Source organism: Streptomyces sp. NPDC001770, from assembly GCF_053596135.1.
This window is the reverse complement of record NZ_JBSFFN010000032.1, coordinates 57,013-111,813: the sequence shown is the minus strand read 5'-3', so window position 1 is coordinate 111,813 and position 54,801 is coordinate 57,013. Positions and strand designations below refer to the sequence as shown.

The window sequence follows — 54,801 nt, the reverse complement described above, 5'->3', positions numbered from 1 at the left end:
GCGTCGATCGCCTCCATGTCCAGCTGCGCGGGCGGCACGATCTCCAGGTCCACACCGCCGTTGATCCAGCGGGTGCGTACTCCGATGGAGTTGAGAACCTCCAGGAGCCGGAAGACCTCTTCGATGCGGGCGACGCGGCGCAGGACCGTACGGCCCTTGTTGAGGAGCGAGCCGCAGAGCAGCGCGACGCAGGCGTTCTTACTCGTCTTGACGTCGATGGCGCCCGAGAGGCGGCGGCCGCCGACGACCCGCAGGTGCATGGGGCCGGCGTACCCGAGCGACACGATCTCGCTGTCGAGAGCCTCGCCGATGCGGGCGATCATCTCAAGGCTGATGTTCTGGTTGCCGCGCTCGATGCGGTTGACGGCGCTCTGGCTGGTGGCGAGAGCCTCGGCCAATTGCGTCTGTGTCCAGCCCCGGTGCTGACGGGCGTCACGGATGAGCTTGCCGATGCGTACGAGGTAGTCGTCTGACATGTCGGCAGGCTATCTCACATATGAGATGTGCGTGCGTTCGGGCGGGGCGTTCGAGTGAAATGGTGACGAAGGTGTCGCACGGCCGTCCGTGGCACCGGGCGGGCGCACCCGGGATTCCGGGTCCCCGCCGCGGGGGAACGGTCGCCCAGGAGCGAACGTGACCCGCCGTCAGGGTTGCACGATCGCTCCATGAACGCATGGCCACCCGCCCGGCGCGGGGATGCCGGCCGATCCTGTCGTCCGTGTCCCGGGTCGGCCGGCCCCCGCGCGGCTCGCCGAGTTGCGGCAACGCCCCGGCAGTGCCCCGGGCAGTGCCCGACCCGGATAGAGCCCGTACGTACGGGTAGAGCCCGTACGTGGACCAGGAACACGTGGACCAGGAACCTGACGGGCTAGCGGCCCTCACCGAGCGCGCGATGCGGATTCACGCGCTGTACGACGAGCTGAATCTGGCGGCCCGCGGCCGCACCTGGAACCGGGAGGAGTTCATGCTCGGGTTCGTCGGGGACGTGGGGGACCTCGCCAAGCTCGTGATGGCGGAGGAGGGCGCGCGACCGCACCCCGCCGACGCGCCCGGTGGGCTCGCCCACGAGCTCGCGGACTGCCTGTGGTCCGTGCTGGTACTGGCCCGCCTGTACGGCGTCGACCTCGGGCGCGCGTTCGCCCGGACGATGTCCGAGCTGGAGGCCGCCATCGGGGCCGACCTGGAACGGGCGACGCGGCCCGGGGAGCGCGCATGACGGCGGAGGGATCGGGGGAGGGGCCGGGGGAGTCGGGGGAGCTGGGGGAGTCGGGGGAGCCCTTCGACCTGGCGGCGTACGAGGCGCGCGCCCGGAGCGGTCCGTGCTTCGTGTGCGCGGCGGTGACCCGGAGGCCCGGGTACCTGCACGAGGTGGTGTACGAGGACGCACTCCACATCGCGTTCCTGGACCGCTGGCCGACCCTCCCGGCGAAGGTGCTCGTGGCGCCCAAGGCGCACCTGGAGCACGTGGTCGCCGACCTCGACCGTGACGGGTTCCACCGGCTGATGGAGGTCGTCCGGCTGGTGGCGCGGGCCGTGGAGGCCGTCACCGCGCCCGAGCGGACGTACCTCTACTCGCTCGGGAGCCAGGAGGGCAACGCGCACGTCCACTGGCACGTCGCGGGGCTGCCTCCCGGCGTCCCGTACGCCGAGCAGCAGTTCCACGCCCTGATGGCCGAGAACGGCGTGCCGCACCGCTCCCCGGCGGACGAGCGGCGGCTCGGGCGGCGGATCAGGGAGGCGATCGGGGATGCGGTCGGGGATGCGGTCGCCGGGGCGGTCCGGGACCGTGCGCCGGGCTGAGCCGTTGGGGTGACGGCGGACGGGCGGCGACGGGCCGAAGACCACAGGGCCGACGGGGGTACGGCGGCGTAGGATGCGGAACCCGGTCACCCCGGCCCGGACCATGTGACGGAGGGCGAACATGCTGATCACTGTCGCGGACGTGGAAGCCGCCGCCGAAGGGATCGCCGGGCATGTCGTACGGACCCCGACCGTGCCGAGCCCGGGGCTGTCCGCGCTTTTGGGCGCGCCGGTCACCGCGAAGCTGGAACTCCTGCAGCGCACCGGCTCCTTCAAGGCGCGCGGCGCGACAGCGAAGCTGCTGACGCTCGGCGAGGCCCAACGGGCCGCCGGAGTCGTGGCGGTGAGCGGAGGCAACCACGGCATCGCGGTCGCGGTCATGGCCGGTGCGCTGGGCATCGGGGCGACCGTGGTCATGCCGCGCTCCGCCCCCGGCCGCGCCGTGGACATCGCCGAAACCTCCGGGGCGAGCGTCGTCCTCGCCGACACCATGCACGACGCGTTCGCCCTCGTGGACGAGTTCCGGGCCAAGGGACTCACCCTGGTCCACCCCTTCGACGACGCCGTCGTCATCGCGGCGCAGGGCACGGTCGGCCTGGAGCTCGCGGAGGACGCCGGGGAGCTCACCGACGTACTCGTCAGCATCGGCGGAGGAGGACTCGTCTCCGGGGTCGCCACCGCGCTGCACGCGCGCCGTCCCGGTGTGCGGATCTGGGGCGTGGAGACCGAAGGCGCGCGAGCCATGGCGGCGGCCCTGGCCTCCGGCGGCCCGGTGCCGGTCGAGCTGTCTTCGGTCGTCTCGACCTTGAGCGCCCCCAGCGCCTCGCAGCTCACGTACGAGCATGTCTCGGCGCTGGTCACCGAGGTCCTCACGGTGACCGACGCCGAGGCCGTGCGGGGCGCGCTCGACCTGGCCGAACACGCGAAGGTCTGGGCGGAGCCGGCCGCCGGATGTCTGCTGCCCGCGGCGCGCCAGGTTCTGGAGCGCGTCGGCGGGGACGCCAGGATCGGCCTGGTGGTCTGCGGAGGGAACACGACGGCCGCCGACATGACCGCCTGGGCCGATCGATTCGGTCTGCGCTGACCGTTCGGGCTCGGGCAGTGGCCGTCAGGTGTCGTACCGACCGTCCCAGGGAGCGGAGAAGCCGAGGCGCACCTGCCTCGGGGGGCCTCGACCCGCGGGACGAACTGGAACGCGCGGTGCCGGAACTGCCCGGCCGCCGCCCCGTGACCGGCAGGTGCCGGCTTCCGGGCCGAACGAGACAGGGCGCCGAGATCGAACGAGACAAGGTCGCCGAGATCGAGCCCCGGTGAACACGGGCGCCCGGGCATGACCGTTCGACGGCGATGTACTAGAGTTATCTCGACATCGAGATATCTGCCGAGGCGCACCGCAGCCGCCGCCCGGTAAGGGTTACCTAACTAACCCTTACCTTAGCGGATCGGCGAGAGGTCGTAGGCGGCACCACACGGCGCCCGCCGTGAGTGAGGCGCGGCGCGGTAGTACGCGCACATTGATGAAGGAGACTGTCGTGTCGGCGAACAGCTTCGACGCCCGCAGCACGCTGCGCGTGGGCGACGAGTCGTACGAGATCTTCCGGCTGGACAAGGTGGAGGGCTCCGCTCGCCTCCCGTACAGCCTGAAGGTGCTGCTGGAGAACCTCCTCCGCACCGAGGACGGCGCGAACATCACCGCCGACCACATCCGGGCGCTGGGCGGCTGGGACTCCCAGGCCCAGCCGAGCCAGGAGATCCAGTTCACGCCGGCCCGCGTGATCATGCAGGACTTCACCGGCGTTCCCTGCGTCGTGGACCTCGCCACCATGCGTGAGGCCGTGAAGGAGCTCGGCGGCGACCCGGCGAAGATCAACCCGCTGGCCCCGGCCGAGCTGGTCATCGACCACTCCGTCATCGCCGACAAGTTCGGTACCAACGACGCGTTCGCCCAGAACGTCGAGCTGGAGTACGGCCGGAACAAGGAGCGCTACCAGTTCCTGCGCTGGGGCCAGACCGCCTTCGACGAGTTCAAGGTCGTCCCCCCGGGCACCGGCATCGTGCACCAGGTCAACATCGAGCACCTGGCCCGTACGGTCATGGTCCGCGGCGGCCAGGCGTACCCCGACACCCTCGTCGGCACCGACTCGCACACCACGATGGTCAACGGCCTCGGCGTGCTGGGCTGGGGCGTCGGCGGCATCGAGGCCGAGGCCGCGATGCTCGGCCAGCCGGTCTCCATGCTCATCCCGCGCGTCGTCGGCTTCAAGCTGACCGGCGAGCTGCCGGCCGGCACCACCGCCACCGACCTCGTGCTCACGATCACCGAGATGCTGCGCAAGCACGGCGTCGTCGGCAAGTTCGTCGAGTTCTACGGTGAGGGCGTCGCCGCCACTTCGCTGGCCAACCGCGCCACCATCGGCAACATGTCGCCGGAGTTCGGTTCCACCGCCGCGATCTTCCCGATCGACGACGAGACCCTGAACTACCTGCGCCTGACCGGCCGCGACGCCCAGCAGGTCGCGCTCGTCGAGGCGTACGCCAAGGAGCAGGGCCTCTGGCTGGACCCGGCCGCCGAGCCGGACTTCTCCGAGAAGCTGGAGCTCGACCTCTCCACGGTCGTTCCCTCCATCGCCGGCCCGAAGCGCCCGCAGGACCGCATCATCCTCGCCGACGCCAAGGCGCAGTTCGCCCAGGACGTGCGCAACTACGTCTCGGACGACGAGGAGTCGGGCAAGGAGTCCTTCCCGGCCTCCGACTCCCCGGCCGCCGCCAATGGCGTCCCGTCGAACCCGACCACGGTCACGGCCCCCGACGGCACCACGTACGAGATCGACCACGGCGCCGTCACCGTCGCCGCGATCACCTCCTGCACCAACACCTCGAACCCGTACGTCATGGTCGCCGCGGCGCTCGTGGCGAAGAAGGCGGTCGAGAAGGGCCTGACCCGCAAGCCGTGGGTCAAGACCACCCTCGCCCCGGGCTCGAAGGTCGTCACCGACTACTTCGACAAGGCGGGCCTGACCCCGTACCTCGACAAGGTCGGCTTCAACCTCGTCGGCTACGGCTGCACCACCTGCATCGGCAACTCCGGCCCGCTGCCGGAAGAGGTCTCCAAGGCGGTCAACGAGCACGACCTGGCCGTGACCTCGGTGCTCTCCGGCAACCGCAACTTCGAGGGCCGGATCAACCCCGACGTCAAGATGAACTACCTGGCGTCCCCGCCGCTGGTCGTCGCGTACGCCATCGCCGGTTCGATGAAGGTCGACATCACCAAGGACGCCCTCGGGGTCGACCAGGACGGCAAGCCGGTCTTCCTGGCGGACATCTGGCCGTCCGAGGCCGAGGTGAACGACGTCGTCGCCAACTCCATCGGCGAGGACATGTTCAACAAGTCCTACCAGGACGTCTTCGCGGGCGACGCCCAGTGGCAGGCGCTGCCGATCCCGACCGGCAACACCTTCGAGTGGGACTCCGAGTCCACCTACGTCCGGAAGCCCCCGTACTTCGAGGGCATGACGATGGAGACGACTCCGGTCGAGGACATCACCGGCGCCCGGGTGCTCGCCAAGCTCGGCGACTCGGTCACCACCGACCACATCTCCCCGGCCGGTGCGATCAAGGCCGACACCCCGGCCGGCAAGTACCTCACGGAGCACGGCATCGAGCGTCGTGACTTCAACTCCTACGGCTCGCGCCGTGGCAACCACGAGGTCATGATCCGCGGCACGTTCGCCAACATCCGCCTGCGCAACCAGATCGCGCCGGGCACCGAGGGCGGCTTCACCCGCGACTTCACCCAGGCCGACGGCCCGGTGTCGTTCATCTACGACGCCTCCCAGAACTACCAGGCCGCCGGCACCCCGCTGGTCATCCTGGCGGGCAAGGAGTACGGCTCCGGTTCGTCCCGCGACTGGGCAGCCAAGGGCACCGCGCTGCTGGGCGTCAAGGCCGTCATCGCCGAGTCGTACGAGCGCATCCACCGCTCGAACCTCATCGGCATGGGCGTCCTCCCGCTCCAGTTCCCGGAGGGCCACACCGCCGAGACCCTCGGCCTCACCGGCGAGGAGACCTTCTCCTTCACCGGCGTGACCGTGCTGAACGACGGCACCACCCCGCGCACGGTCAAGGTCACCACCGACACCGGTGTGGAGTTCGACGGCGTCGTCCGCATCGACACGCCCGGCGAGGCGGACTACTACCGCAACGGCGGCATCCTGCAGTACGTGCTCCGCAGCCTGATCCGCAAGTAGGCCCGAGCGGCGCGCACACCGCGCCGCGTGAAGCCGACGAAGGGGCCGCACCACCCCGGACGAGAGTCCGGCGGGGGTGCGGCCCCTTCCGCGTGCCCGTACAGTGCCCGGGTCGTCGCGGTCGTCGTGGCGGGGAGAGGCGGTTCGGAACGTGGCATCCGGGGTGGGGACGAGGGAACGGCTGGCGGGCGCGGCGCGGGACGCGCTGGGCGGAGGACGACGGCTGGAGGCGGTCGAGCGGGTCACGGGCGGCAGCAAGAAGGGCGTGTACCGCCTGGTGATGGACGACGCGACGACGGCGGTCGCCTACCTGTGGGACGAGGCCGAGAACTACTGGCCCGCCGCCGAGGGCGACGACGACCTCACCGACCCGTTCTCGCCCGGCCTCGGGATCGATCTGTTCCACGCCGCGCACGCGCGTCTGGACGCCCTCGGTGTCCGCGTCCCGGCGCTCCGCCTCCTCGACCGTGACGGCGCCCACGGCGAGGGCGGCCTCGCGATCGTGGAGGACCTCCGCGGAGAGAGCCTGGAAGAGCTGCTGGCGCGCGACCGGCACGCCGCCGGCCCGGTCATGGCCCGGCTCGCGGAATCGCTGAGGGCCATGCGGGGACACCGGGCACCGGCGTACGGCAAGGTGGCCGTGGTCGACGGCGGAGGAACCTCGCGCGGTTCCTCGTGCGAGGAGGTCGTCCTCGGCCGAGCCCTGCGCGACCTCGCCGAGGCGGCCTCCCGCGATCCCCGGATCGCGGACGCCCGCGACCGGCTGGAGGAGCGGCTGCGCGGCCTGGCGGCGGAGGTGCGGCCGCGCGCGGAGTACGCGGTGGTCCACGGTGAACTGGGCCCCGACCACGTACGCGTGGACGTGAACGGCAACCCTGTGGTCATCGACATCGAGGGGGTGATGTACTTCGACGTCGAGTGGGAGCACGTCTTCCTGCGCATCCGCCTGCACGACGCCTACCGGCCGCTGGAGGCGGACGGGCTAGACGAGGACCGGCTCGCGCTGTACATGCTCGCCCAGCGGCTCTCGCTGACAGCGGGCCCGCTGCGTCTGCTCGACGGAGACTTCCCCGACCGGGCCTTCATGGCGGGCATCGCCGAGTACAACCTGAAACGGGCGCTGGAGCTGGTCCGTCTCTGAACTCCCGCCGCCGCACGGCCCGTCGCACACAGAAACGGGGCCGCCGCACATGTTCAGCACATGCGGGGCGGCCCCGTTCACCGTTCCGGCCCGACCGGAACGGAAGACCCTACGAGCGGTGGGCCTTGATCAGCTCCTGGTACCAGCGGTAGCTGTCCTTCGGGGTGCGCTCCTGGGTGTCGTAGTCGACCCGGATGATCCCGAACCGCTTCGCGTACCCGAGGGCCCACTCGAAGTTGTCCAGCAGCGACCAGACGTAGTAGCCCTGGACCTCCACCCCGGCGTCCATGGCGGCCTTGAGCGCCGTCAGGTGGTCGCGCAGGTACTCGACGCGGTCCGTGTCGTGCACGGCGCCGTCCGCGTCGACGGTGTCGTACTCGGCCGAGCCGTTCTCCGTGATGTGGATGGGCGGCAGGGCGTCGCCGTAGGTCTTCTTCAGATCCGTCAGCAGATCGGTGAAGGTCTCCGGCACGACCGGCCAGCCCATCGCCGTGCGGCGGACATCCGGGTACTCCGTCTCGCGGAGCCGGTTGTCGGTCGCCACCCGCAGCGCCGGGTCGGCCTCGCGGTACGGGGCGTCGGCGACGACGATCGGGCGGTAGTAGTTGATGCCCAGGAAGTCGAGCGGCTGGGAGATCAGCTCCAGGTCGCCGTCGAGCCGGAAGTCCTGGCTGGTGATGAGCTCGCCCCAGGTCTCCTCGTCGCTCGCCGGGTAGCGGCCTGCCAGGATCGGCTCGGTCCACACCAGGTTGTGCTGGGTGTCCGCGCGGAGCACCGCACCGCGGTCCGCGTCGGTGTCGGCCGCCGGGAGGTTGCGGTCCAGGTTGAGGGTGATGCCCGCGTCGCGGACGCCCGCGGCGCGCAGCGCCTTCATGGCCAGGCCGTGGCCGACCAGCAGGTGGTGCGCGGCGGCCAGCGCGCCGGTGCCCTCCTTGGCACCCGGGGCGTGCCGGCCCACCGAGTAGCCGAGGAAGGCGCTGCACCAGGGCTCGTTGAGGGTGATCCAGCGCGGCACCCGGTCGGCCAGGTGCTCGGCCACGATCGAGGTGAACTCGCCGAAGCGCTCCGCCGTCTCACGGACCCGCCAGCCGCCCTTGTCCTCCAGGGCCTGCGGAAGGTCCCAGTGGTAGAGGGTGGCCGCCGGCTCGATGCCCGCTTCGAGCAGGTTGTCGACCAGACGCGAGTAGAAGTCCAGGCCCTTGGCGTTGGCCGGGCCGCTGCCGGTCGGCTGGATGCGGGGCCAGGCTATGGAGAAACGGTACGAGTCCACGCCCAGGTCGCGCAGGAGCGCCACGTCCTCGGGGTAGCGGTGGTAGTGGTCGCAGGCCACGTCACCCGTGTCGCCGCCGTCCGTACGTCCCGGCGTGTGGCTGTAGGTGTCCCAGATCGAGGGGCCGCGGCCGTCCTCGGTCACCGCGCCCTCGATCTGGTACGACGCGGTGGCCGCACCGAACACGAAACCCGGAGGGAAGACAGGGAACTCACTCATGAAAAGCCCTTACTTGACCGAGCCGCCGGTGATCCCGGCGGCGATGTACTTCTGGGACAGGACGAGCAGCACGGCTGCCGGGATCGCCGACAGCACCGCCGCGGACATGACCGAGCCCCAGTCTCCGACGTGCGCACCGATGTACTGGTAGATGCCGAGGGTGATCGGCTTCACGTCGTCCGTTGTGTTCAGTGTGAGGGCAAACATGAAGTCGCTCCAGGCGTACAGGAACGAGAACAGCCCGGCGGTGATCAGGGAGTTGCGGCTCATCGGCAGAACAACCTGGACAAAGGTACGGAACTTGCCCGCGCCGTCGACCTCGGCGGCCTCGATGACCTCGCGCGGGATCGCCACCATGAACGAGCGCATCAGCACGATCGCGAACGGGATGCCCAGCGAGGCGTCCGCCAGCATCAGACCGGCGTACGAGTTGACCAGCCCCAGGTCCACGTAGGCGCTGTACAGGGCGTTGGCGATGACGATGCCGGGGACCATCTGCGTGATCAGGGTGCCGAACACGACGGTCTTCGTACCGCGCAGCTTGAACTGGGCGAGCCCGTAGGCGGCCGGCGCGGAGAACGCGAGGCAGATGACCACGGCGCCGAGCGCGACGCCGAGCGAGGTCAGCAGGTGCCCGCCCTGCTCCTTGAACGCGGAGCTGAAGCCCGAGAAGTCCAGGCTGTGCGGGACCGGGGAGACCTCCAGCAGACCGGACTCCGGCTGGAGAGCCGTGTTGACCATCCAGTAGAGCGGGAAGAGCATCACGCAGAGGATGACGATGCCGATGATCGTCGCGCCCCAGCGGCGCTTCGGCCGGTTCTCGGCCGGGCTGCCCGGAGTGCGGGCCGAAACGGCGGGAGTGGTGGTCGCCATGCCGTTCACTTCCCCTCGTTGCGGTTGGCCCGCAGGTAGAACACCGCGAAGACGGCGGAGATCAGGATCAGGATGTTGCCGACCACCGCGCCCGCGCCGAAGTCAAGCTGGGCGAAGGAGTTCTGGTACGTCAGGGTGCCCAGGGTCTGGGTGGAGTCGGCGGGACCGCCGTCGGTCAGGGCGAGGACCAGGTCCAGGATCTTGATGGTCGACATGAAGCCCAGGACCAGCACCACGGTGATGACCGGCTTCAGCAGCGGCAGGGTGATCGAGCGGAACTGGCGCCAGGCGGAGGCGCCGTCGAGCGAGGCCGCCTCGTACATCTCCTTGGGGACCTCCTGGAGGCCGCCGTACAGGATCACCATGTTGAACGGGATGCCGATCCAGATGTTCACCATGATGACCGAGATCAGCGCCATGCCGGTGCTGCTCAGCCAGGGGGTGTCACCGGCGCCGAACAGGCCGAGGAAGGAATTGAGCACGCCGGTGTCCTGGTCGAGGATGCGGCGCCAGACGACACCGGACACGACCATCGGGACCAGCCAGGGCAGCAGGATCAGCGACCGCAGCACCCCGTTGAGGGGGAAGCGGCGGTTGAAGAACACCGCGAGGGCGAGGCCGATGCAGAACTGCCCGATCAGCGAACCGATCGTGAAGAGGATCGTCTGCCAGAGGGCCTTGCCGAACAGATCGTCCTGGAAGACGTTCTTCCAGTTGTCGAGCCCGTTGAAGGGCGCCTCACCCGTGAAGAAGGTGGACGGCGTGTAGTGCTGGAAGCTCATCACCACGTTGCGGACGAGCGGGTAGCCGAAGAACAGCAGCATGAAGATCACGGCGGGGGCGATGAACCCCCACTGGGCCAGCGTGCGGCGGCGCTTGAGCGAGCCCGGCTTCGGACGCCTGGCCGCGGGCGCCGCCACGGGTGCGGACGCTCCGGACGCGGCAGCGGGTGCGGAAGCAGCGGTTGAAGACATGTTCGGATACCTCAGTTCCCGCTCGCGACACGCTGCTGGGCGTGGTGGAGGGCCGACTCACTGGACTGGCCGGTGAGGGCCGACTGGAAGGCGCTCTGCAGGGCCAGGGACACGGAGGTCCAGCCGGAGCCGAGCTGCGCGGTGCGCGAGCGGGCGGTGGCCACCTGGTCGGCGAGCGAGCTGAGCGACGGCACCTTCTTGCGCCACACGGCGGCGGCCTTCTCGTTGGCCGGGATCATCCAGCTGTTCAGCGCGTAGGTGACCTCCTCCTGCTCGCTGGTCATGCAGTTGACGATCTTCGCGGAGGTCTTCTCCCGCGCGGTGTCGCCGACGTCCGGGATGGTCAGCATCCCGCCGCCCAGCGGACCCACCGAGTCCTCGCCGGCCTTCGGCACGGGGATCTGCGCGATGCCCCAGTGCAGGTTCTTCTTCGTGTTGAGCGTCTCGACCTGCCACGGACCGTTGATCATCATGGCCGCGTTGCCCGCCATGAACTGGTCGTTGACGTCGGCCTGGGTCCAGTTGACGGTGGACTTGGAGAGGGAGCCGTCCTTGATGAGGGACTTCCAGTAGTCCAGCGCCTGGACCACCTGCGGCGAGTCGAGGTCGGTCTCGTCGCCGCCGTTGGACCACATGAACGGCGTGAACTGGTAGACCCCGTCCTCCGCGCCGCCCGCGCTGAGCGCGATGCCGTAGCTCCCCTTCTTGGTGAGCTGCTTGGCGGTGGCCTGCATCTCGGCCCAGGTGGTGGGCACCGGCAGCCCGGCCTTGTCGAGGATGTCCTTGTTGTAGAAGAGCGCGAGGGTGTTCACCGTGCGCGCCGCCCCGTAGTACGTGCCCTTGTACGAGCCGTAGTCGAGGATGCCCTGGGGGATGTCCGCGGTGGAGACGCCCAGCTTCTTCAGGTCGAGCAGTCCGCCGGTCTCGGCGAACGTCGGCATCTCGGAGCCGTCGAACTGGATGATGTCGGGCAGCGACTTCGAGGAGGCCATCCGCAGCGACTTCGTCATGACCTGCGCGGCCGGTACGGACTGCTGCTCGATGGTGACGCCCAGCTGCTTGCTGCAGCGCTGCAGGGTCGCGGCGTCCCAGCCGTGGTACGAGTCGTCCGTCGAGGAATTCAGGACGGTGAACACGCTCGCGTCCCGCTGCTGGCCGCAGCCGGAGAGGGCTACGGCGCCGACGAGCGCGGAGACAACGGTGAGCGGGACGATGACCCGCCGGTCGAGACGGCGGCGCCGCTGGCGCGATCCGTCCGTTATGTGTGCTGTCACGAGGGATGCCCTTGCGTGGGGAGTGGGCCGGGCTCCGGGAGGCAACGGTGTCTCCGGGAGGGGTGTGTACTCCGGGTACGGGTCCGGCTGGTTCCGTACCCGGCGGAGGGTGATCCGCGCGCACGCGCGCGGGTCACCCCGGCCGTTGGATCAGTGGAACCGGTCCGCGGAAGCGGAAGCGGTGGTGAAGCGGTCCGACATGTCTGCCTCGTGGTCGACGGGCCGGACGGCCCCTCGGCCGCCGGTCTATTTGTTCACTAGAAGTACTAATACATCTGAAGTTGTTGTCGCACCAGACCTCTTCTGTGACACAACGGTCACTCCGGGGCAACTTCACCGTCGTGTGCCGGTCCACATCGCCCTGAGTGTCGATATTCCGGGTCGATCCAGAGCAATCGCAGTGCATTTGTTTTGTGTACGATCAAATGAGACTCCCGGGAACTGGCAGGTCGACGGCCGTACGCGGCCCGCCACGGTGGTGCCGTGCGCGCGGCGCCCGGAAGACCGGGGACGTGCGCAGGCTCCCCGGCCGGGCCGTGAGCGTCCCCGCATCCCGGCGTCCCCGTACCTCCGGAAGGCGAACCCCGGACCGACCCAGCAGACCGAACCCGCAGACCGGACCCCGGGCCGACCGCCCGGACCGGACCTCCGGGCTCCCGAGCCCCCGGGTTCCCGAACCCGCGGACTCCCGATCCTCCGAACCACTGCAGAACGGCTAAGGACCCCCCATGAAGTTCACCGACGGCTTCTGGCAGATGCGGGACGGTGTGGTCGCCTCGTACGCCACCGAACTCCGCGATCTGCGCCTGGACACCGACCGGCTCACCGCCTACGCCGCGGTCAAGCGCGTCGAGCGGCGCGGCGACACGCTCAACGCCCCGCTCATCACGGTCGAGGCGTACTCGCCCGCCGAGGGCGTCATCGGCGTGCGGGTCACCCACCTCGCCGGCAGGCGCAACCCCGGTCCGGAGTTCGGCCTGCCCGGCGCCACCGGGGACGCGACGGCCACCACCCGCCGGGAGAACGGCGCCGCCGAGCTCACCAGCGGCCCGCTCACCCTGCGGCTCTCCGACTCGGGCGCCTTCGGCCTGGACTTCCTGGACGGCGAGGGCCGCCTGCTGACCGCCGCCGGCCGCAAGGGCACCGCCTTCGCCACCGTGCCGGACGGCGGCCACCACATGGCCGTGCAGCTCGCCCTCGGTGTCGGCGAGACCATCCACGGGCTCGGCGAGCGCTTCACCCCGTACGTGAAGAACGGCCAGGTCGTCGACATCTGGCAGGCGGACGGCGGCACCAGCAGCGAGCAGGCGTACAAGAACATCCCGTTCTACCTCTCGTCGCGCGGCTACGGCGTCTTCGTCAACCACCCCGGCAAGGTCTCCTTCGAGGTCGGCTCCGAGGCCGTGGGGCAGGTGCAGTTCAGCGTCGAGGACCAGACGCTGGAGTACTTCGTCATCGCCGGACCCACGCCCAAGGACGTCCTCGCCCGCTACACCGCCCTCACCGGCCGCCCTGCGCTCCCCCCGGCCTGGTCCTTCGGCCTCTGGCTGACGACCTCGTTCACCACCTCGTACGACGAGAAGACCGTCACCTCGTTCGTCGAGGGCATGGCCGACCGGGGCATCCCGCTCTCCGTCTTCCACTTCGACTGCTTCTGGATGCGCGAGTACCAGTGGTCGGACTTCGAGTGGGACCCGGAGGTGTTCCCGGACCCGGTCGGCATGCTCGCCCGGCTCAAGGCGCGGGGCCTGCGGATCTGCCTCTGGATCAACCCGTACATCGCGCAGAAGAGCGCCCTGTACGCGGAAGGTGCCGATAAGGGCTACTTCGTCCGCACCGCCGGCGGCGACGTCTGGCAGTGGGACAAGTGGCAGGCCGGCATGGCGCTGGTCGACTTCACCAACCCCGAGGCGACCGCCTGGTTCCAGAGCAAGCTCAAGGTGCTGCTCGACCAGGGTGTCGACGGCTTCAAGACGGACTTCGGCGAGCGCATCCCCACGGACGTGGTCTGGCACGACGGCTCCGACCCCGAGCGGATGCACAACTACTACACGCACCTGTACAACAAGGCCGTCTTCGAACTCCTGGAGAAGGAGCGCGGCCAGGGCGAGGCCGTCCTCTTCGCCCGCTCGGCGACCGCCGGCGGCCAGCAGTTCCCCGTCCACTGGGGCGGCGACTGCTGGTCCTCCTTCGGCGCGATGGCCGAGTCGCTGCGCGGCGGGCTCTCGCTGAGCCTCTCCGGTTTCGGCTTCTGGAGCCACGACATCGGCGGCTTCGAAGGCACTCCCGACCCGGCCGTCTTCAAGCGCTGGCTGGCCTTCGGCCTCCTCTCCTCGCACAGCCGGCTGCACGGCTCCTCGTCCTACCGCGTGCCGTGGGAGTTCGGCGACGAGGCGGTGGACGTGGCCCGGCAGTTCACCGAGCTGAAGCACCGTCTGATGCCGTACCTGTACGGAGCCGCCGTGGAGGCCCACCGCACCGGCGTCCCGGTGATGCGCCCGATGCTGCTGGAGTTCCCGGACGACCCGGCGACCCGCACGGTGGACCGGCAGTACCTGCTCGGCGGGGACGTGCTGGTGGCCCCGGTCTTCACCGAGGACGGGCAGGTCGAGTACTACGTCCCCGAGGGCACCTGGACGCACCTGCTCTCCGGCGAGACGGTCACCGGACCGGCCTGGCGCCAGGAGACCCACGGCTTCGACAGTCTCCCGCTGCTGGTCAGGCCCGGCGCGGTCCTGCCGCTCGGCGCGGACGTCTCGCGCCCGGACGGCGACTGGCTGGAGGGGCTCGAACTGCGCGTGTACGCCCCCGCAGGCACCGGTGACTTCACCCGCACGGTCACCGTCCCCGACCTCACCGGCGCTCCCGCGGCGACCTTCCAGGTGGTCCGCGAGGGCGAGACGGTCCGTGTGACCTCGGACACGGCCCGCCCGTACACCGTCGAGCTCGTGGGCGAGGACTCCCTGCGCGTGGTCCGCGGCTGATTCGTATACGACCCGGAAACGACCCCGATACGGCCACCGCCCCCGGTGACGCGCCCTTCCCGCCCGCGCGTCACCGGGGGCGGTGCGCGCGCGGGCGGGTGGGCCGCAGGCCGCGGCAGGGCCCCCCGCGGGCGGGCGCGTCGCGGGGGCGGCGGTCCGTACGGAATGCGATCGTGGTCCGGCGGGTTTGCATGATCGCAGCGACACGCACGAAGAACGGACGCACCATGGGCGAGTTGATCCTGATCCGGCACGGCGAGACCGAATGGTCCCGGAACGGCCGGCACACCAGCTACACCGATCTGCCGCTCACCGAGTTCGGCGAGACCCAGGCCCGCGCGCTCGTCCCGCTCCTCGCGGACCGGCAGATCGGGCTCAGCCTCGTCAGCCCCTCGGTCCGCGCCCGCCGCACCGCCGAACTGGCCGGGCTCACCTCGCCCCGCATCATCCCGGAGCTGCGCGAATGGGACTACGGCGGCTACGAGGGCATCACCACCGTCGACATCCACCGCACCCGCCCCCTCTGGAACCTCTGGACCGACGGGGTCGAGGCAGGTCCCACCGCGCACCCGGGTGAGAGCCCGGCCGAGATCGGCGAGCGGGCCGACAAGGTGCTCGCCGGGGTACGCGCGACGGCCGAGGGCCTCGCGAGCGACGAGGACATCGTGCTCGTCGCGCACTCCCACTTCCTGCGCGTGCTCACCGCCCGCTACCTGGACCTTCCCCCGGCCGGCGGCAACCTCTTCCAGCTGGCCACCGGGGCGATCTCCCGGCTCGGCACGGAGCACGGGCAGCCCGTGATCACCGCCTGGAACCTGGCCCTGCCCGAGAGCCTCGTCCGCGAGGTCCGCCGGGAGCGTTGAGCCCGCCCGTGCGCCACGGCCGCTGAGCCCGCCCATGCGTCGCGTCCGTTGAGCCCGCCCGTGCGCCACGGCCGCTGAGTGGCGGCGGGCGGTCGCGTGCACCGCGCCCGAGGAACACCTGAGTAGAACGGCCGGCACCGGAGGACACGGTGCCGGCCGTTCTGCTCTGGTGATCCTCGCGGGCCTGCCGGGCCCCTTCCGCGTCCGCCGGGCCGTTCCGCTTCGGCCCGTACGGTCTTGTTGCCTTCATTTCTTGCACGTTCGGGAATTGAACGCAGTCGCACCGATGATGTGGGTGTACGACATGGACTCGCCCGATTCGTCCGGATCGAATTCCTCGCGCTCCAGGCGGATATCGCGCGTGTTTCCCGTCCTGATCGGTGTTTGACGCCATTTGTTGTGACCCGGGCAGTGGGGATTTCGCCGGAAACGGGCACTCCGGGCGCCCCGTGCGGACCCGTGTGACGGTCGGGTGATCCCGTGTTTCCGGGCGGTTACGGGAGAGGTGCCGGGCGAATCGTCGAAATACCGGAAATGCTGCCGCCGGGCCCAGGGCGCACGGTGCCGACGTATCCGCGAGGTCTCAACTCGGGAAAGACTCCCGGGCAAACCTGCATTCGATCTTGCTCCTCCGGCCGCAAGTGGACTATACCTGTCGGCGTCTGCACAGCCGTTTCACACGGTTGCGCACTCGGAGGGGTGCGGGGGAGCGGTACGAGGCACGCCTTGAGCTGCTTCGCTGTACGTTCTTCCGACACGCCAGGCCGAGCCAGGCAATCCGGTACGTCTCTCTGCATGACCCAAGCGCAACCGACCGCGCGGTGGCGGGACCCTTCGCCTGAGGCGAGATCTCGACGGGTGACCGGTACACCGCCTGAGTCCTGATGAAGGTGAGGACTTGAGCATGGGATCGACCTCCGCCCACAACAATGAGGGTCTCGGCCGTCGCGATCTGATCAAGCGGTCCGCCGCTCTCGGCGTGATCACCGTTCCCACGATGAGCTTCCTGGCGTCCTGTGCCAGTGGCGACAGCGGCTCCGACGAGAAGGTCGAGAAGGGCACCAAGTCGGCGGAGAACCCGCTGGCCGTCAACGAGAGCGCACCGCTCGAACTGGTCATCTTCGACGGCGGGTTCGGCACCAAGTACGCCGAGGACGCCAAGGCCGTCTACGAGAAGACCTACCCCAAGGCCAAGGTCACGTTCTCCAAGACGCAGAAGATCCAGTCGGTCCTCCAGCCGCGCTTCAACGGCGGTACTCCGCCGGACCTGATCGACAACTCCGGTGCCCAGCAGATGGACATGGGCGTCCTGGTCGGCAAGAAGCAGCTCGCGGACCTGACTCCGCTGCTCGACTCCCCGTCCATCGACGACCCGAGCAAGACGGTGCGCGACACCCTGCGCCCGGGAATCGTCGAGATGGGCCAGTTCGACGGCGACCCGGTCTGGATCATGTACTACGCCTACACCGTCTACGGCGTCTGGTACTCGCAGACCGCCCTGGACAAGCTCGACGCGACGTACCCGGAGAACTGGGACGACATGCTCGCGCTCTGCGCGAAGGCGAAGAAGAAGGGCATCGCCGGCTGGACCTACGCCGGCAAGTACCCCTACTACCTGCCGTTCTCGCTCTACCCCTTCATCGCCAAGATCGGCGGCTCGGAGGTGCTCGACGCCATCGACAACCTGGAGCCGAAGGCGTGGGAACACCCCGCCGTCAAGGCCGCGTTCGAGGCGTACTACGAGCTCTACAAGAAGGGCTACGTCCTGGAGGGCACCCCGGGTCTCGACCACCGCGGCTCGCAGGGCGCGTGGGCCAACGGCAAGGCGCTCTTCATCCCCAACGGCTCCTGGGTGGAGAACGAGGAAGCCGCCATCATCCCCAAGGACTTCAAGCTGTCCGTGGGCGCTCCCTCCAGCCTCGACTCCTCGGACAAGATGCCGTTCGGCACCATCTGGGCGTCCGGCGGTGAGCCCTTCATCGTCCCGGCCAACGCGAAGAACGCCGAGGGCGGCATGGAGCAGCTGCGCATCATGCTCAGCGAGGCCTCCTCGAAGTCCTTCACCACCAGCACCAAGTCCCTGTCCGCCTACAACGGCGGCACCGACGGCATCGAGCTGTCGGACGGCCTCAAGTCCGGTGTCGCCGCGCTGGAGAAGGCCGGGACCAACGTCGTCAACCCGCGCCTGCAGGACTGGTACGTGAAGCTCCAGAAGGAGCAGATCGGCGTCTCCGGTCTCGGCGAGATGATGGCCGGCCGCGCGACCCCCGCCGAGGCGATCAAGAAGATCCAGGGCTACGCGGACGCGGCGGCCAAGGACCAGTCCATCAAGCACTTCAAGCACCAGTGATCCACGCGTCACCAGCGGCGGCACGGCAGGAAGGTCGGAGTCGGTAACGATGCAGCACGGTAAATACCGGTTCATAGTCGGGTTCTTGATCGCCCCGATGGCGTTGTACGTCATCTTCGTCGTCTGGCCCTTCATCCAGTCCATCTACTACTCGTTCACGGACTGGACGGGGCTGAGCCCCGACTTCGAGATGGTCGACTTCGACAACTACACCAAGATGTTCAAGGACGACGTCTTCTGGAAATCGCTGGAGCACAGTGTGCTGCTGGCGATCCTGCTGCCGCTGGTGACGCTGGGGCTCGCCCTCTTCTTCGCCTTCATGCTCAATGTGGGCGGCCGGCGCCGAAAGGGCGCGGTCATCTCGGGCGTGCGCGGATCGGGTTTTTACAAGATCGCCTACTTCTTCCCACAGGTTCTCTCCATCGCGATCGTGGCGATCCTCTTCCAGTTCGCCTTCGACCCCGCCCAGGGCATGATCAACGGCTCGCTGAAGGCGTTCGGATTCGAGCACCTGCCGAACTGGCTCGGCGACCCGAAGCTCGCGCTCTGGTGCATCATGGCGGTCCTCGTCTGGTGCACGACCGGCTTCTTCGTGGTGCTCTTCTCGGCGGGCATGGCGTCCATCCCGAAGGACTTCTACGAGGCGGCCTTGCTGGACGGGGCGAGCAGGTTCACCACGTTCTTCCGGATCACGCTCCCGCTGCTCTGGGACACCGTGCAGTCGGGCTGGGTCTACATGGGCATCCTCGCGCTGGGCGCTGAGGGGTTCGCGGTGGTGAACATCATGAGCGTCGGGCCCGGCGGGCCGGACTACTCGACCACCGTCCTGCCGCTGTACGTCTACCAGGCGGCGTTCCGTGACGGACAGGCCGGATACGCGACCACGATCGGCGTCGCCCTGCTCCTCGTGACCCTGGCGTTCGCCGCCGTCGTCATGAAGCTGGGCCGGCGCGAGCGGCTGGAGTACTGATGAAGACCACTGACACCCCGCCCGCCCTCCGCGAGGAGGCCGGAATCCCCGGTCAGCGGAGCGCCGGGGCCGGCTCCGCGGGCACGTCCCGGGCGAAGCGCGGCGAGGGACACGTCCTCAACGTGTTCTCGCACGGCGTGCTCGTCATCTGGGCGGTCCTGGTGATCCTGCCGCTGTTCTGGGCCGTGATGTCCGCCTTCAAGTCGGACAAGGCCATCTTCAACTCCCCGTGGGCGCTGCCCGACTCCCTGAGCTTCGACGCCTGGGGACGGGCCTGGAACCAGGCGCACATGAGCGAGTACTTCCTCAACACCGTCCTGGTGGTCGGGGGATCGCTCATCGGCACGCTGGTGCTGGGTTCGATGGCCGCGTACGTACTGGCCCGGTTCGAGTTCCCCGGCAACCGGTTCATCTACTACTTGTTCGTCGGCGGCATGAGCTTCCCGGTCATGCTGGCCCTGGTCCCGCTGTTCTACGTCATGGACAACATGGGGCTGCTGAACACGATCCACGGCCTGATCCTCGTGTACATCGCGTACTCGCTGCCGTTCACCGTGTTCTTCCTGACCTCGTTCTTCCGCACCCTGCCGACCTCGGTCGCGGAGGCGGCGCTGATCGACGGCGCTTCGCACACCCGGACCTTCTTCCAGGTGATGCTGCCGATGGCGAGGCCGGGGCTGATCAGCGTCGGGATCTTCAACTTCCTCGGGCAGTGGAACCAGTACATGCTGCCCACGGTGCTGAACACCGACCCGGACAAGCGGGTGCTCGCGCAGGGCCTGGTGGAGCTCTCCACCAGCCAGGGGTACAAGGGGGACTACTCCGGGCTGTTCGCCGGACTCGTGATCGCCATGCTTCCCGTCCTCGCCGCGTACATCGTCTTCCAGCGGCAGGTGGTGGCCGGCCTGACCGCCGGAGCACTCAAGTAGCACCGCCGCTTCATCCAGGCTTCACCACGGAACCGCCCGACCGCCTCCGGCCGTTGGGCGGTTTCGTCCGTGTTCCCCCGAATTCGGCCGGCCTCATGTGGGGAGGTGCCGCGCTCATACGGGCTCCGCACGCTCAAGGTCTTGACGGGGCACACCCTGGAACGGTCAGCTATTGGTTCACATGTTAGAGAAAACGGCAGGAGTGAGTGAGTCGATGGAGACTCCGGGGTCGCAGACATCTCTGCATAGGGCCAATCTCGAGCGGGTCGTACGTGCCGTGCGCATGGCGGGGTCACTCACCCAGGCGGAAATCGCCAGGAGTACCGGCCTCTCCGCGGCCACCGTCTCCAACATCGTGCGCGAGCTGAAGGACGGCGGCACCGTCGAGGTGACCCCCACCTCGGCGGGCGGCCGCAGGGCCAGGAGCGTCTCGCTCAGCGGCGACGCGGGCGTCGTGATCGGGGTGGACTTCGGCCATACGCACCTCCGGGTGGCGATCGGCAACCTGGCCCACCAGGTCCTCGCCGAGGAGTCCGAACCGATGGACGTGGACGCCTCCTCCGCGGAGGGGTTCGGACGGGCGGAAGCGCTGGTCAACCGGCTGATCCGGACCACCGGGATCGGGCAGGACAAGATCATCGGGGTGGGGCTCGGAGTGCCCGGCCCGATCGACGTGGAGTCGGGCACCCTCGGCTCCACGTCGATCCTGCCGGGATGGACGGGCATCAATCCCAGCGCGGAGCTCGCCACCCGCCTCGGCGTGCCCGTCTACGTCGACAACGACGCCAACCTCGGGGCCCTGGGGGAGCTGGTCTGGGGGAGCGGGCGGGGGGTCCGGGACCTCGCGTACATCAAGGTCGCCAGCGGGGTGGGGGCCGGTCTGGTGATCAACGGGGCGATCTACCGGGGGCCCGGGGGGACCGCCGGCGAGATCGGCCACATCACCCTCGACGAGGCCGGTCCGGTCTGCCGCTGCGGCAACCGCGGATGCCTGGAGACCTTCACCGCCGCCCGGTACGTCCTGCCGCTCCTGCGGCCCAGCCACGGACCGGACTTGACCATGGACCGGGTCGTCCAACTGGCCCGCGAGGGCGACCCGGGGTGCCGCCGGGTGATCGCCGACGTAGGCCGGCACATCGGCAGCGGCGTGGCGAACCTGTGCAACCTCCTCAACCCCAGCCGGGTCGTACTCGGCGGATCGCTGGCGGAGGCAGGGGAGTTGGTCCTCGGACCCATCCGCGACTCCGTCGCGCGCTACTCGATCCCGAGCGCCGCGCGACAGCTCTCGGTACTTCCCGGGGCGCTCGGCGGCCGGGCCGAGGTGCTCGGCGCGCTGGCCCTCGTACTGAGCGAGATGGGCGATTCGACCCTGTTGGAGGCCACTCTCTCGCCCGGCACTCCTGCCTTCACTTAGATAACGAATGGCACCGTTGTCATCTCGTTAAGTATTTACTCCTTGACGCCGCCCTTGCGGCCGAGTTGACTTCCGTCCACCTCGGCCGCAACGTCGCGGCCTCGTCAGGGAGGTTCGAGTTATGAACACGCGTATGCGTCGTGCCGCTGTCGCCGTTGCCGCCACCGCCATGGCGGTCTCGCTTGCCGCTTGTGGGAGCGCCAAGGAGTCCGGTGGCAAGTCGGACGACACGTCGTCCGCCAAGAAGGGCGACGACCTCAAGATAGGTCTGCTCCTTCCGGAGAACGCCACCGCTCGTTACGAGCAGTTCGACAAGCCGATCATCGAGAAGAAGATCAGCGAGCTCACCGGCGGCAAGGCGAAGGTCGTCTACAGCAACGCCAAGCAGGACGCCACGCTGCAGGCGCAGCAGGTCGAGACCATGATCACCAACAAGGTCGACGCCCTCATCATCGACGCGGTGGACTCCAAGTCGATCGCCAACAGCGTGCAGAAGGCCAAGGACGCGGGCATCCCCGTCGTCGCCTTCGACCGCCTCGCCGAGGGCCCCATCGACGCCTACACCTCCTTCGACAACGAAGAGGTCGGCCGGGTCCAGGGCAAGGCCCTCCTCGAGGCGCTGGGCGACAACGCCTCCAAGGGCCAGATCGTCATGATGAACGGCGCGATCACCGACCCGAACGCCGCACTCTTCAAGAAGGGCGCCAAGTCCGTCCTGGACGGCAAGGTGACCGTCGGCAAGGAGTACGACACCAAGGAGTGGAAGCCGGAGAACGCCAACGCCAACATGGAGGCGGCGATCACGGCTCTCGGCAAGGACAAGATCGTCGGCGTCTACTCCGCCAACGACGGCATGGCCGGCGGTATCATCACCGCCCTCAAGGCCTCCGGCCTGAAGACCCTCCCGCCGGTCACCGGTCAGGACGCCGAGCTCGCGGGTGTTCAGCGCATCGTCGCCGGTGAGCAGTTCATGAGCGTCTACAAGCCGTACGCCCCGGAGGGTGAGGCCGCCGCCACCATGGCCGTCTCGCTGGCCAAGGGCGAGAAGATCGCCGCGTCGGTCGCCACCTCCACGGTGGACAGCCCCACCACCAAGGGTGTCCCGACCTACCTCGTCCCGGTCGTCTCGCTGACCAAGGACAACATCAAGGACACGGTCATCGAGGACGGCGTCTACACCGCCGCCCAGATCTGCGCCGGCCAGTACAAGGCCGCCTGCGACGCGATCGGCCTGAAGTAGTCCCACCCGCCGGACCCCGCCGCCGCCTCCACGCGGCCGGCGGGGCCCTGGCAGGGACCGGCCCCGCCCCGGTGGAGCAGCCGGCCCCGGGCCCGCCGCTCAGCGGCCCGCCCGCCCGAAGCCTGTCCGGCGCCCCGCCCCTTCATCAGCCCCGCTAACGGGCGGGGCGCCGGACGGAAACGCTTCCTCGCTTTCTCTTCTGCTCAACCACCGCGCCTCCCCCCAGGCGCGGCATCCCCGCCGGTCAGGCGGCGAAGGAGATGGTTCACGTGTCCGCTACGCCCGTGTTGGCGTTGCGAGGGATCTCGAAGCGATTCGGTGCCGTACAGGTACTCACCGAAGTCGAGCTCGAGGTCCACGCCGGTGAGGTCGTCGCCCTGGTGGGCGACAACGGAGCCGGTAAATCAACGCTGGTCAAGACCATTGCCGGTGTCCACCCCATCGATGACGGCGTCATCGAGTGGGACGGCAAGCCGGTCCACATCAACCGCCCCCAGGACTCCCAGGGCCTCGGCATCGCGACGGTCTACCAGGACCTCGCCCTGTGCGACAACCTCGACGTCGTGGGCAACCTCTACCTCGGCCGGGAGCTCCGCCGCTTCGGCATCCTCGACGAGGTCGAGATGGAGCGCCGCTCCCGCGAGCTGCTCTCCACGCTCTCCATCCGCATCCCCAGCGTCCGCATCCCGATCGCCTCGCTCTCCGGCGGTCAGCGCCAGACAGTGGCCATCGCCCGTTCGATGCTCGGTGAGCCGAAGCTGGTCATCCTCGACGAGCCGACGGCCGCCCTCGGCGTCGAGCAGACCGCCCAGGTCCTCGACCTGGTCGAGAGGCTGCGCGAGCGCGGTCTCGCGGTCATCCTCATCAGTCACAACATGGCCGACGTCAAGGCGGTGGCCGACAAGGTCGCCGTGCTGCGTCTCGGCCACAACAACGGCGTCTTCGACGTGAAGACCACCTCGCACGAAGAGATCATCTCTGCCATCACGGGCGCCACGGACAACGCCGTGACCCGTCGTGCGGCGCGCACCGCGGAGGTTTCGAAGTGACCACGGACAAGACCTCCACCGCCACGGCGGAATCGCCGGTCGTCAACCAGGAGGCCGCCGACGGCGCCGCCACCGCGGTCGACCCCCGGCTGCTCGTCCGCGAGCAGGGTTTGGGCGGCTACTTCAGCGAGTTCAAGCGCAAGATCAGCGCGGGTGACCTGGGTTCGCTTCCGGTGATCATCGGTCTGGTGATCATCTGCATCGTCTTCCAGAGCATGAACTCCGAGTTCCTCTCCGCGAAGAACATCACCGACATCTCCGTCACGATGGTCGCCACCGGCATGATGGCCGTCGGCATCATCTTCGTGCTGCTGCTCGGTGAGATCGACCTCTCGGTCGGCTCGGTCAGTGGTGTCTCGGGCGCCCTCGTCGCGGTGCTCACCATCACGCACGGCATGAACGAATGGCTCGCCATCCTCGTCGCCATCGTCAGCGGTGCGGTGATCGGCGCGATCCACGGCTTCTTCTTCGCCAAGATCGGCGCCCCGGCCTTCGCCGTCACCCTGGCCGGCCTGCTGTTCTGGCTCGGCTTCATGCTCAACCTGCTCGGCGACACGGGCACCATCAACCTGGACAGCAAGGGCGTCGTCGGCCAGATGACGACGTACTACTTCACCGACGTCGCCGCGGCCTACGGCCTCGCCACCGTCGGCGTGGTGGCCTTCTTCCTGTCGGCCTTCTTCGACAGCCGCCGCCGTGAGGCGGCCGGGGTCCCCTCCCGCCCGCTCTCCGACATCATCGTGCGCACGGTCGTCCTGGCGGTCTTCGCCTTCGCCGCCGCGTTCATGTTCAACCAGGACCGCGGTCTGCCCCTGGCGTTCGTCCTCTTCATCGTGGCTCTGGTCATCACGGACTTCGTCCTGCGCCGCACGGCCTACGGCCGGAAGATCTTCGCCCTCGGCGGCAGCGTCGAGGCGTCCCGCCGCGCCGGTATCAACGTCACCGCGATCCGCGTCTCGGTGTTCGCCATCGCCGGTACGTTCGGGGCCATCGGCGGCCTGTTCTGGGCCTCCAAGATCGCGTCCGCCAACCAGAGCGCCGGCACCGGCGACCTGCTGATGAACGTCATCGCGGCGGCCGTCATCGGCGGCACCAGCCTCTTCGGCGGCCGGGGCCGCACCTGGAACGCCCTCCTCGGCGTGATGGTGATCGTCTCCATCCAGTACGGTCTGAACCTCGAAGGCATCGCCACCCCGGTCCAGTACATGATCACGGGTGCCGTCCTCCTGGCGACGGTCTGCATCGACTCCGTCACCCGGAAGACCCAGAAGACGGCGGGCCGCGCCTGAACCACGGCTCCGCGCGGGTGCCCGGCGTCCCCCAGGGGGTGCCGGGCACCCGCGCGTCCGTGTGCGACGCGTGTTCCCCCTGTGTTCGAGGCCGGTCCCCGGGGACGACCGGCACTCCCGGGGTAGGAGCATCCAGCGCGAGGTCGCGGCGGGTGCGCGACGCCGGGCGCCACGCCCGGTGGCACTCCGGGCGTGAGAAGGAACGCACCGCCCGATGCCGCGGCCCCGGGCCGGAACATTAGACTCGTCCAAATCGACACGCTCGACCAGCTCACACGCAAGGAGGCACGGGTGGACCTGCTGACCCGCATCGAGGGACCGCGCGACCTGGACCGGCTCAGCCTCGACCAGCTGGAACAGCTCGCCGGGGAGATCCGTACGTTCCTGGTCGACGCCGTGTCCAAGACCGGTGGGCACCTGGGCCCCAACCTGGGCGTGGTCGAGCTGACCATCGCCCTCCACCGGGTCTTCGAGTCGCCCCGCGACAAGGTCCTCTTCGACACCGGCCACCAGAGCTACGTGCACAAGCTGCTCACGGGCCGCCAGGACTTCTCCCGGCTCAAGAGCAAGGGCGGCCTGTCGGGGTACCCCTCGCGCGCCGAGTCCGAGCACGACGTGATCGAGAACTCGCACGCCTCCACCGTCCTCGGCTGGGCCGACGGCCTCGCCAAGGCCAACGAGGTGCTGCGCAAGGACGACCACGTCGTCGCCGTCATCGGCGACGGAGCCCTCACCGGCGGCATGGCCTGGGAGGCGCTCAACAACATCGCCGCCGCCAAGGACCGCCCGCTCGTCATCGTCGTCAACGACAACGAGCGCTCCTACGCGCCCACCATCGGCGGCCTCGCCAACCACCTCGCCACCCTGCGCACCACGGACGGCTACGAGCGCTTCCTCGCCCGCGGCAAGGACCTTCTGGAGCGCACCCCCGTCGTCGGCCGGCCGCTCTACGAGACGCTGCACGGCGCGAAGAAGGGCCTCAAGGACTTCATCGCACCCCAGGGCATGTTCGAGGACCTCGGCCTGAAGTACGTCGGCCCCATCGACGGCCACGACCTCGAGGCCCTGGAGTCCGCCCTGCTGCGCGCCAAGCGCTTCGGCGGACCGGTCATCGTCCACTGCATCACCGAGAAGGGCCGCGGCTACACCCCCGCCCTCGAGGACGAGGCCGACCGCTTCCACGCCGTCGGCAAGATCCACCCCGACACCGGGCTGCCCATCGCCACCTCCGGCCTCGACTGGACCTCCGTCTTCGGCGAGGAGATGGTCAAGCTCGGCCGGGAGCGCGAGGACATCGTCGCGATCACCGCCGCCATGCTCCAGCCGGTCGGCCTCGGCAAGTTCGAGGAAGAGTTCCCCGAGCGCATCTACGACGTCGGCATCGCCGAGCAGCACGCCGCGGTCTCCGCCGCCGGCCTCGCCACCGGCGGACTGCACCCCGTCTTCGCGGTGTACGCCACCTTCCTCAACCGCGCCTTCGACCAGGTCCTGATGGACGTCGCCCTGCACAAGTGCGGCGTCACCTTCGTCCTGGACCGGGCCGGCATCACCGGCACCGACGGTGCCTCGCACAACGGCATGTGGGACATGTCGATCCTCCAGTGCGTGCCGGGGCTGCGGATCGCCGCCCCGCGCGACGCCGACCAGGTCCGCGCCCAGCTGCGCGAGGCCGTCGACGTCGACGACGCGCCCACCGTGGTCCGCTTCTCCAAGGGCGCGGTCGGCCCGGCCGTCAAGGCGGTCGGCACCGTCGGCGGCATGGACCTGCTGCGCGTCCCCGGCACCGACCGGCCCGACGTGCTGCTGGTCTCCGTCGGCGCGCTCGCACCCATGTGCCTGGAGATCGCGGACCTGCTCGACGCCCAGGGCATCTCCACCACCGTGGTCGACCCCCGCTGGGTCAAGCCGGTCGACGAGGCCATGGCCCCGCTCGCCGACCGCCACCGGGTCGTCGTCACCGTCGAGGACAACAGCCGCGTCGGAGGTGTCGGCTCCGCCGTCGCCCAGGCGCTCCGCGACGCCGGCATCGACCTGCCGCTGCGCGACTTCGGCATCCCGCCGGTCTTCCTCGACCACGCCTCGCGCAACGAGGTCATGGCCGAGATCGGCCTCACCGCCCCGGACATCGCCCGCCAGGTCACCGGGCTCGTCGCCAAGCTCGACGGCCGCTACGAGACCCGCGACGCGGAACCCGCCCGCGACTGACCCCGCGCCCTCGACCCGCTCCGGACGCCGTCCGGCGCACCCCCGCGTACCGCCGAATGGGCCGGTGCCGCCTCCCTGTACGGGTGGTGGCACCGGCCCGTTCGCGCGACATGCCCCGCAAGGCGTCCCGCGCCCGGGGGACCTCCCCATGATGGCGCCCACGACGAGTGCGCGGAGGTACGCAGGTGAGCGTGGAGCAGGGGACACCCCCCGGCCGGGACGGGCTGTTCCGGACCAAGACGATCGAGCAGTCCCTGCAGGACACCGAAGAGCCCGAGCACGCGCTCAGGAAGTCGCTCTCCGCCCTCGACCTCACGGTCTTCGGCGTCGGAGTCGTCATCGGCACCGGCATCTTCGTCCTCACCGGCAAGGTCGCCAAGGAGACCGCGGGCCCCGCGACCGCCATCGCCTTCGCGGTCGCCGGCGTGGTCTGCGCGCTGGCCGCCCTCTGCTACGCCGAGTTCGCCTCCACGGTCCCCGTCGCGGGCTCCGCGTACACCTTCTCCTACGCCTCGCTCGGCGAACTGGTGGCGTGGATCATCGGCTGGGACCTGGTGCTGGAGTTCGCGCTGGGCACGGCGGTGGTGGCCGTCGGCTGGTCCGGGTACGTACGCTCACTGCTGGACAACGCGGACTGGGCGCTGCCCGACGTGCTCTCCGGCACCGACGTGGCGTCCGGCTTCGGCTTCGACCTTCTGGCGTTCCTCCTCGTGCTGGTCCTCACCGCCGTCCTGGTGCTCGGCATGAAGCTCTCGGCCCGGGTCACCACCGTCGTCGTCGCCATCAAGGTGGCCGTCGTCCTGATCGTCATCGTCGCCGGGCTCTTCTTCATCGACTCCGGCAACTACTCGCCCTTCATCCCGGAGGCAGAGCCTCAGCCGTCCGGCACCGGGCTCGACTCCCCGCTGATCCAGGCGGTGTTCGGCTACGCGCCCACCAACTTCGGCGTGATGGGCATCTTCACCGCCGCCTCGATCGTCTTCTTCGCCTTCATCGGCTTCGACGTGGTCGCCACCGCGGCCGAGGAGACCCGGCACCCCCAGCGGGACATGCCCCGGGGCATCCTCGGGTCGCTCCTCATCTGCACCGTGCTCTACGTCGCCGTCTCCGTCGTGGTCACCGGCATGCAGCACTACACCGAACTCTCCGTGAGCGCCCCGCTGGCGGACGCCTTCAAGGCTGTCGGCCACCCCTTCTACGCGGGCGTCATCAGCTTCGGAGCCGCCGTCGGGCTCACCGTCGTCTGCATGATCCTGCTGCTGGGCCAGTCCCGCGTCTTCTTCGCGATGAGCCGCGACGGGCTGCTGCCCCGGTTCTTCTCCGTGACCCACCCGAAGTACCGCACCCCGTACCGTCCGACGATCCTGCTCGGCGTCGTCATCGCGATCGTCGCCGGATTCACCAGCATCGACGAGCTGGCGACCCTGGTGAACATCGGGACGCTCTTCGCGTTCGTGGTGGTGGCCCTCGGCGTGATCGTGCTGCGCCGCACCCGCCCCGACCTGCCCCGGGCGTTCCGTACCCCCTGGGTGCCGCTGCTCCCGGTCCTCTCGGTGGCCGCCTCGGTCTGGCTGATGCTCAACCTGCCGGTGGAGACCTGGCTCCGGTTCGCGGTCTGGATGGCGCTGGGCGTGGTCATCTACCTCGTGTACGGGCGCAAGCACAGCCGGCTGGCCACCGGCGGGCGGTGACCCGCACGGAGACGGAGGAGGGGCGTGCGGTGACCCGCACGCCCCTCCTCGTTACCGCACGCCGGCTACGGGCCGTCAGCCGCCGGTCGCCGGGGACTTCTTGGCGGACTCGGGGATGGTGGAGTCCGTGCGGATCGCCTTCCACAGGTCGTCGGACTGCGGGTGAGCGGCCACCACCCGGTTCGGGTCGGCCTTGTCGTACTCCACCGGCAGCATGATCGTCTCCATGGTCGACGGGTCGACGCCGTTCATCGAACGGGCGAACTCCGCCAGCGAGGTCAGCGAGGCGAGGCTGGAGTCGGTGGTCAGCGACTCGGTGGCGGCACTGGCGATCTTGTACGACTTGGTGGGGCTACCCAGCAGGTCCTGCTTCTTGACCTCCTTCAGCAGCGCGAAGAGGAACTGCTGCTGGAGGCCGATCCGGCCGAGGTCGCTCCCGTCCCCGATGCCGTGGCGGGTCCGGACGAAGGCGAGCGACTGGGTGCCGTCGAGCTTGTGCGTACCGGCGGTGAGGTTCAGGCCGGACGAACTGTCCTTGATGGGCTCGTCGACCTTGACGGTGACACCGCCTATGGCGTCGACGAGACCCTTGAAGCCGGCGAAGTTGATCTCCAGATAGTGGTCGATCCGCACGCCGGACATCTTCTCGACGGTCTTGACGACGCAGGCCGGACCCACCTGCGAGTAGACCGAGTTGAACATGACGCGCTCGGCGGACTTCATCGTGGAGCCGTCGCTCTTGACGCACTCGGGCCGGGTCACCAGGGTGTCGCGGGGTATCGAGACCGCGACGGCCTCGGTGCGGCCCTCGGGTATGTGCACGACCATCGCCGTGTCCGACCGTGCGCCGCTGACGCCGCCACCACCGCCGAGCGCCTTGTTCTCGGCCCCGGCCCGCGAGTCCGACCCGAGGACGAGGATGTTCTGTCCGGACGTCGGCAGCTTCTCCGGCCGTTCCTTCTCGTCGAGCTTGGAGTCGATGTCGACGGACGTGATGTTGTTGTCGAGGTCGCGGTACATCCAGTAGGCGGTGCCGCCTGCCGCGATCAGCAGGACGAGGACGATGCCGAGCGTGATCTTGAGGCCCCTGCGGCGCTTGCGCTCCTTCCGGCGGCCCCGCCCTCGCCCGTGCGATGCCGGAGGGCCGTTGTGCGGATCAGGTGTGCTCTCGTCGTGGCTCATCGTGCCGAGTCCTCAAATCTCGTCGCCCGTCGCGGGCAGGGAAGTGCGCGGGACCCGGGTGGGGGGTGAACCGGTCCGTGAAAGTCGACTGACCGAGCACTATAGAACAGATGAGCGCTTGAACAGGTGGGCGAGGTGAATTTTGGGGTGGATGATGCGTAGGTTTGGTGTCGAACTATTATTCGCGCATGACTTGGTTGATTACGGGCGGAGCGGGGTTCATCGGGTCCCACGTCGTGCGTGCGATGCTGGCGGCCGGTGAGCGGGTCGCCGTGCTCGACGACCTCTCGACGGGAGATCCCTCCAGGATTCCCGAAGGCGTCCCCTTCGTGAAGGGGTCCACCCTCGACGGCGCCTGCCTGAGGCGCACCCTGCGCGAACTCTCGGTGGCGGGCGTGGTGCACCTCGCGGCGAAGAAACAGGTGGCCGAGTCCGTCGCGCGCCCCCTGCACTACTACCGCGAGAACGTGCACGGCCTGCAGACCCTGCTGGAAGCGTGCGCGGAGAGCGGTGTCGAGGCGTTCGTCTTCTCCTCGTCCGCGGCGGTCTACGGCATGCCCGACGTCGACCTGGTCACCGAGGACACGCCCTGCGCTCCGATCAATCCCTACGGCGAGACGAAACTCGCCGGAGAGTGGATGGTCCGCGCCGCGGGGAAGGCCCACGCGATGGCCACCGCCTCCCTGCGCTACTTCAACGTGGCGGGGGCGGCGACGCCGGAGCTCGCCGACGGAGGCGTCTTCAACCTCGTCCCCATGGTCTTTGAGAAGATCACCCGCGGCGAGGCCCCGGTGGTCTTCGGCGAGGACTACGCCACCCCGGACGGCACCTGCGTGCGGGACTTCATCCACGTCGAGGACATCGCGTCGGCGCACCTCGCCGCGGCGCGGCACCTGCTCGCCCGGGGACCCGGTACCGACCTCGTCCTCAACATCGGCCGCGGCGAAGGCGTCTCGGTGCGCCGCATGATCGGCCTCATCGGTGAGGTGACCGGCTACGGAGCCGACAGCGCGCCCGTCGGCGCCCCGCGCAGGCCGGGCGACCCGGCGCGGGTGGTGGCGTCGGCCGCACGGATCAGGGACGAGCTCGACTGGTCCGCCCGGCGCGACCTCCGGGAGATGGTGACGTCCGCCTGGGACGGATGGTGCCTCCGGCACCCGGACGCCCGCCGCTGAACCGACCGCGCCACCCTTTGCACGCGCAGCCTCCCCTCCGCAGTCCACCACGCCCTGTTTCCCGCGCCCTCGTCCTCCGAGGGCCTCACGCCCCTGGAGGGTGACGGCCCACCATGAACGGTGTCTCCCCCGACGGAGCCGGCTGGACCGGAGTCGCTCCCGCCTCCCCCGGAACGGGGGTCACGGCCCCCGAGGGGTCCTGGCTCCTGACGGGCCACGACGGAAGGCTGACCTTCTACGTGCACGTCGACGGCGCCGTCCTGCGCTGGACGGAGGAGGCTCCCGGCTCGCGGTCCTGGGCCGGGCCGGTCACCCTTCCCGCCAAGGACGTCACCGGGCTCTCCGTGTTCCGGGGTCCGAGTGGCTACGCCCACTTCCTCGGCCGCCGGTCGCGTCCGCGTACCGACGACTGGACCGACGTGGACATCGTGCACGCGACCCAGTACCAGACCGGTCGGCCGGTGACGGTGTGGCATTCCCTCGGAAACCCCTTCAAGGACCCGGCCCGGGCCGTCGAGGTCGGTGACCCCGCGGGGGCCGTGGCCGCGGACGGCGCCCTCCACGTCTGCGTCCCCACCGGACCAGGCTCGCTCGCGCTGCGCCGTGAGGACGGCCGGGGCCGGTGGGAGGCGTGGTACGAGCTGCCCGGCACGGGCGTCACGGACCAGCCGGTTCTCGCGACCGGCTCGGCAGGTCTGGTGGAGGTGCTCGTCCCCGCGCGCACCGGTGCCTCGCACTTCTGCCGGCAGAAGCCGGGCGGTCCGCCGACCCCGGGGTACCGGACCGGTGCGATCCCGCTGCCCGGGTCCGTGAGCGCGCTGGAGACGTCGCCCGGAGGTCTGACGTACTACCTGACCGACCTGCGCAACTCCGGCGTGACAGCCGTCCGCGCGGGACGCCGGCCGGTGCCCCTGGGCGGCGAGCCGGGGGACGGACGGATCAGCGCGGTGCGCATCACGCTGGACGGAATCGACTGCACGGTGCTCGCCTTCCGGGGCCTGAGCGGCACGGTACGGCTCGGCGTCTGCGCGACGGAGGGGGAGCGCGACGGCGTGTGGTGGACGGACACCGGCAGGAGATGCGCCGGTGATCCCGCGCTCGTCCTCGACGGGCGCGGAGCGTTGGCCGTCGCTGTCGTCGGTACCGACGGACGCCCTGCCGTGGCCCGGCAGGAGGCCGGCCAGGGGCTGTCCCTGAGCGACTGGCACCGGATATGAGCCCCGTGGCGCAGGGCACCCCCGGAAAGGACGGACGACGTGGCCCGCAGGGCGAGTGACGGTGCGGCAGCGAGGCCCGACGCCTCCGGTGCCGTGCGCGACGACCTCCGGGAGGTGACGATCGTCGCGGGCGGTCCGGGCGACGCGGCCCGCCTGGTCTCGTCCGAGAACCCCGGGACGGCGATTCGGGTGCTGTGCGCCGAAGAGGGGAGCAAGGACGAACGGGCCGCCCTGGAGGGCGCGCTCGCCGAGGCGTCCCGACGCGGGTGCGCGGTGCGCGGCGGCCCGGTGTACGCCGGTGGGGCGGGCGGCCCCGGGGAGCCGCTCCTGCGGGAACTGCGCGGACTGCGTCCCCGGTGGGTCCGGATCGCCGACCCCGACCCGACGCGCGTGGACTTCGACGCGGACGCGGGGGTGCCCGTGCACGCGGAGCCCCGCCGCGCCGCCGCCGCCCTGGCGGCGCTGGCCGCGGTGCGCGCGCTCCAACTGGAGTCGGGGGTACCGGTCTTCGTGGAGTGCCGCAGGGACGCGGACGAGGACTTGGGCGCCGCCGCCGGGTCGCGCTATCCGCGTACGACGAAGTGGCTCACGGAGGGGTTCGACGGTCGGCTGACCGCGTTCCTGCCGTCCGCCGCCGGGGTCGTGCGGTGGACCCAGGCGGAGCCCGGCGGCACCGGGTGGCTGGGGCCGGAACTGCTGCCGGGACCCCGCCTGATGCCCGGGCTGTCGGTGGTGCAGGACCCCTGCGGGTTCGTGCACCTGTTCGCTCTGCGCCGGAGCGCGCGTGCCGACGGGGGCGACGACGTCGAGATCGTGCACGCCGTGCAGTACCGCACCTGGCGTGCGCTCACCCCTTGGCACTCGCTGGGCACTCCCAACCCCGGAGACCGGTACAAGAGCAGGGAGGGGGGATTCCCCGCGGCCGGTTTCGACCGCGCCGGCGGCCTCTTCGTGTTCGCCCGGAACTTCGGCCACAGCGTGAGCTTCCGTCATCAGTCGCCCGACGGGGCGTGGACGCCGTGGTACCACCTCAGCGGTCTGCGGGTGGCCGACGAGCTGGTGGCCGTCACCACGGCGCGCGGGGAAGTGGAGCTGATGGCCCGCACCCGTGACACAGGGGCGGTGGTGCGCTGGCACCGTACCGGGGACGAAGGCACGTGGACCGAGGACCGCGGCGTTCCGTTCACGCCCGTGCCGGGGTCGATGGCGGCGGGGGCGGAGCCCGGCACCGTCCTGTTCCGTGACGCGTCGACCCGCGAGCCCGCCGTCTGGTGGCCGGGGGCCGCCGCCCCGCTGCCCCTCGGGGGCGGTGGCGGCGACGGGCCGCCGACCGGCGTCCTGGGGGTGGACGTGGACGGCTGGACCTGCACGGTGCTCGTGGGGTCGGGTTCCGACGGGCGGCGTCTCGTCGGCGGCTACGTGGAGGGGCGCCCGGACACGGGAGTGTGGTGGAGCGGGGTGGGTACCGCCGCGGCCTTCTCGCCGACGGCCGTCCGCGCGCGGAACGGGGCGCTCACCCTGGCGGCGCTCACCGCCGACGGGCGACTGGCGGTCGCTCACCGCACGTCACGGTCGAACGGTCTGGAGTTCGATTCCGGGCACACGGTGTGACCGATTCTGATCGCTTATACCGCACTGAAGATCAAAACGATGGCGACACCAGTTCACATCGGATGAGTTTTTGATAAAGTCTGGAGATCTTTCATGTGAACAACCGGGGGAGACCTGGTGAACATGGAGGCGCCTCGTTGTCTGCCCATGCATGGCCGAGGGCTGTTTGCTGGTTCTCGTGACTGAGGGGTTATGGCCAAGCTGTCCCTGCGTGCCGTCCAGAAGCTGACATGCAAGAAGCGTGACGCGTGGTGGACGGTGGTGCTGGTCGACCCCGTGGCGACCCGCATGCTGATCGTGATGGCGCGGTTCCGCTTCATCACCCCCAACCGTGTGACCTGGGCGGCGCTGTTCGTGGGGCTCGGTTCGGCCGGGTTCTTCCTCAAGGGCGACCCGCTGTCGCTCGCGATCGGCGCGGCGCTCTACCACCTCAGCTTCATCTTCGACTGCATCGACGGGAAACTGGCGCGGCTCAAGGGCAACGGCACGGTTTTCGGCGGTTGGCTCGACTATGTCTTCGACCGCATCCGGGTGCTCTTCTGCGCACTGGCCCTGATGGGCGGTCAATACCTGCGGACCGACGACGAGCGCTTCCTCCTCGCCGCGCTGATGGTCGTCTTCCTCGACATGCTCCGCTACGTCGACGCCCTCCAGATCTACAAGATGCGCATGTCGATGCGCGCGAAGATCGAAAAGGTGACGAAGGAGAAGCGGGACGCCGAGCGCGCGGCGGCGGTCGAGGCGTCGGCGGGCCGGGTGGCCGCGGAGGCGGAGGGGCAGCAGATCCAGTTCATGGAGGATCTGCTCCGGGAGAATCCCGAGGCCGAGGCGGAGACGCTCAAGGCGCAGTCCGACGCCGCCCACGTGGTGGACCTGCACGCCCAGTTCCGCCACCGCTTCCCGTGGTACCAGCGTGTACGCCACGCCATGCTGCGCAGCCGCATCAGGCCGCACCTCATCAGCGGCATCGAGTTCCAGATGTTCATCTTCATCGTCGGCCCGCTGATCGGCCGGATCCTGATGACCACGCTGGTGTCCGCGATCCTGCTCGGCGCCTTCGAGCTGATCATCATGTACAAGTTCTGGCTGTCCACCAGGGACTTCACCAAGGTGATGGCCGAGCTGAGTTCGACCCCTTCCACGGCGGGCACCATCGCCCCCCAGATGCACCGGGGGCGGCACCGCCGCGGGGTCGAGGAGAAACTGCGGGACGCGGAGCGGCTGCTGGAGAAGCAGCCGGAGGGCGACCCCGGCTTCCAGCCGTACCCCCAGCCGTACCCGGTCCAGGACCCCGCCATGCCGTATGCGTACCAGGGGGAATGGCCGTCAGCAGAAACGTATCTTCAGCCTGATCGCGGCTACGGCCACCCGGTTCAGGGCGAGCGGTACTACGCCGCCGCCTACGCGCCCCAGCCTGAGCGAGACGGATACCCGGGCGACCGAGAAGGCGATCGATGAGCCACGAACAGGACACCCCCGACGTCTGGGTGACCGTCGTCATCCCCGCCTACAACGCGGCCGCGACGATCGGCAAGGCACTCCAGTCGGCCGTCAACCAGACCTACGAGCTCGTCGAGATCGTCATCGTCGACGACGCCTCGACCGACGACACCCTCGACATCGTCAAGAGCTTCGCGGGCAACAACCCGCGGGTCCGCGTTCTGCGCCGGCCCACCAACAGCGGGGGCGTCGGAGCGCCGCGGAACATGGGCATCGCCCAGGCCGCGGGCGAGTACGTCATGTTCCTCGACGCCGACGACGAACTGCCCCCGCGCGCCTGCGAGCTCCTGCTGGCGGGCGCGCTGGAGAGCGGCAGCGACATCACCGCCGGCAAGGCGGTCCGGGTCAACCGGGCCACCGGCGAGACCGAGGGCTGGGCGCCGGAGGTGTACGCCATGCGGCGCACCGTGCCCGGACTCGCCGAGTTCCCGCTGATGCTGAACGACCCCATCGCCGCGGCGAAGCTGTACCGCGTCGAGTTCCTGCGCGGTAGCGGGGTCTGGTTCCCGGAGGGTGTGTTCTACGAGGACACGTACTTCTCCACCACGGCGGGCTGCCTCGCCGACGGCATAACCGTCATCACCGATCCCGTGTACCGCTGGATGTGGGAACCCGAGGGCGGCTCGATCACCGGGCGCACCGGCGAACTGCGCAGCATCAGGGACCGCGTCGCCGTGCACCGCGCCACCGACGCGTTCCTCATGGAGCGGGGCCTGTGGTCGCTGAAGGTCCGCAAGGACTCGAAGTTCCTCGCTCACGACCTGCGGCTGTACATGCGGGCGCTCGCGGCGGGCGACCCGGAGTTCCAGCAGGGCTTCGCCGAGATCGCGAGCAACTACCTCCGCTCCATCAGCGAGGAAGCCTTCGAACTGTGCGACCCGATCGACCGGGTGCGCGCCTACCTCCTCATGTACCAGGAGACCGAAGCGGCCCTGACGACGCTGGACTACGCCCAGCGCAGGAGCACGCTCTCCTCCTTCCTCGTCGAGGAGGAAGGGCGCGTCTACTGGTCCGGCGACCATCTGCACCTGCCGGACGCGCGCCGCATGCTCGACGTCACGGAACTCGGGCTGTCCGCGGCGAACCTCTCCCAGGTCCCGCTCTTCGCCCAGCTCGACGGCTGGAAGACCGACGGGTCGGAACTGCGCTTCGAGGGCCGGCTCGCCAATCGGTTCGGACGGATCAAGGCCGGCGACGACCTCCGGCTCTCCCTCGCGGTGCGCAACCGGCACTCCAAGAAGGACGTCGTGACGCCGATCGCCCACAACCGGGTCGGCGAACGGTTCATCGACTTCGACGGAGTGGTGGACCTCGCCGCCGCCCTCGGGAAGGAGTTCTTCGAGAGCACCGTCTGGAACGTTTCGGTCGTCGTCGAGTGGAACCGCAGCCGCTCCCGGTCGCCCCTGAACGTGCGTGACGCGGAGCTCACCGGACTGGCCTTCCACGCCCGGGACGAGGAACTGGAGGGATACCGCACGGTCAGCGGCAACCTGGCCGTGCGGTGCGCCGCGGCGGGACGCCGGACGTTCGAGACCGAGCAGAACGACCCCGACGCGCCGTGGATGTGGTGGCGCGGCCGGATGCACCCGCCGATCACCTCCCTCGACTACCCCTTCGAGATGGCGGTCGTCGTCCCCTGCTACAACGTCGCGAAGTACCTCGACGACTGCCTCGGCTCCATCGCCGCGCAGGTGGGGTTCGTCGCGACGCAGGTCATCCTCGTGGACGACGGGGCCACCGACGACACACCGCGGATCCTCGACCGCTTCGCCCGCCACTACGCCAACGTGACCGTGGTCCACCAGCAGAACGGCGGGCTCGGGAACGCGCGCAACAACGGCCTCGACCTGGTCACCGCGCCCTACGTCACCTTCCTCGACTCCGACGACATCCTCGGGGAGGACGCCCTCTCGAAGCTGCTGATGGCGGCGTGGCGCAACGGATCGGAGGTCGTGGTCGGCGACCTGGTGAACTTCCCCGACCGCCCCTACGGCCCGTGGAAGAAGTACTTCGGCAAGGGCGACCGGGTCGTCGACGACTTCGCCGCGGTGCCGGACCTGATCTTCAGCGGCTCCGCCTGCAACAAGCTGTTCAGCACCGGCCTCCTGCGCCGTCTGCAGGTGCGCTTCGGCGAGGGCGTCCACTTCGAGGACGCCTGGGTGACCCTGCCGAGCATGCTGCGGGCCAACTCCCTCAGCATCGTCGACGAGCCGGTCTACTACTACCGGGGCCGCCCGGACGGCTCCTCCATCATGGACTCCCTCTGGAGCAAGCCGGCGAACTACCACGACCATCTGCGGCTCAACCACTTCCTGCTGAACTACACGGCGGAGGAACCCCAGGACGTCCGGCGCATGTTCCAGCGCTACGTCACGCGCACCTACAAGGGGTTCCTGTGCAACGCGCGCAACGTGATGGCCAGGTCGCAACTGGCGGAGATGTTCCCGGACATCCGCAGGCACTACGCCCAGGTTCCGGACGACGTCATTCTCGAATACGCCACGAACCCCGCCCAGCAGCTCGACCACTACGCCGCCAAGAGCGGCAACTTCGAGCTCTTCTGCGACCCGGCTCCGGCGCTGGAGAGCGCGCCGCTCGTGCTGGAGATCGACAGCGAGGGCTTCTACCGGACCTTCCCCGGAGGGGCGGTGGAGACCCGGACGGCGCGCGTCAACGACCCGAACGTCGTGGTCGAGTCGGTCCGCACCCGGGGTGACGTCCTGGTCGTCGAGGGCTGCATGGCCTTCCCCGGCATGGACCTGAGCGGGCCGCTGCTCAACGGGCTGGAGTTCGTCCATCAGACCAAGCACGCCAAGATCGCGGTGCCGTTGCGGCAGGTCGCCCGCCGCGACCTGTGGAACGCGCGCAACGAGCGGGACCTGTACGCCGGCTGGTACGCGGAGATCCCCGTCTCCGAGCTGGTCCGCGGGAAGTTCGGCGTGGGGGACTTCCGTCTCCGGGTGCTGCGCCAGGACGGTTCTCGTCAGCGCAACGTCGTCATGAAGGCCCGCCTGCCGTTGCACCGCCTGAAGGGCCCGGGAAAGATCGCCGGACACCCCTACCTGCTCACCGTCGGAGGCCAGGAAGCCCTCCATCTGCGCCTGGTCGACCGCACGGCGGGAGCCAGGGCGAAGCACGCCCTCTGGCGCCTCGCCCGTGAAATGCGCATCCTCAAGACCCGCAACCCCGGCTGGCGCATGCGCCTCGCCTACTGGCTCGTCCACCCGTTCCTGAACTCCCGCGAGATCTGGCTCATCGGCGAACGCTCGGACACGGCCCAGGACAACTCGTACCACTTCTTCGCGTGGATGCGGACCCATCGCAAGCGCCGCAATGCGTACTACGTCATCGACAGGAATGCCGCCGACTACGCCAAGGTCGCCAAGTACGGCAATGTCATCAAACTCAACTCCTTCAAGCACCGGATGTACCTGCTCCACGCCACCAAGTTGATCGGGTCGTACGACTCCGAGTCGTACCTGCTGCCCGAGGGCTACCGGAAGGTCCTGTTCCTGCACCGGTTCGGCGAGCTGCTCAAGTACCAGCGCGTCTTCCTGCAGCACGGCATCATCTACAACGACGTGACCACCGGCGTGGACCAGCGGATCACCAGCTACGACATGATCGTCACCACCGGCCGTCAGGAGCGCGAGTACCTCGCGCTGGAGGCGGGTTTCGGCGACCGCGCGGTCCTCGCGGGCCTGCCCCGCTTCGACGCGCTGACCCGTACGGCGACGGACCGGCCCCGCATCCTGCTGATGCCGACCTGGCGGCAGTGGATCGTGACCGCCTCGTACAAGAAGTCCGCGGGACCCGCGAAGACGGCGTTCACGCAGTCCGAGTACTTCCGCTTCTACCGCTCGCTCCTCTCCGACCGGCGGCTCGTCACCGCCCTGGAGCAGTTCGGGGTCGATCTCGAATTCTTCCCGCACTACGAGATCCGTCCCTACCTGCACAACTTCCGGATCGACTCCGCCACGATCCGGGTGGCCGACCCCACGTCCCGCGACGTCCAGGACGCCATGCGGGAGTGCTCCCTCATGGTGACCGACTACTCGTCCGTCTTCTTCGACGTGGCCTACATGGGGATTCCCCTCGTGTACGTGCCCTTCGACGAGGAGGACTTCTACGGCCGCCACTACAAGCGGGGCTACTTCAACCTCTCGGAGCACGGGTTCGGCCCGGTCTGCCGGACCGTCGACCAGGCGGTCGACGAGATCATCGCCGCCATGAGGCGGCGGTTCACGGTCGAGAGCCCATATCGGGAGAGGGCCGAGCAGTTCTTCGCCCACCAGAACGGCGGGAACTGCGAGCGCTCCTTCGAGGCCATCGACGCGCTGGGCTCCGCGCCCGCGTACCGGCTGGCGCCGAAGGGGCCCGTCGGAGAACTCACGACTCGGCTCCCGGTCGGTCCCGCGCGTCCGCCGCACGGCGCCGACACCACCGAGCCGGCCCGGAGCGACCGGGTCCGGCAGGACGCGGGGTGGGAACGTGCTGTCTGACCATTCGGCCGGAGCCGAGGGGCCCCGCCGGATCTTCCTGGCCGGGGACTCCGTGGTCGTCCACCGGGAGCAGAGCAAAGCCCCGATGGCGGGGTGGGGCCAGGTGTTCCACTTCTTCTTCGGGCCGGAGGTGGAGATCGTCAACTGCGCCCGGGCCGGCGCCAGCGCCCGTACGTTCGACGAGCGCGGCAGGCTGGACTGGATCCTGCAGAACATCCGCCCGGGCGACTACCTGCTGACGTCCTTCGGCATCAACGACGCGAAGCCGGAGGAGTGGCTCAGAAGCGAGGCGTACGGGGACTTCTCCCGGCATCTGAGGAGGTTCGTGGACGGCGCGCGCGAACGCAACGCGCACCCCGTCCTGATCAGCCCGCACGAGAGGGACACCTACGACGTGCACGGCAATCTGCCGCGCAGCATCCCGGAGTACGCGATGGCGATGCGCGACCTCTCCGTCGAGACCAGCGTCCCCTGCATCGACCTCTACGAGCAGAGCCTCGTCTGGTGGGAGCAGTTGGGGCCGGAGAACATCCGCCCCTTCTTCCTGCACCTGAAACCGGGCGAGCACCCGAACTACCCCGAGGGCTTCGACGATCCGGGTCATCTCGTGCCCGCCGGAGCCATCGCCTGCGCGCGGTACGTCGCCTACGCGATGGTGGCGCAGAAGATCGTACCGGCCCACTGGGTCGTCAACCTCGACCGCGCGGAGTTCCCTGCGGACTGGGTGGTCTGGCTCGACGACGAGACGCACAGGGCGCTGACCGAGGCGCGTACCACAGGGACCGGCTGAGAACCTGATGTCCGTGAACACCTTCTCCGTCGCACGCATGCGCAGCGTCCAGAAGGACGACCCCTCGATCGTCTGCCACCTGGAACTCGCCGCGAACGCCGATCCCCGTCGGCCCGTCCGCCCGGGGCAGCGGATCGACTTCGAGTGGAAGCTCACGCCGCTGGGCGAGGGGACGCGTTACTACGGCTACCTCATGGCCGACTCGTTCGCGCGGGTCGCGACCATCGACGGCATGGCCGGGATGAGTCTCCTGCCGTCCGGCGACCGGTACGCCACCTCCACCGGTCCGGGGACCGAGCGGGTGGCCAGGTTCACCCTGGAGGTGAACAGGCACGTCGCGCCCGACGCCTTCCTCGTCCCCGTCCTGCGGGCGGGGATCATCGCGGACGGTGGCACGGGCCTCACGTCCACCACGTTCTCGCTGAAGAACCACGGATTCCGCATCGCCTCCCTGCCGCCGCTGGGGCGGAGCATGGTCGTGATGCCGGGGCAACGGGGTGTGCTGAACGGCCTCGCCGACGTCTGGGACGAGACGGTGAAGCTGGTCGGAGTGGGCCCGGCACGGCACGGAGTGACCAGCGTCGACGGCGACGGCGCGGTCAGCTACAGCCCGCACCGAGGCCACGTCGGATACGACTGGTTCGACTACGTGCTGGACGCGGGCGACGGTCGCCTGAGTTCGGGCCGCGTCACGGTCCACGTGGGCGACCTGGGAGGCACCCCGGGCATCCTGGGAGCCGCCTGGGTACCGCGCGGCTGACGGCCCCGCACGCACGCCCCCGCACGCACGGCGCGTTGCGCCGCGGCCGCGCGGCGGACGGGCCGCGCGCAGACCGGCGGTACGAAAACGGGCCGTACGGAGGAGTCCTCCGCACGGCCCGTCCACGACAGCCGGGTGTTGTCCGGCCCCGGGTGTTACGCCGGTACGCTCGCCACGCCCGGCGCCAGGAACGGCTTGCCGTTCACGCGCGCGGAGACGCCCGCGCGGTCCAGGTACGGGGTGATGCCGCCCAGGTGGAACGGCCAGCCCGCGCCCGTGATCAGGCAGAGGTCGATGTCCTGCGCCTCGGCGACGACGCCCTCGTCGAGCATCAGGCCGATCTCCTCGGCCACCGCGTCCAGGACGCGGTCACGAGTCTGCTCCTCGGTCAGGACGGAGTCGCCCTGTTCCAGGAGGGCGGCGACCTCGGGGTCCAGCTCCGGCTTGCCGGAGTCGTAGACGTAGAAGCCGCGCTTGCCGGCCTTGACGACCGCCGCGAGGTTCGCCGAGACGGTGAAGCGCTCCGGGAACGCGCGGTGCAGCGTCTCGGAGACGTGCAGACCGATCGCCGGGCCCACCAGCTCCAGCAGGACCAGCGGCGACATCGGCAGACCGAGCGGCTCGACGGCGCGCTCGGCGACGGCGACCGGGGTGCCCTCGTCGATGACGTTCTGGATCTCGCCCATGAAGCGGGTGAGGATGCGGTTGACGACGAACGCCGGGGCGTCCTTCACCAGCACCGCGGTCTTCTTCAGCTTCCGGGCCACGCCGAACGCCGTCGCCAGCGCGGCGTCGTCCGTCTGCTCGCCGCGCACGATCTCCAGCAGCGGGAGGATCGCGACCGGGTTGAAGAAGTGGAAGCCGACGACCCGCTCCGGGTTCTTCAGCTTCGACGCCATCTCGGTGACCGAGAGCGAGGAGGTGTTGGTGGCGAGGATCGCGTGCGCCGGGGCGACCGCCTCGACCTCCGCGAACACCTGCTGCTTGACGCCGATCTCCTCGAAGACGGCCTCGATGATGAAGTCGGCGTCGGAGAAGCCCTCCGCCTTGTCCAGCACACCGGTCACCAGGGCCTTGAGGCGGTTGGCCTTGTCCTGGTTGATGCGGCCCTTGCCGAGCAGCTTGTCGATCTCGGCGTGGACGTAACCCACACCCTTGTCGACGCGCGCCTGGTCGATGTCCGTGAGGACGACCGGTACTTCCAGACGGCGCAGGAAGAGCAGCGCGAGCTGGCTGGCCATCAGGCCGGCGCCGACGACACCGACCTTGGTGACCGGACGGGCCAGGCTCTTGTCCGGAGCGCCGGCCGGACGCTTGGCGCGCTTCTGCACCAGGTTGAAGGCGTACAGACCGGAGCGCAGCTCACCGCTCATGATCAGGTCGGCGAGCGCCTGGCTCTCGGCGTCGAAGCCGGCGCCCAGGTCACCGTCCTTGGCGGCGGCGATGATCTCCAGCGCGCGGTAGGCGGCAGGGGCCGCGCCGTGCACCTTGGAGTCGGCGATGGCCCGGCCGCGCGCGACGGCCTGGTCCCAGGCGTCACCGCGGTCGATCGCGGCGCGCTCGACGGCGATCTCGCCGTTGAGGACGCCGGCCGTCCACACGAGCGACCGCTCCAGGAAGTCCGCACCCTCGAAGAGCGCGTCGGCGATACCGAGCTCGAAGACCTGCGCGCCCTTGAGCTGGCGGTTCTGGTTCAGCGAGTTCTCGATGATCACCGAGACCGCGCGGTCGGCGCCGATCAGGTTCGGCAGCAGCACGCAGCCGCCCCAGCCGGGCACCAGACCGAGGAAGACCTCGGGCAGCGAGAAGGCGGGGAGCGCCTTGGAGACGGTGCGGTACGAGCAGTGCAGGCCGACCTCGACCCCGCCGCCCATCGCCGCGCCGTTGTAGTACGCGAAGGTCGGGACCGCGAGGCCGGAGAGACGGCGGAAGACGTCGTGGCCGCTCGTGCCGATCCGCACCGCGTCCTCGTGGGTCCTGAGGACTTCGAGGCCCTTGAGGTCGGCGCCCACGGCGAAGATGAACGGCTTGCCGGTGATGCCGACGCCGACGATCGAACCCTCGGACGCCTCCTTTTCGACCTGGTCGATCGCCTCGTCCAGGTTGGCCAGCGACTGCGGGCCGAAGGTGGTCGGCTTGGTGTGGTCCAGGCCGTTGTCCAGCGTGATGAGGGCGAACCGGCCCGCACCCGCCGGGAGGTCGAGGTGGCGCACGTGCGCCTGGGTGACGACCTCGCCCGGGAACAGCTCGGCCGCTCCCTTCAGCAGCTCGGTGGTGGAGCTCACTTGGTGCCTCCGTCGGCGTCGAAGTGCGGGTTCTCCCAGATGACCGTGGCGCCCATGCCGAAGCCCACGCACATCGTGGTGATGCCGTAGCGGACCTCCGGCTGCTCCTCGAACTGGCGGGCCAGCTGCGTCATCAGACGGACGCCGGAGGAGGCGAGCGGGTGGCCGTACGCGATCGCGCCGCCGTACTGGTTGACGCGCGGGTCGTCGTCGGCGATGCCGTAGTGGTCGAGCAGGGCGAGGACCTGCACCGCGAACGCCTCGTTGATCTCGAAGAGACCGATGTCACCGATGGCCAGACCGGCCTTGGCCAGCGCCTTCTCGGTCGCCGGGATCGGGCCGTAGCCCATGACCTCCGGCTCGACGCCGGCGAAGGCGTACGAGACGAGACGCATCCGGACCGGCAGGCCCAGCTCGCGGGCGACGTCCTCGGCGGCGAGCAGCGAGGCGGTCGCGCCGTCGTTGAGCCCCGCCGCGTTGCCGGCCGTGACGCGGCCGTGCGGGCGGAACGGGGTCTTGAGGCCCGCGAGGGACTCCATCGTGGTGCCCGGGCGCATCGGCTCGTCGGCGGTGACCAGACCCCAGCCGGTCTCGCCGGCCTCGGCGTTGGTGCGGCGCACCGAGACCGGCACCAGGTCCTGCTGGATCTTGCCGTTGGCGTACGCCTTGGCGGCCTTCTCCTGCGAGCGCACGGCGTAGGCGTCGGCGCGCTCCTTGGTGATCTGCGGGTAGCGGTCGTGCAGGTTCTCGGCGGTCATCCCCATGAAGAGGGCGGACTCGTCGACCAGCTTCTCCGAGACGAAGCGCGGGTTCGGGTCCACGCCCTCGCCCATCGGGTGGCGGCCCATGTGCTCGACACCGCCGGCGACGACGACGTCGTAGGCGCCGAAGGCGATGGAACCGGCCGTCGTGGTGACGGCGGTCAGCGCGCCCGCGCACATGCGGTCGATCGAGTAGCCGGGGACGGACTGCGGCAGACCGGCCAGGATTCCGGCGGTCCGGCCGAGGGTGAGGCCCTGGTCACCGATCTGGGTCGTCGCGGCGATGGCGACCTCGTCGATCCTCGCGGGGTCCAGGTCCGGGTTGCGGCGCAGCAGCTCCCGGATGGCCTTCACGACGAGATCGTCGGCGCGGGTCTCGTGGTAGATGCCCTTCGGGCCCGCTTTGCCGAACGGGGTGCGGACGCCGTCGACGAAGACGACGTCCCGGATGGTACGAGGCACGATGGCTCTCCTCCAGGGTGCGGGATGGCACTGCTGCGGGGCACGCCCGGAAGCGTGCCGCCCGCCCTCATGCTACTCGCGGGTAACCAGACTGCCCACCCCCTGCGGCCGGAGCGTCGAAGGTCACACGTGCTCAGGGCTTCGTACAGGCCGCAACCTGGCGCGATTTCGATCCTCGCGGTACGCGACCGGCGCCCCGCCCCCGGATACGACGACACCCCCGGTCGGCCGTGAAATCCGGTGACCGGGGGTGTCGGGTGTCAGGAGCCAGGTGCCGTCGTGCGGTGCGGGGGCGCCCCGTGTGCCGGGAGGCGCGGGACCGCCGCCGGAGGGGCGTCGTACCCGGGTGTCAGGAAGCCGGGCTGGTGTTCAGCGCGTCCAGCAGCAGCGGGGCCACAAGACCGATCTGCCAGCTCCGTGCGCCGTACCCCGCGAGCAGGTCCTCGACCGCGCCCGGGGTGGCACTCTTCGGCGGCTCCCAGCAGACCCGGCGCACGGTGTCCGGGGTGATGAGGTTCTCCGGCGGCAGGTGCAGCCGCTCGGCGAGCTCGGAGACGGCGGCGCGGGCGGCCGAGAGCCGGTCCGCCGCCGCGGGGTCCTTGTCCGCCCAGGCGCGCGGCGGCGGCGGGCCCGCGAGCTGCTGGCCGGGCTGCGGCAGCTCGGACTCCGGCAGCGCCTTGGCGCGGTCCACGGCGGCCTGCCATTGCTCCAGCTGGCGCCGGTTCACCCGGTGCCCGAAACCGGGCAGCGCGGACAGCGCCTGGACGTTGGCGGGCAGCGAGAGCGCGGCCTCCACGATCGCCCCGTCGCCGAGCACCTTGCCGGGGGAGACGTCGCGCCGCTGGGCGATCCGGTCGCGGGTCTCCCACAGCTCCCGTACGACGGCCAGCTGCCGGCGCCTGCGCACCTTGTGCATGCCCGAGGTCCGGCGCCACGGGTCCTTGCGCGGCGGGGCGGGCGGCGCCGACGCGATCGCGTCGAACTCCTCGCGGGCCCATTCCAGCTTCCCCTGGCGGTCCAGCTCCTTCTCCAGGGCGTCCCGCAGGTCGATCAGGAGCTCGACGTCGAGCGCCGCGTAGCGCAGCCACGGGTCGGGGAGCGGCCGGGTGGACCAGTCGACGGCCGAGTGGCCCTTCTCCAGGGCGTACCCCAGGACGTTCTCGACCATCGCGCCCAGGCCGACCCGGGGGAACCCGGCCAGGCGGCCGGCGAGCTCGGTGTCGAAGAGGGACGTGGGGAGCATGCCTATTTCGCGCAGGCAGGGAAGGTCCTGCGTGGCGGCGTGCAGGATCCACTCGGTGCCGGTCAGGGCCTCGCCGAGACCGGACAGGTCGGGGCAGCCGACGGGGTCGACCAGGGCGCTGCCCGCACCCTCGCGGCGCAGCTGCACGAGATAGGCGCGCTGGCCGTAGCGGTAGCCGGAGGCGCGCTCGGCGTCGACGGCCACCGGGCCGCTGCCGGCGGCGAAGGCGGCGATCACCTGTGCGAGGGCGTCGTCGTCCGCCACCACCGGTGGAATGCCCTCGCGCGGTTCCAGCAAGGGGATCGGCGCCGGGGCGACGTCGTCCGGGGGAGCGCCCCCGGTGGTTCGCAGTGTCGTGTCTGCTGCGGTCTCTTGGGCGTCGGTCACCCGTCAAGGGTATCCGTGTATGCGCGACACCCGACGACGGAACGTTCCGTCGTCGGGTGTCGGGCGCGTAAACCGGCCGGATTCGGCATTCCCGCCGGTGCGGGCGCCGGTGGGGATGGTCAGTGGATGATGCCGGTCCGCAGGGCGACGGCGACCATTCCGGCGCGGTCTCCGGTGCCGAGCTTGCGGGCGATGCGGGCGAGGTGGGACTTGACCGTGAGGGCGGAGAGGCCCATCGAGACGCCGATGGCCTTGTTGGACTGGCCTTCGGCGACCAGGCGGAGCACCTCCACCTCACGGCCGGACAGTTCGCGGTAGCCGCCCGGGTGGCTCGGGGAGCCGGGAGGCCGGCGGTGCATACGGGCGGCGTTGGCGCCGATGGGGGCGACGCCGGGTCGGTTGGGGTGGCCGATGTTGGTACGGGTGCCGGTGACGACGTAGCCCTTGACGCCGCCCGCGAGGGCGTTGCGTACGGCACCGATGTCGTCGGCGGCGGAGAGGGCGAGACCGTTCGGCCAGCCTGCGGCTCGGGTCTCGGACAGCAGGGTCAGCCCGGAACCGTCGGGCAGGTGGACGTCGGCAACGCAGATGTCGCGCGGGTTGCCGACGCGGGGGCGGGCCTCCGCGATGGACGACGCCTCGATGACGTCACGAACTCCGAGGGCCCACAGATGGCGGGTCACGGTGGAACGGACGCGCGGGTCGGCCACGACGACCATGGCCGTCGGCTTGTTCGGGCGGTAGGCGACCAGGCTTGCGGGCTGCTCTAGGAGAACGGACACCAGGCCTCCTGGGGGAGTGGCGGGACGGGCCGGCTCGGGGATGAAGCCGGGGCGAACCGTGCTTGAAGGGTCATTGACCTCTTCGGCAGCAGACCCGTCCTCCTTTAGAGGAAGATCACGATTTGGTGAGTAACAATTCGGACAAATCGGACGCGCGATCGATTGTACGACCATCGGGCCGGCGGTCGGCCGACCCGGTCGGAGAGCGTCGGGCAGTGTGCGTCGCGCGGTCTGCGTAGTCCGTTGTGCGCGAACGTGATCCACCCGGGACCGGCCACCCGGGTCCTCCGTGCGGGTCGCGCTGGATCAGGCCCCCGCGGGCCCAGCGCGATCCAGGCGCCGCCCCGCAGGCGGGACTTCTACAGCACGCCCTAGGCCTGCGGCCCCCGCCGCTGCGGCAGGGTGACCACCGTCGCGTCGGCCGGACCGGACGGCGGCAGGCCCGCGATCTGGCAGAGCAGGTCGCCCCAGGCCGTCAGGTGCCCCGCCGTGTCCGGGACCCCGCCCGGCCCTTCGCCGGGCGTCCAGGACGCGCGGATCTCGATCTGGGTCGCGGGACGGCGGCTGCCCAGTTCGCCGAAGTAGTGCGACCCCGCCCGGGTGACCGTGCCGCCCGCCGACCCGTAGGCGAGTCCGCGCGCCTCCAGGGCGCCCGTCAGCCAGGACCAGCACACCTCGGGCAGCAGCGGGTCGGCGGCCATCTCCGGTTCCAGCTCCGCCCGTACGAGCGTCACCAGGCGAAACGTTCCCTGCCAGGCGTCGTGGCCGGCCGGGTCGTGCAGCAGCACCAGGCGCCCGTCCGCGAGGTCCTCCTCGCCGTCCACGACCGCCGCCTCCAGGGCGTAGGCGTGCGGGGCAAGCCGCTGCGGCGGCCTGGTCGCCTCGATCTCCAGCTCGGGACGGAGCCGCGCCGAGCGCAGCGCCTCGACCGCCGACCGGAACCCGGGCGGAGTGGGTTTGCTCTCCGCACCGTCCTTCCGGGAAGCGGGGTCGGAATGATCGGAGAACTGTTCCTGCGCCGGAGCCATGCGGGGAAGAGTAGGCGGAACGCGGGCCGCGCGCAGGGAGAGACACCCTGGTGGGACCGTGCACCTTGGGGCTTCGTGCGAAGATTCTGTGCGTGAGTGCCAATGACCGCCCCTCGGGCCAGCTGACGACGACCTCCGCCACCCACGACTCGGCGTTCCTGAAGGCGTGCCGACGTGAACCCGTGCCGCACACCCCGGTCTGGTTCATGCGCCAGGCGGGCCGGTCGCTGCCGGAGTACCTGAAGGTCCGCGAGGGCATCGCGATGCTCGACTCCTGCACGATGCCGGAGCTGGTCACCGAGATCACGCTGCAGCCCGTGCGCCGCCACAAGGTCGACGCCGCCGTCTACTACAGCGACATCGTCGTCCCGCTCAAGGCCATCGGCATCGACCTGGACATCAAGCCCGGCGTCGGACCGGTGATCGCCGACCCGATCCGCACCCGCGCCGACCTGGCCCGGCTGCGCGATCTGACGCCCGAGGACGTCCCGTACGTCACCGAGGCCGTCCGCATGCTCACCGCCGAGCTCGGCGAGACCCCGCTCATCGGCTTCGCGGGCGCCCCGTTCACGCTCGCCAGCTACCTCGTGGAGGGCGGTCCCTCCCGCAACCACGAGCACACCAAGGCCATGATGTACGGCGACCCGCAGCTCTGGGCCGACCTCGTGGACCGGCTCGCGGAGATCACCGGCGCCTTCCTGAAGGTCCAGATCGAGGCGGGCGCCTCGGCCGTGCAGGTCTTCGACTCCTGGGTCGGCGCGCTGTCCCCCGCCGACTACCGCCGCTCCGTGCTGCCCGCCTCCGCCAAGGTCTTCGACGCGGTCGCCTCCTACGGCGTCCCGCGCATCCACTTCGGCGTGGGCACCGGCGAACTGCTGGGCCTCATGGGCGAGGCAGGCGCGGACGTCGTCGGCGTCGACTGGCGCGTCTCCCTGGACGAGGCCGCCCGCCGCGTCGGCCCCGGCAAGGCGCTCCAGGGCAACCTGGACCCGGCGGTGCTTTTCGCCCCGACCGCCACGGTCGAGGAGAAGACCCGCGAGGTGCTGGACGCGGCCTCCGGCCTGGAGGGACACATCTTCAACCTCGGCCACGGCGTCATGCCGTCGATGGACCCGGACGCCCTCACCCGGCTCGTCGGCCACGTCCACGAGCAGACCGCGCGCTGACCCGCGCCGGGCCACCCGCGCGCAGCGGGCGGCCCGGCCCCGCCGCTCAGGCCGAGCCCGCCGCCCGTACCGCCGTGCCGGCCTTGCGGGCGGCCACCAGGACCGGGTCCCAGACGGGGGAGAACGGCGGGGCGTACCCCAGGTCGAGCGCGGTCATCTCCTCCACCGTCATCCCGGCGGTCAGCGCCACCGCCGCGATGTCCACCCGCTTCGCCGCGCCGTCACGGCCCACGATCTGCACGCCCAGCAGCCGGCCGGTGCGGTACTCGGCGAGCATCTTCACCGTCATGGGCGCGGCGCCCGGGTAGTAGCCGGCCCGGCCCGTCGACTCGATCGTGGCCGTCACGAACCGCAGCCCGACCGCCCGGGCGTCCTTCTCCCGCAGCCCGGTCCGGGCGATCTCCAGGTCGCAGACCTTGCTCACCGCTGTACCGACCACGCCCGGAAACGTCCCGTAACCGCCGCCGACATTGGCGCCGATGACCTGGCCGTGCTTGTTGGCGTGGGTGCCGAGCGCGATGTGCCGGGTGCGCTTCGCCACCAGGTCCAGCACCTCCACGCAGTCGCCGCCCGCCCAGATGTCCTCGTGGCCGACCACCCGCATCGACAGGTCCGTCAGCAGACCGCCGTGCGGCCCGAGCGGCAGCCCGGCCGCACGGGCGAGCGTGGTCTCCGGCTCCACACCGATGCCGAGCACCACCACGTCCGCCGGGTACGTCTCCGCCCCGGTCACCACCCCGGACACCCGGCCGTCGGGACCGGTGCGGATCCCGGTGACCGCCGCGCGGTTCACCGTCGTGATGCCGAGGCCGTCCATCGCCCCGTGCACCAGGCGCCCCATGTCCGGGTCGAGGGTGGCCATCGGCTGCTCGCCCCGGTTCAGCACGGTCACCTCGAAACCGCGGTTCAGCATGGCCTCGGCCATCTCGACGCCGATGTACCCCGCGCCCACCACCACCGCGCGCCGCCGGCCCGTGCCCACCCGGTCCAGCGAGTCCAGCAGCGCCTGGCCGTCGTCCAGCGTCTGCACCCCGTGCACGCCCGGAGCGTCGATGCCGGGCAGCGCCGGGCGCACCGGCCGGGCCCCGGTGCCGATCACCAGCTTGTCGTAGCCGGTCCAGGACGAGGCGCCGGTCTCCAGGTCCACCGCCCGCACCCGCCGGCCCGCCACGTCGATCTGCGTCACCTCGGTGCGGGTGCGCAGATCGATGCCGCGGGCCCGGTGCTCCTCGGGCGTACGGGCGATCAGGTCGTCCCGCTCCGCCACGTCCCCGCCCACCCAGTACGGGATGCCGCAGGCGGAGTACGAGGAGAAGTGGCCGCGCTCGAAGGCCACGATGCTCAGCTCCTCGGGCTTCTTCAGCCTGCGGGCCTGCGACGCGGCGGACATGCCCGCCGCGTCGCCCCCGATGACCACCAGTCGCTCCGTCATGCCAGGTCCCTTCGCCGCAGTGTGCCGACCGACCACGCTAGCGGCGTTTCGCGGGTTTCCCGGCGTTCCCCCCGGCGGTCCTCAGGGAGCGGGTGCCGTGCCCACCTCCTCGCGCTCCTCCCGTCCGTCCGCGACGGCGGGGGCGACGGCCTCCGGGACGCGGCGACGGCGCACCGCCATCCGCCAGACCACCAGGAGCAGGGCGACGGCCGCCAGGAACGGGGCGGTGGCGCCGATCGCCATCGCGATCCACCGGAGCGTCGTGACGAACGCGTCCCACCCACCGGTCACCGCGTCCCAGAAACCGGGATCGTCGTCGTCGGCCGCGGCGGAGGTGTCCGGCTCGTTGAGATCCAGGGTGATCGTCGCCAGCGAGGTGCGGTCGGCCAGGCTCGCCCGCTGCGCCAGCAGGGACTCCAGGTCCGCCTGACGGCTGCTCAACTCGCCTTCCAGGGCGACGACGTCGCTGATCCGTTCCGCCTTCTCCATCAGGGCGCGCACCCGGTCGACGCTCGCGCGCTGGGTCGCGACACGGCTCTCCACGTCCACGACCTGGTCGGTGACGTCCTTGGCCTCCGAGGTGCGCGACAGCAGCCTGCCCGCGCCGGTCAGCCGCTTCAGCACGTCCTCGTACCGGTCCTCCGGAACGCGCAGCACGAGGTGCGAGGCGTCGTGGACGTCGTCCACCCGCTCGGTCGACTCGCTCTCCACCAGTCCGCCGCTGCCCTCGGCGGCGGACCGGGCCGCGGCGACCGCCTTCGGGACGCTCTTCACCTCGATGGACATCTCCGTGGTGCGGATGACGTGGGCGGCGGTCGCCGTGACCTTGTCCGCCGCCTTTCCGTCCGCCTTCCCGCCCGCAGCGGGGCCCGTGCCGCCCGACGTCCCCGAGCCGTCCGCGATCTCCGCCCCGCTGCCCTCGGCCCGCACGCCGGCCGCCTTGCTGTCGGAGGCGGACTCGCTCGTGCCGCCGCCGTCGTTCGCGCCGCACCCGGCCACCGCGAGCAGGACGACGAGCGCCCCGGCCGCGAGCCCCGCCCCCCGGGTGCGAAGGCGCGGGCGCTCCGGACGTCGCCGAGTTCTCTCCGTGGACTGCATAACTGGTCCCCCCAGCTGGTGAGTCGATGTGTGCCCTTGGACGTACCGGCCGCTCGGCAGGTTTCCCGGTAGCGGTTTCGAAGCAGTCACGGTCGGGACTCGTTCCGGGTTTGAGAGAGTGGACCCATGCAGGGTTCTGAACAGCACGCGCACGCGTCCACGCCGCACGTCGTCGTCATCGGCGGAGGGATCGCCGGACTGGCCGCCGCCCACCGGCTGCTCGGCAGCGGGGTACGGGTCACTCTCCTGGAGGCCTCGGCACGGCTCGGCGGGAAGCTCATGACCGGCGAGGTCGCAGGCGTCCAGGTCGACCTCGGCGCCGAATCGATGCTCGCCAGGCGCCCCGAAGCGGTCGGCCTGGCCCGCGCCGCCGGACTCGGCGACCGCCTCCAGCCGCCCGCCACGGCCGCCGCCTCCCTCTGGACCCGCGACGCGCTCCGCCCGATGCCCAAGGGCCACGTGATGGGCGTCCCGGGCGACCCGGAGGCGCTGCGCGAGGTGCTCTCGCCCGAGGGCATCGCCCGGATCGCCCAGGAACGCGAGCTGACCGCGACCGCCGTCGGCGACGACGTCGCGGTCGGCGCGTACGTCGCCGACCGGCTCGGCCGCGAGGTCGTCGACCGTCTCGTGGAACCGCTGCTCGGCGGGGTGTACGCGGGCGACGCCTACCGGATCTCCCTGCGGGCCGCCGTACCGCAGCTCTTCGACATCGCCCGGCAGGGCGGCCCGCTGCTCGACGGGGTGCGCCGGGTCCAGGAACGGGCCGCCGCGCAGCAGGCGGGCGGCCCCGTCTTCCAGGGCATCGCCGGCGGCCTCGGCACCCTGCCGGACGCGGTGGCCGACACCGTACGGGCTCAGGGCGGCGAGATCCTCACCGCGACCCCGGTGCTCGGCCTGTCCCGTACCGGGGCCGGCTGGGACGTCCGTACGGAGACCGGGGTGATCGCCGCCGACGGCGTCGTCCTCGCCACCCCCGCCTGGTCCGCCTCCACCCTGCTGGCCGCCGAGTCCCCGGCGGCCTCCGCCGAACTCGCGGGCGTCGAGTACGCCTCGATGGCCCTGATCACCATGGCGTTCCGGCGCGAGGACACCGAGGCGGTGGAGGCCCTGCGCGGACGCTCCGGCTTCCTGGTGCCCCCGGTCGACGGCCGTACGATCAAGGCCGCCACCTTCTCCAGCAACAAGTGGCAGTGGGTCGCCGACGCGGACCCCGGCCTCTTCGTGCTCCGTACCTCGGTCGGCCGGTACGGCGACGAGGACCACCTGCACCGTGAGGACGACGAACTCGCCGCGGTCTCCCGGCGCGACCTCGCCGCCGCCACCGGCCTCACCGCCGCACCGGTCGGTACCACGGTCACCCGGTGGATCGGCGGGCTCCCGCAGTACCCGGTCGGCCACCTCTCCAAGGTCGACCGCATCCGGGGTGAGGTCGCGAAGCTGCCCGCCCTGCGGGTCTGCGGCGCGGTCTACGACGGCGTCGGCATCCCCGCCTGCGTCGGGAGCGCGCAGCGCGCCGCCGACGAGGTCGCGGCCGAGCTGACGGGCCGGCCGTGACGGGGGCCGTCGTCACGGGCACGGCGCGGGAGCTCACGGGGGAAGACCACCGGGAAGATCGCGGGGGAGATCATCGCCACGCCGACCCTGGTTCGGGGCACGGAAGACGAGGCGGGACAATAGCCGTATGAGTGCGCCTGAGAAGATCCCGAACGCCGGTAAGAAGGCCAAGGACCTCAACGAGGTCATCCGCTACACCCTGTGGTCCGTCTTCAAGCTGCGCGACGTGCTGCCGGACGACCGCGCGGGCTACGCCGACGAGGTCCAGGAGCTGTTCGACCAGCTCGCCGCCAAGGACATCACCGTCCGGGGCACCTACGACCTCTCCGGTCTGCGCGCCGACGCCGACCTGATGATCTGGTGGCACGCCGAGACCTCGGACGAGCTCCAGGAGGCGTACAACCTCTTCCGGCGCACCAAGCTGGGCCGCGCGCTGGAGCCGGTCTGGTCGAACATGGCGCTGCACCGCCCCGCCGAGTTCAACAAGTCGCACATCCCGGCCTTCCTGGCGGACGAGACGCCGCGCGACTACGTCAGCGTCTACCCGTTCGTGCGCAGCTACGACTGGTACCTGCTGCCCGACGAGGACCGCCGCCGGATGCTCGCCGACCACGGCAGGATGGCCCGCGGTTTCCCGGACGTCCGCGCAAACACCGTGGCGTCGTTCTCGCTCGGCGACTACGAGTGGCTCCTCGCCTTCGAGGCCGACGAGCTCTACCGCATCGTCGACCTGATGCGCCATCTGCGGGCCTCCGAGGCACGGCTGCACGTGCGCGAAGAGGTGCCGTTCTACACCGGTCGCCGCAAGGCGGTCGCCGACCTCGTCGCGGGACTCGCGTAGGGTCCTCTGGTCGGCGTTCTCCCGGGGGCCCTCCCGGAAGACCGCCGGCCACCCGCACACCTGGTGGCCCGACTCGCAATGCCGGCGTTTCCCGGCCACCCCCGACCCGGAAGATCAGACGGCGTCCGGACGCGTCCAGCGTCACGGACAGCCGCTCCAGCGACACCGGGTCCGGCTCCGGGTGCGGCTCGCAGCCTGCGTGCCGCACCGGCGTCCTTCCGGGGCGTGCGTGGTCCTCGTGAC

General features: G+C 70.3%; 39 protein-coding genes. 26 read left to right on the top strand and 13 right to left on the bottom strand.

Annotated features, from left to right (window positions below; all coding sequences use genetic code 11):
- Window positions 1-476, bottom strand: a 476-nt coding sequence (locus ACWCSV_RS25950) for a helix-turn-helix domain-containing protein (RefSeq protein WP_451146078.1), incomplete at its 3' end; no start/stop codon positions are given.
- A 371-nt stretch (window positions 477-847) separates the two neighbouring features.
- On the opposite strand from ACWCSV_RS25950, the gene ACWCSV_RS25945 reads away from it, so the two are divergent.
- The 5 genes from ACWCSV_RS25945 to ACWCSV_RS25925 all read left to right on the top strand — a co-directional run bounded on the left by ACWCSV_RS25945 (window position 848) and on the right by ACWCSV_RS25925 (window position 7,188).
- Window positions 848-1,216, top strand: a complete 369-nt coding sequence (locus ACWCSV_RS25945) for a nucleotide pyrophosphohydrolase (protein ID WP_451146076.1) — start codon at window positions 848-850, stop codon at window positions 1,214-1,216.
- The gene (locus ACWCSV_RS25940) at window positions 1,213-1,800 is read left to right on the top strand and encodes an HIT family protein (RefSeq protein ID WP_451146074.1); all 588 of its coding nucleotides are present in this window, start codon (window positions 1,213-1,215) and stop codon (window positions 1,798-1,800) included. The genes ACWCSV_RS25945 and ACWCSV_RS25940 overlap by 4 nt, the downstream gene beginning before the upstream one ends.
- A gap of 121 nt (window positions 1,801-1,921) precedes the next feature.
- Entirely contained in the window at window positions 1,922-2,884 is a 963-nt protein-coding gene (locus ACWCSV_RS25935) for a threonine/serine dehydratase (protein ID WP_451146072.1), read from the top strand.
- Between the two features lie 448 nt (window positions 2,885-3,332).
- A complete protein-coding gene (gene acnA / locus ACWCSV_RS25930) occupies window positions 3,333-6,047 on the top strand; it encodes an aconitate hydratase AcnA (protein WP_451146070.1) in 2,715 nt (904 codons plus the stop codon).
- A 265-nt stretch (window positions 6,048-6,312) separates the two neighbouring features.
- Window positions 6,313-7,188, top strand: coding sequence for a phosphotransferase family protein (locus ACWCSV_RS25925; protein WP_451146092.1), 876 nt, complete (start codon window positions 6,313-6,315; stop codon window positions 7,186-7,188).
- A gap of 109 nt (window positions 7,189-7,297) precedes the next feature.
- Here ACWCSV_RS25925 and ACWCSV_RS25920 read toward each other — a convergent pair whose 3' ends face one another.
- From ACWCSV_RS25920 to ACWCSV_RS25905, 4 genes are read right to left on the bottom strand one after another with little or no spacing between them, the layout of a single operon-like run.
- Window positions 7,298-8,677: a GH1 family beta-glucosidase gene (locus ACWCSV_RS25920; RefSeq protein ID WP_451146068.1), complete on the bottom strand. Its 1,380-nt coding sequence runs from the start codon at window positions 8,675-8,677 to the stop codon at window positions 7,298-7,300.
- A 9-nt stretch (window positions 8,678-8,686) separates the two neighbouring features.
- Window positions 8,687-9,550 (bottom strand): carbohydrate ABC transporter permease, encoded by an 864-nt coding sequence (locus tag ACWCSV_RS25915; protein WP_390957751.1) that lies wholly within the window; start codon window positions 9,548-9,550, stop codon window positions 8,687-8,689.
- Window positions 9,551-9,555: 5 nt separating this feature from the next.
- Window positions 9,556-10,524: a carbohydrate ABC transporter permease gene (locus ACWCSV_RS25910; RefSeq protein ID WP_451146066.1), complete on the bottom strand. Its 969-nt coding sequence runs from the start codon at window positions 10,522-10,524 to the stop codon at window positions 9,556-9,558.
- 11 nt (window positions 10,525-10,535) lie between these two features.
- Window positions 10,536-11,798 carry an ABC transporter substrate-binding protein gene (locus ACWCSV_RS25905; protein WP_451146064.1) on the bottom strand — a complete coding sequence of 421 codons (1,263 nt, stop codon included), beginning with the start codon at window positions 11,796-11,798 and terminating at the stop codon, window positions 10,536-10,538.
- A gap of 728 nt (window positions 11,799-12,526) precedes the next feature.
- Between ACWCSV_RS25905 and yicI the strand changes: the two genes are divergently transcribed.
- From yicI to ACWCSV_RS25850, 11 genes are all read left to right on the top strand, one after another.
- Window positions 12,527-14,782 (top strand): alpha-xylosidase, encoded by a 2,256-nt coding sequence (gene yicI, locus ACWCSV_RS25900; RefSeq protein WP_451146062.1) that lies wholly within the window; start codon window positions 12,527-12,529, stop codon window positions 14,780-14,782.
- Window positions 14,783-15,009: 227 nt separating this feature from the next.
- A complete protein-coding gene (locus ACWCSV_RS25895; RefSeq protein ID WP_451146090.1) occupies window positions 15,010-15,645 on the top strand; it encodes a histidine phosphatase family protein in 636 nt (211 codons plus the stop codon).
- A gap of 904 nt (window positions 15,646-16,549) precedes the next feature.
- Window positions 16,550-17,995 (top strand): N-acetylglucosamine/diacetylchitobiose ABC transporter substrate-binding protein, encoded by a 1,446-nt coding sequence (gene ngcE, locus ACWCSV_RS25890; RefSeq protein ID WP_451146060.1) that lies wholly within the window; start codon window positions 16,550-16,552, stop codon window positions 17,993-17,995.
- 49 nt (window positions 17,996-18,044) lie between these two features.
- Window positions 18,045-18,965, top strand: a complete 921-nt coding sequence (locus tag ACWCSV_RS25885) for a carbohydrate ABC transporter permease (RefSeq protein ID WP_451146058.1) — start codon at window positions 18,045-18,047, stop codon at window positions 18,963-18,965.
- Window positions 18,965-19,894, top strand: coding sequence for a carbohydrate ABC transporter permease (locus tag ACWCSV_RS25880; protein ID WP_451146056.1), 930 nt, complete (start codon window positions 18,965-18,967; stop codon window positions 19,892-19,894). The genes ACWCSV_RS25885 and ACWCSV_RS25880 overlap by 1 nt, the downstream gene beginning before the upstream one ends.
- Before the next feature lie 214 nt (window positions 19,895-20,108).
- Entirely contained in the window at window positions 20,109-21,308 is a 1,200-nt protein-coding gene (locus ACWCSV_RS25875; protein ID WP_390957736.1) for an ROK family transcriptional regulator, read from the top strand.
- Between the two features lie 121 nt (window positions 21,309-21,429).
- Window positions 21,430-22,548 (top strand): sugar ABC transporter substrate-binding protein, encoded by a 1,119-nt coding sequence (locus ACWCSV_RS25870; RefSeq protein ID WP_451146054.1) that lies wholly within the window; start codon window positions 21,430-21,432, stop codon window positions 22,546-22,548.
- 260 nt (window positions 22,549-22,808) lie between these two features.
- On the top strand, window positions 22,809-23,597 hold the full coding sequence (locus tag ACWCSV_RS25865) for an ATP-binding cassette domain-containing protein (RefSeq protein ID WP_451146052.1): 789 nt from the start codon (window positions 22,809-22,811) through the stop codon (window positions 23,595-23,597).
- Window positions 23,594-24,886: a sugar ABC transporter permease gene (locus ACWCSV_RS25860; RefSeq protein ID WP_451146050.1), complete on the top strand. Its 1,293-nt coding sequence runs from the start codon at window positions 23,594-23,596 to the stop codon at window positions 24,884-24,886. Before ACWCSV_RS25865 ends, ACWCSV_RS25860 begins: the two co-directional genes overlap by 4 nt.
- 291 nt (window positions 24,887-25,177) lie before the next feature.
- Entirely contained in the window at window positions 25,178-27,091 is a 1,914-nt protein-coding gene (dxs, locus tag ACWCSV_RS25855; protein ID WP_451146048.1) for a 1-deoxy-D-xylulose-5-phosphate synthase, read from the top strand.
- Between the two features lie 224 nt (window positions 27,092-27,315).
- Window positions 27,316-28,782 carry an amino acid permease gene (locus tag ACWCSV_RS25850; protein WP_451146088.1) on the top strand — a complete coding sequence of 489 codons (1,467 nt, stop codon included), beginning with the start codon at window positions 27,316-27,318 and terminating at the stop codon, window positions 28,780-28,782.
- A 75-nt stretch (window positions 28,783-28,857) separates the two neighbouring features.
- On the opposite strand, the gene ACWCSV_RS25845 is transcribed toward ACWCSV_RS25850, so the two are convergent.
- Window positions 28,858-29,964, bottom strand: coding sequence for an LCP family protein (locus ACWCSV_RS25845; protein ID WP_451146046.1), 1,107 nt, complete (start codon window positions 29,962-29,964; stop codon window positions 28,858-28,860).
- A gap of 188 nt (window positions 29,965-30,152) precedes the next feature.
- Between ACWCSV_RS25845 and galE the strand changes: the two genes are divergently transcribed.
- The 7 genes from galE (at window position 30,153) to ACWCSV_RS25810 (ending at window position 41,519) form a co-directional block, all read left to right on the top strand.
- Window positions 30,153-31,139, top strand: a complete 987-nt coding sequence (galE, locus tag ACWCSV_RS25840; protein WP_451146044.1) for a UDP-glucose 4-epimerase GalE — start codon at window positions 30,153-30,155, stop codon at window positions 31,137-31,139.
- A gap of 113 nt (window positions 31,140-31,252) precedes the next feature.
- Window positions 31,253-32,356 (top strand): hypothetical protein, encoded by a 1,104-nt coding sequence (locus ACWCSV_RS25835; RefSeq protein WP_451146042.1) that lies wholly within the window; start codon window positions 31,253-31,255, stop codon window positions 32,354-32,356.
- Window positions 32,357-32,395: 39 nt separating this feature from the next.
- Complete coding sequence (locus ACWCSV_RS25830) at window positions 32,396-33,967, top strand: hypothetical protein (RefSeq protein ID WP_451146040.1); 1,572 nt, start codon at window positions 32,396-32,398, stop codon at window positions 33,965-33,967.
- A gap of 192 nt (window positions 33,968-34,159) precedes the next feature.
- A complete protein-coding gene (locus ACWCSV_RS25825; protein WP_451146038.1) occupies window positions 34,160-35,425 on the top strand; it encodes a CDP-alcohol phosphatidyltransferase family protein in 1,266 nt (421 codons plus the stop codon).
- Window positions 35,422-39,969, top strand: coding sequence for a bifunctional glycosyltransferase/CDP-glycerol:glycerophosphate glycerophosphotransferase (locus ACWCSV_RS25820; protein ID WP_451146036.1), 4,548 nt, complete (start codon window positions 35,422-35,424; stop codon window positions 39,967-39,969). Before ACWCSV_RS25825 ends, ACWCSV_RS25820 begins: the two co-directional genes overlap by 4 nt.
- A complete protein-coding gene (locus ACWCSV_RS25815; protein WP_451146034.1) occupies window positions 39,959-40,759 on the top strand; it encodes a rhamnogalacturonan acetylesterase in 801 nt (266 codons plus the stop codon). The genes ACWCSV_RS25820 and ACWCSV_RS25815 overlap by 11 nt, the downstream gene beginning before the upstream one ends.
- 13 nt (window positions 40,760-40,772) lie before the next feature.
- Window positions 40,773-41,519 carry an Ig-like domain-containing protein gene (locus ACWCSV_RS25810; protein WP_451146032.1) on the top strand — a complete coding sequence of 249 codons (747 nt, stop codon included), beginning with the start codon at window positions 40,773-40,775 and terminating at the stop codon, window positions 41,517-41,519.
- A gap of 155 nt (window positions 41,520-41,674) precedes the next feature.
- Here the strand turns inward: ACWCSV_RS25810 and ACWCSV_RS25805 are convergent, their stop codons facing one another.
- The 5 genes from ACWCSV_RS25805 to ACWCSV_RS25785 all read right to left on the bottom strand — a co-directional run bounded on the left by ACWCSV_RS25805 (window position 41,675) and on the right by ACWCSV_RS25785 (window position 48,467).
- Window positions 41,675-43,804 (bottom strand): 3-hydroxyacyl-CoA dehydrogenase NAD-binding domain-containing protein, encoded by a 2,130-nt coding sequence (locus ACWCSV_RS25805; RefSeq protein ID WP_451146030.1) that lies wholly within the window; start codon window positions 43,802-43,804, stop codon window positions 41,675-41,677.
- On the bottom strand, window positions 43,801-45,027 hold the full coding sequence (locus ACWCSV_RS25800; protein WP_451146028.1) for a thiolase family protein: 1,227 nt from the start codon (window positions 45,025-45,027) through the stop codon (window positions 43,801-43,803). The genes ACWCSV_RS25805 and ACWCSV_RS25800 overlap by 4 nt, the downstream gene beginning before the upstream one ends.
- Before the next feature lie 349 nt (window positions 45,028-45,376).
- Complete coding sequence (locus ACWCSV_RS25795; protein WP_451146026.1) at window positions 45,377-46,657, bottom strand: ribonuclease D; 1,281 nt, start codon at window positions 46,655-46,657, stop codon at window positions 45,377-45,379.
- A gap of 119 nt (window positions 46,658-46,776) precedes the next feature.
- The gene (locus ACWCSV_RS25790; RefSeq protein WP_266710186.1) at window positions 46,777-47,439 is read right to left on the bottom strand and encodes a helix-turn-helix transcriptional regulator; all 663 of its coding nucleotides are present in this window, start codon (window positions 47,437-47,439) and stop codon (window positions 46,777-46,779) included.
- Window positions 47,440-47,810: 371 nt separating this feature from the next.
- Window positions 47,811-48,467 (bottom strand): DUF3000 domain-containing protein, encoded by a 657-nt coding sequence (locus ACWCSV_RS25785; RefSeq protein ID WP_451146023.1) that lies wholly within the window; start codon window positions 48,465-48,467, stop codon window positions 47,811-47,813.
- A 92-nt stretch (window positions 48,468-48,559) separates the two neighbouring features.
- Here ACWCSV_RS25785 and hemE point away from each other — a divergent pair, with 92 nt between their 5' ends.
- The gene (gene hemE / locus ACWCSV_RS25780) at window positions 48,560-49,633 is read left to right on the top strand and encodes a uroporphyrinogen decarboxylase (protein WP_451146021.1); all 1,074 of its coding nucleotides are present in this window, start codon (window positions 48,560-48,562) and stop codon (window positions 49,631-49,633) included.
- 46 nt (window positions 49,634-49,679) lie between these two features.
- Here hemE and ACWCSV_RS25775 read toward each other — a convergent pair whose 3' ends face one another.
- Both ACWCSV_RS25775 and ACWCSV_RS25770 read right to left on the bottom strand, forming a co-directional pair.
- On the bottom strand, window positions 49,680-51,065 hold the full coding sequence (locus tag ACWCSV_RS25775) for an FAD-dependent oxidoreductase (RefSeq protein WP_451146019.1): 1,386 nt from the start codon (window positions 51,063-51,065) through the stop codon (window positions 49,680-49,682).
- An 81-nt stretch (window positions 51,066-51,146) separates the two neighbouring features.
- Window positions 51,147-52,163, bottom strand: coding sequence for a DUF4349 domain-containing protein (locus tag ACWCSV_RS25770; RefSeq protein WP_451146017.1), 1,017 nt, complete (start codon window positions 52,161-52,163; stop codon window positions 51,147-51,149).
- A gap of 126 nt (window positions 52,164-52,289) precedes the next feature.
- Between ACWCSV_RS25770 and hemG the strand changes: the two genes are divergently transcribed.
- A complete protein-coding gene (gene hemG / locus ACWCSV_RS25765; protein ID WP_451146015.1) occupies window positions 52,290-53,717 on the top strand; it encodes a protoporphyrinogen oxidase in 1,428 nt (475 codons plus the stop codon).
- Window positions 53,718-53,844: 127 nt separating this feature from the next.
- Window positions 53,845-54,558, top strand: coding sequence for a hydrogen peroxide-dependent heme synthase (hemQ, locus tag ACWCSV_RS25760; protein ID WP_451146013.1), 714 nt, complete (start codon window positions 53,845-53,847; stop codon window positions 54,556-54,558).
- Window positions 54,559-54,801 lie beyond the last annotated feature (243 nt).

What these genes read in the sequence shown, in the direction of transcription:
- ACWCSV_RS25775 (WP_451146019.1), bottom strand. Translation starts at nt 51,065, where the DNA reads ATGACGGAGCGACTGGTGGTCATCGGGGGCGACGCGGCGGGCATGTCC.
- ACWCSV_RS25825 (WP_451146038.1), top strand. Translation starts at nt 34,160, where the DNA reads ATGGCCAAGCTGTCCCTGCGTGCCGTCCAGAAGCTGACATGCAAGAAG.
- ACWCSV_RS25935 (WP_451146072.1), top strand. Translation starts at nt 1,922, where the DNA reads ATGCTGATCACTGTCGCGGACGTGGAAGCCGCCGCCGAAGGGATCGCC.
- ACWCSV_RS25920 (WP_451146068.1), bottom strand. Translation starts at nt 8,677, where the DNA reads ATGAGTGAGTTCCCTGTCTTCCCTCCGGGTTTCGTGTTCGGTGCGGCC.
- ACWCSV_RS25865 (WP_451146052.1), top strand. Translation starts at nt 22,809, where the DNA reads ATGGTTCACGTGTCCGCTACGCCCGTGTTGGCGTTGCGAGGGATCTCG.
- ACWCSV_RS25785 (WP_451146023.1), bottom strand. Translation starts at nt 48,467, where the DNA reads ATGGCTCCGGCGCAGGAACAGTTCTCCGATCATTCCGACCCCGCTTCC.
- yicI (WP_451146062.1), top strand. Translation starts at nt 12,527, where the DNA reads ATGAAGTTCACCGACGGCTTCTGGCAGATGCGGGACGGTGTGGTCGCC.
- ACWCSV_RS25875 (WP_390957736.1), top strand. Translation starts at nt 20,109, where the DNA reads ATGGAGACTCCGGGGTCGCAGACATCTCTGCATAGGGCCAATCTCGAG.
- ACWCSV_RS25895 (WP_451146090.1), top strand. Translation starts at nt 15,010, where the DNA reads ATGGGCGAGTTGATCCTGATCCGGCACGGCGAGACCGAATGGTCCCGG.
- ACWCSV_RS25885 (WP_451146058.1), top strand. Translation starts at nt 18,045, where the DNA reads ATGCAGCACGGTAAATACCGGTTCATAGTCGGGTTCTTGATCGCCCCG.
- ACWCSV_RS25770 (WP_451146017.1), bottom strand. Translation starts at nt 52,163, where the DNA reads ATGCAGTCCACGGAGAGAACTCGGCGACGTCCGGAGCGCCCGCGCCTT.
- hemG (WP_451146015.1), top strand. Translation starts at nt 52,290, where the DNA reads ATGCAGGGTTCTGAACAGCACGCGCACGCGTCCACGCCGCACGTCGTC.
- ACWCSV_RS25880 (WP_451146056.1), top strand. Translation starts at nt 18,965, where the DNA reads ATGAAGACCACTGACACCCCGCCCGCCCTCCGCGAGGAGGCCGGAATC.
- ngcE (WP_451146060.1), top strand. Translation starts at nt 16,550, where the DNA reads ATGGGATCGACCTCCGCCCACAACAATGAGGGTCTCGGCCGTCGCGAT.
- hemQ (WP_451146013.1), top strand. Translation starts at nt 53,845, where the DNA reads ATGAGTGCGCCTGAGAAGATCCCGAACGCCGGTAAGAAGGCCAAGGAC.
- ACWCSV_RS25820 (WP_451146036.1), top strand. Translation starts at nt 35,422, where the DNA reads ATGAGCCACGAACAGGACACCCCCGACGTCTGGGTGACCGTCGTCATC.
- galE (WP_451146044.1), top strand. Translation starts at nt 30,153, where the DNA reads ATGACTTGGTTGATTACGGGCGGAGCGGGGTTCATCGGGTCCCACGTC.
- ACWCSV_RS25835 (WP_451146042.1), top strand. Translation starts at nt 31,253, where the DNA reads ATGAACGGTGTCTCCCCCGACGGAGCCGGCTGGACCGGAGTCGCTCCC.
- ACWCSV_RS25845 (WP_451146046.1), bottom strand. Translation starts at nt 29,964, where the DNA reads ATGAGCCACGACGAGAGCACACCTGATCCGCACAACGGCCCTCCGGCA.
- ACWCSV_RS25940 (WP_451146074.1), top strand. Translation starts at nt 1,213, where the DNA reads ATGACGGCGGAGGGATCGGGGGAGGGGCCGGGGGAGTCGGGGGAGCTG.
- ACWCSV_RS25915 (WP_390957751.1), bottom strand. Translation starts at nt 9,550, where the DNA reads ATGGCGACCACCACTCCCGCCGTTTCGGCCCGCACTCCGGGCAGCCCG.
- ACWCSV_RS25870 (WP_451146054.1), top strand. Translation starts at nt 21,430, where the DNA reads ATGAACACGCGTATGCGTCGTGCCGCTGTCGCCGTTGCCGCCACCGCC.
- ACWCSV_RS25910 (WP_451146066.1), bottom strand. Translation starts at nt 10,524, where the DNA reads ATGTCTTCAACCGCTGCTTCCGCACCCGCTGCCGCGTCCGGAGCGTCC.